Below are 56,177 nucleotides of genomic sequence, written 5' to 3'. Positions count from 1 at the left end.
AGCACCTCGACCTCGTCGCCCAGCCGCAGCGTGCCGAGCGCGTCGCCCTCGACCCCGGCCGGCCGCTCGGGGATCAGGTTCTGGCCGAACGCGGCCTTGTTCATCAGCCGGTGGTGCTTGGCCAGGGTGCGCAGCGGTTCCTTGCCGCGCCGCTCGCCGGTCTCCTGGTCGGTGGTGGTGACCACACAGCGGCCGCAGGGCTTGACCACCTTGAAGGTGACCGAGCCGATCCGGATCCGGCGCCAGGTGTCCTCGGCCCACGGCTCGGCGCCGCCGACCACCACGCTCGGGCGGAAGCGCTCCATCGGCAGGGTCTCGTGGCCGTCGGGGTGCTCGGCGGCGATCAGTTCGTTGAGCCGGTCCAGCGAGGCGGTGGTGGTGAGCAGCAGCGGGAAGCCGTCGGCCATCGAGACCCGGTCGCCGGCCGCGCCGTACTCGGGGTCGACCGGCCGGGCGCGCGGGTCGTCCAGGTACACCAGGCGGTAGTCGCCGAGGTGCTCGGCGATCCACCGGTGTGCTTCCTCGGCGGCCTGCGCGGCATGGAAGCGGGTGCCCCAGACCTCGACGTCGGCGAGCGCGTCGCCGGACGCGACGGCGGGGGCGGGGACCTCGATCCGGGAGCCGTCGGGGGCGGTCAGGGTGAGGACGCCGTCGGGCAGCAGTGCGGCCCGGATCTGTCCGAGGGTCGGGTGCTCGCGCTGGCTGACGAACCGTCCGGTCGCGTCGGCGAGCATCCAGCGGCGGTCTCCGGCCAGACCCCAGGGGTGGACCACGGCGCTTTCCGGGCTCAGGCGGTACATCGACTTGACGGGATAGACGTGGAGTCCGGTGAGGTGCATTCCTCCATCCTGCCAGCCGGCCGGCCCGGGCCCGCAGGTCAGGGGCCCCGTATGCGCACGGACCGCCCGGGACGCCGTGGGGGGCGTGCCGGGCGGTCCGTGGATGACCCGTTTCTCCGTTCGCCCGGCGTACGGGGGGCGCCGGGTGCTGCTCAGGTGGTGCGGGTGCGGGCCGCGTGGGGGACGGCCTCGGGGCGTCAGCCGCGGTTCAGTAGCCCTGGCCCTGCGGCTGGTAGCCACCCTGGAACTGGCCGGGCTCGTTGTACCCGCCCGGGCGCTGCGGCTGCATCGGGCGGACCGGCGCGACCGGCGCCATGGCCGGGCGCAGCTGGGCGCCGCCGAAGGACTGCTCGCCGCCCTGGCCCTGGAAGCCGGGGCCGCCGGCGGTCGGGCCGCCGAAGGACTGGTGGCCGCCGAAGCCCTGCTGAGCGGCGGGCTGGCCCTGGCCGAAACCGCCCGGGCCGCCGGCCGGCTGCGCGCCGAAGGACTGCTGGCCGCCCTGGGCGCCGATGAAGGTGTTCTGGCCTCCGAAGCTCTGGCCGCCGGTCGGCTGGTAGCCGCTGCCGGTGGACTGGGTGAAGGCCGGGGTGCCGGTCTGCGGTCGCTGGTACGGCTGGGGGGAGCCGTAGCCGGGGACCGGCGGCTGCGGGGCGGCGTACGCCGGCGCGGGCTGCGCGGGGATGTACGCCGTGGCGGGGCCGGCGGAGGGACCGCTGCTCGGGCCGGGGCCCAGGGCGAGGCGGGCGGGCGGCAGCGCGGGGAGGTTGCTGCCGGCACTTTCGTACCCGTTGCCGTACCGGTGCTCGGGGGACTGGCCGAGGCCGGATCCGTAACCGGAGGACAGTGCCGGCGGGAGGGCGGCCGGCACGTTGATGGGCGCGATCTGGGGGACGCCGCGCTCAGCCACGAGGCTGTCGTAGATCGGCGTTCCGGAGGAGAAGGACGGAGAGGGGTAGCCGACTCCGTCGTAGGAGCGGGGCGAGGTCATGGGGCATACGGTAAGCCCACAACGCGCCTGCTGAGGAGAGCGGGAGGGGGAGCAGTTCGAGTGTTTACACAGTCTTCGCTCGCACAAAGGTTTCGAAAGTAGGAAAGCCGGACATTCCGGCGTCCGGTTCCGGACAACCTTGGCGCCCCGTCAGTGATCGAACAGTGGCCGGACGGAGGCTGCGGAAGGCCTTGTGGTGACCGGCCGGTGGACGGTCGGGGGGCCTGCGGAGAAACTTTTCCGGACAGGCGTGCGCGGGCGCGTTAGAGCCCCCGCCGTGGGGGCGACGGGGGCTCGTGAATGTTTCGGGAATAAAGTCCCCGTCAGTTTCCCCGGGAGGTTCGATCAGGGCCCGCGGCCTGCGCAGTCGGCCCGGTGCGGGTCGGTGCCGACCGGGCGGCGGCCCGGCGTCCGTCCGGTTCCGTGGTCAGTGCGACTGCAGCGCCTGGGCCTGTGCGGGCAGACCCGGCTTGGCGACCTCGGAGGTGCAGAAGGAGCACCGGGACGCGGCGGCCGGGATGGAGCTCAGGCACTCCGGGCAGTCCACCTTCACGGCCGGGGCGGGCTTGGCCGATTCGAAGCGGGCCTGGAGCTTGCCGACCGGCAGCACCACGGCGAAGTAGATGACGGCGGCGGTCAGGACGAAGCCGATGACCGCGTTGACGAAGAGGCCGTACGGGAACCGGGTGCCGGCCACGTCGAAGGTCTTCTGGGTGAAGTCGCCGACGGCACCGGACGCGACGCCGACCAGCGGGGTGAGGAAGGCGCTGACGAACCCGGTGACGACGGCGGTGAAGGCCGCGCCGATCACGATGCCGACCGCGAGGTCCACCACGTTTCCGCGCAGCAGGAAGCTACGGAATCCCTTGAACACCGGGCGACTCCAAATCAGTACGGGGCAGGGGGAGATGGGGCGGCACGGCGGGTGCCGCCCCGGCCGGACATCCTGCCGACCGGCCCGGGCCGAGGTCCAACCGCGTTCACCCGAAACGGGTAACGGCCGCCGGGCCCCGCCGTCACGGGCCGGGCGGGGCGGGGGCGCTCCGCGTACCGGCCTTTCGCCCGTCGAACAGCCGACCCAAGTCGACGGAGCGACGCGGCATTTGACACCGGCACACGACGATCCCGGACGGCGCCGACCCGGCGCGACGGGGTGAAACGGAGCGCGGCAGGGGGTGAGACGGGGCGCGCGACGGTCGCGTCCGGCGCACGACGGCGGCCCTGTGGCGCACATCGGGTGTACAAGCGCGGGCGGATGGGCCACCATCAGGTTGCGCGAAGGGGATGTACCGGGCGGGGCACTGTGCCAAGGTCGGTCCATGCCCGACCACTCGTCGGCCGATCCGGCCGGAAACCGTCCGCGTGTCCTGCATCTGATCAGCGACTCACGCCGTGGCGGCGCACAGAACTTCGCCCGTGACCTCCACCGGGAACTGAGTCGTCGGGGGCAGTCCTCCGAACTGTGCGCCCTCGCCCCGCACCCGGCCAACCACGTCTGCCCCGCCGGGGCGGCCCGGGATTCCGGAGGTCGGGATTTCGGGCGCCGGGATTTCGGGCGCCGGGATCACGCGGGCCGGGGCTCCGGAGGCCACGACTCCGCAGACCAGGGCGCGGAGTCCGCCGATCGGGCCCCCGGGGCCGCGGACTTGGCCGCCGCCGACTGCTCCGCCGCCGCCGCGCTGCGCTCCGCCGCCGTACTGGGCCCCGGCCGGCTGCACCCGAGCACCCTGCGGGCGCTGCGCGCCGCCGCGCGCGCCGCCGACGTGGTGCTCGCCCACGGCTCGGACACCCTGGCCGCCTGCGCCCTCGCGCTGGCCGGAACCCGTACGCCCTTCGTCTACGTTTCGGTCGGCCACCCGCGCTACTGGACCGCCAACCGGCTGCGCCGGGTGCGCGGCGGCGCGCTGATGCACCGCGCGGCCGCCGTCACCACCCTGACCGACGAGGCGCGCGTCGTCCTGGAGGAGCAGTTCCGGCTGCCCGAGGGCAAAGTGCACGTGATCCCCAACTCCCGTGCCGCAGAGAGCTATCCGCCCGCCGACGGCCGGGACGACCGGCGGGCCGCGCGGCACGCGCTGGGCCTGCCGGCCGACGTGCTGCTGGTCGCCTGGATCGGGGCGATAGCTCCGGAGAAGCGACTCGACCTCGCCCTCGACGTGCTCGACCGGCTGCCCGACGTCCGCCTGGCCGTCGCCGGGGACGGACCGCTGCGCGAGACGCTGGCCCGCCACCCGGCCGCCGCGCGCGCCCACTTCCTCGGCCCGCTTCCCGACCCGGCCCCGCTCTACCGGGCCGCCGACGCGCTGCTGCTGACGAGCGACAGCGAGGGCGTACCCGGTGCCCTGATCGAGGCGGCGCTGGCCGGGGTACCCGCCGTGGCCACCGACGTCGGCTGGGTGCGCGAGGTGGTCCGGGACGGGGCGACCGGCGCGCTGGTCGCCCCCGGGGACCCGCTCGCCCTCGCCGAGGCACTGGGCAAGGTGCTGGCGGTCAACCGGGCGGGCCTCGGCGCGGCGGCCCGGGCGCACGCGCTGGAACACTTCGAGCTGGGCGCCGTCGTGGACGCCTGGCAGCAACTGGTCGCCGAGGTGTGGACGGCCGGACCGGAAGGCACCCGCTGACCAGTGCCGCCACCTTGCCCCGTCAGGTGGTCCGCCCCGCGTCAACAGGCTCGGCGCGGGTGCGCCGTTCGGGCGAATCCGGCGCGGCCCGTACCGCGGGAACCGGCCGGTAACGGACCGCCGCCAGCACACTGCCCGGTGTGATGAACTCGAAGTCGCTGCTGCGGTCCACCGTCCTGCTCGCCGTCGCCGTGGGGATCGCCGCGTCCCCCGTCCAGGCCGGCGCGATGACCCACCAATTCCCCCACAAGGGCGCCAAGTTCGTCAGGCTCGACCACCCGCAACCGGTCCGCGACAGCACCCGGATCGAGGCGGCCGAGTTCTTCTGGTACGACTGCGGCCACTCCCAGGCGCTCGAACAGCCCTTGCAGACCTGGGCGGAGAAGCACCGCGCCGATGTCGCGCTGCGCCGCATCCCGGCCATCTGGCCCGGCAGTCGGGACGAGGCCGTGCAACGCGGCCACGCCCGGCTGTACTTCACGCTGGAGCGCCTCGGCCTGGTCGACCGCCTGCAGGCCGGCGCCTTCCGCGCCGTGCACAACGAGGGGCGCGACGTCACCAGCGAGGCCACCGCCACCGACTGGGCCGTGACCCAGGGCGTCGATGCCGAGGCGTTCGGCCGGGCGTACCGCTCCGCCGAGGTGACGGGGTCGGTCGACGAGGCCGCCGCCGCCTTCACCCGTTACGGCGTCGCCGAGTTGCCGACGGTCGTCATCCAGGGCGAGTACCGCACCTCGCCGACCCAGGCCGGCGGCGTCGCGGCGATGCCCGAGGTGCTCGACCAGCTGGTGCAGAAGGAGCAGGCGAAGAACCACCACTGAGCTCTCGCGCCGACTCGCTCGCGTCGGCTTCCTCGCTCCGCTTCCTCGCGCCGAACGGGAAGTGGCCGGTCACCGCAGGGCGTTCACTCGCCTCGGTCGCGGCGCAGCAGATAGGTGACGAAGCCGAGCGTCCCCCGGTAGCCGTGGAGCCATCCGGTGCGGTGCCGGTCCGCGGCCTCGCGGGCGGCCGCCGCACCGGGGTGGTCCGGGTGGTCCAGGGCCCACTCGGCCAGCGAGCCCGTCCAGGAGAACTCGTAGTCGTCCCACTCCTGTTCGGTGCTGACGTGCCCGAACAGCGGCGTCCAGCCGTCGGCCAGCACCCGGTCGGTGGTCGTCGCCAGATCCGCGAAGTCCTCCCGTTCCGCGCCCAGCCCGTCCAGCGCCGCCCGCGACGGTTCGCGCTGCCAGAACCCCTCGCCGACCAGCAACCTCCCGCCTGGGCAAAGGAGTTCGCGGGCCGCGGCGAGCGTCGCCGGCAGACCGTCGAACGCGTGGGTGGCGCCGACGCACAGCACCAGGTCGAAGCGCTCCTTCGAGGAGAACTCCCGGGCGTCCAGGTGGTGCAGGCCGATCCGGCGGACCACGCCGAGCGCGGTGGCGACCTCCCGGGCCCGGGTCAGCGCCGCCGCGTCCAGGTCCACGCCCACCGCCCGCCAGCCCGGTCCGGCGGCCAGCGCCCGGAGCAGCCAGGCACCCTCGCCGCAGCCGAGGTCCAGCGCCAAGCCCTGCTCCGTCCCGGCCATGGCGCGGTCCAGCAGCCGGGCCACCGACTCGTCCGCCAGCGGAGCCGCGATCGGGTGACGGGCGTGGGCGAGGCGGGAGATCTGCTGACGGTCCATTCGAGCAGTATGGATCGGGGCGGCCCGCCCCGCAGCGGGTTCCGTAGGCGGGTTCTCGGGAGGATCCCCGGGGTTCCTCAGGCCCGGGAGTAGGTCCGGCCCTTCCACGCCGCGCCGCGGCCGCGCCAGTGCTGCACCGCCGAGTCCACCGTCATCAGCAGGTACAGCGCCGCGGTGAACGGCAGCAGCAGCACGGCCGCGGCCAGCTGCCCGTAGTACCGGACCATCGGCAGGTACGTGCCCGCCATCAGCGCCCACGCCGCCACGCCCGCCGCGGCCACCGCGGGTGCTCCCGCCACCAGCCCGGCCACCGTCGCCACCGGCGGCACCAGGTACACCAGGGCCAGCCCCGACACCGTCCCGAGCAGCAGCAGCGGCGAGTGCCTGAGCTGGGCGTACGCGCTGCGCGACACCATCCGCCACAGCTGCTCCAGCCGCGGGTACGGGCGCACGCTGTCCACCCCGTCGGCCAGGCCGAGCCAGGTCCGACCGCCGGTGGACTTCACCGCCCGGGCCAGCGACACGTCGTCGATCACCGCACCGCGGATCGCCGCCACCCCGCCCGCCCGCTCCAGCGCCTCGCGCCGCACCAGCGAGCAGCCACCGGCCGCGGCCGCCGTCCGGGTGCCCGGACGGTTGCTCCGGCGGAACGGGTACAGCTGGGCGAAGAAGTACACGAAGGCCGGCACGATCAGCCGCTCCCAGCCGGTCTCCACCCGCAGCCGGGCCATCTGGGACACCAGGTCCAGCCCGTTGCTCTCGGCGGCGGACACCAGCTCGGCCAGCGAATCCGGGCCGTGCGCGATGTCGGCGTCCGTCAGCAGCAGGTACTCGACGTCCGGACCGGCCAGGGCCACGCCGTGCCGCAGCGCCCACAGCTTGCCGGTCCAGCCCGGCGGCAGCGGGGGAGGGGAGGTGACGGTCAGCTCCAGGCCGTCGATCGTCCGCAGCTGCGCCGCGAGTGCGCCGGTGCCGTCCGAACTGTGGTCGTCGACCAGGATCACCCGGGCCCGCCCCGGGTACTTCTGCGCGAGCAGCGTCGGCAGGCTCACCGGGAGCACCGACGCCTCGTCCCGGGCCGGCACCACGATCGCCGCCTGCGGCCAGCGGACCGGCGGGCGGCGCGGCGGCAGCCGAACGTCCGTGCGCCAGAACGAGCCGTGGCAGCACGCCAGCCAGAGCCAGACCAGCAGGGAGAACGCGGCGATCCACAGCAGGACGGTCACCCCGGCAGTCTGCCGCAGAACGGGGCCCGGCGGGCGGATCGACTAAAGTCTTGACCCGTGAAGATCGCACTGATGGACTCCGGAATCGGCCTGCTGGCCGCCGCCGCCGCCCTTCGGAAGCTGCGCCCGGACGTGGATCTGGTGCTCTCTTCCAACCCGGCCTCGATGCCGTGGGGGCCTCGTACACCGGAAGAGGTCACCGAGCTGGCCCTCGGCTGCTGCCGGGCCGCTGCCGCCCTCGAGCCCGACGCGCTGGTGATCGCCTGCAACACCGCGTCCGTCCACGCGCTCGCCACCCTGCGGGACGAACTGGAGCCCGGGCTGCCGGTCATCGGCACCGTTCCGGCGATCAAGCCCGCCGCAGCGCGGGGTGGTCGGGTCGCGATCTGGGCCACCCCGGCCACCACCGGAAGCGCCTACCAGCGCGGGCTGATCCGTGACTTCGGCGGTTCGGCGGACATCACCGAGGTCGCCTGCCCGGGCCTCGCGGACGCTGTCGAGCACGGCGACGACGAGGCCGTCACGGCCGCCATCGCCGACGCCGCCTCCCGTACGCCGGCCGGTACCGACGTGATCGTGCTCGGCTGCACCCACTACGAGCTCGTCGACGACCGCATCCGCGCCGCCGTGGCCCCGACCGCCTCCCCGGCGCTCACCCTGTACGGGTCCGCCGACGCCGTCGCCGCCCAGGCCCTCCGCCGCGTCGCCGACCCCACCCGCACCGGCACCGGCACCCTCACCGTCCTCCACGCCGGCGCCCCCGCCACCCTCCCCCCGGCCGCCGCCCTCTACCCCCAGGGCAGCGCCCTCGCCACCCTCATCGGCTGACCCGCCACAGAGGCCGACCAGCACGGGCCCGGGTGTTGCACAGCAAGTCGACTTGGCCGACTTCCCGCGCAGCCGGCGATCCGGCCTCTCCGGCTGGGGTAACCGTGACGGACGGACTCTATGCGCGTAGATCAGCGCGCCTGTGGGGCGGTGGCGCCACCGCGTACAGGAAGTCGAACGGGTCGACTTCCTGTACGGCGGGGGGCGTCAGGCGACGGCTTGGCGGCGCCAGCGGCGGTAGGCGGGTTCCAGGCCGGAGAGGATCGTGTCGAAGCGGCGGGTGCTGGTGGTGGAGTCGACCTGGAGGCGGCTGATCTGGAGGGGGTGTGAGGGGAGGCGGGGGCCCAGGCGGTGGTCGGAGAGGAATCCGAGGCGGTAGCCGAGTTCCTGCAGGACGGTTTCAGCGCGGACGTCGTGGCCGCCGTCCGGGTAGGCGAAGGCGATCGGCGGTTCGCCCAGCCAGCGGGTGAGGGCCTCGTGGGCGCCGGTGATCTCGGTGCGCACGGTGTCGTCGTCGCAGCGCCCGAGGCAGGGGTGCCCCTGGGTGTGGTTGCCGATCGCGACGCCCCCGTCCCGTAGGGCGAGCAGGTCGGCCGGGGTCAGCTGTTCCTGTCGGGGCGGCCGGCGTTCGGCGCTGACCCGTAGCTCGTGCAGGCTGCGTCGGCGGTCCGGGTCCGGCATGGCCTTGAGTCGCGGGAGCAGCTGGGACGGGTGTCCGCAGTCGAGCGAGCGGGCCCGGCCCCCGTGCCGGGCGAGGAAGTCGGCCTCGTGCCACCAGAACGGCCGTTCGGTGCCGATGAGCTCCGAGATGACGAACGCGGTGGCCGGAATCCCCCGGGCGTCGAGGGCCGGCAGGGCGTGGGTGAGCACGCTCCGGTCGGCGTCGTCGAAGGTGACCAGGACGCTCCGGGGCGGCAGGGGCCGCCGCTCGGTCACGGCCTGGAGGACCGCGCCGAGCGAGACGGGTGTGGCGAGCCGCTGGAGGCGGTCGAGCTGGGCGCCGAAGGAGCGGTGGTCGGTCACCCCGTGGTACGCGAGTACGGCCAGCCGTTGGGCGGCCCGGGCCCGGAACAGCGGCTGGACGGGGGCGAACCGCAGCCATTCGCCCCGAGCGTCCTGCTGTTCCGTGTCGACGGCCGTCCGGGGGCGGCCCCCGCCGTCCCCGTGCGCGCCGTCCCGATGCGTGCCGTCCCCGTGTGCGCCGTCCCGGTGCGCGCCATGGCGATGCTCGCCGTGGAGAAGCTCGCTGCGTGGATGCCCTCCGCGCGGATGCCCGCCGTGCGGGCGGTCCGCCGTGCAGGCGACGGGTGGAGGCAGCGCGCGCACGCCGGGTGCCGGCCGGGCGCGGGCCATGGAGATCGATGTAGTGGACTGGGACTGCGGCACGGTTCCCCCTCGTTCGCCGAGCGGCGTGGCGGTACCGCCGGAGGACGGAGCCCGGCCTCCGACTCCAGGGGCGGCGGCTCCGCTCCTGGACTTTCCTGTTCTCGGTGGGGGGTTCACACCCGTCCCTCGAACGGCTCCTGGATCACTCGATGCCATTGAGACCGCTGCGCCGGACGGATGGTTGTGCCGGGGGGACGAGGATTTTTCGTGGACTGATTGTGGAGCTGGAATGCCCGTGCAGACGTCTCGGACACACTTCGCGGTGGCCTCGGCGAGCCCCTGACCTGCCCGGATCATCCGGTCGCACAGCGCGTTCGAATGACCACTCCCTGCGGGCTGCCGCCCGCGCCGCCCCGGGGTACCTTGGGCTCATGGCAGATGCGGACCGTGACCCCTTCCACCTTCACGGGGCCTCCCGGATGGCTCGCGTGTGCAGTGGCGGAGCCCTGGTCACCTACCAGCTCCCGTTGACCCTGGTGGGCCTGGCCTGCCTGGCGCTCGGTATCGTCGTGGCCGTGTTCGTGCCGGACAGTGACGGGCCGGCCTGGGCGATGGCGGTGGCCGGCTGTCTGGCCGCCGGAGTCCTGCTGCTCGGCCGGATCGCCTTCGGCGTGTTGCGTGGCCGGCGCCGCGCCGCGCTCTGAGAACGCCCCGGCCGGGTACCGGCCGTTCGTTGGGCTGGTTCCCGGCCGTCGCCCCACCCCGTAGCGTCGATCGCCCTCGGCATTCCGAAACGGCGAATCGAGCGAAATTGGTCAGACCGACTGAATATCGTCCAGTCGGACAATCATGACCCCTCTTCTTTCCCCGTTCCCGGAACGGCGGCCACGTCCCGCCTCTACTGTGAATGCGTTCTTCCGGCTCGAGGCGCCGCGGAGGGGGAGCGATGGGCGGTGGACCGGACCGTGCCGTGGCCACCTCATGAGACGCGTCGGCGACCTCGCCGTCATCGCCCTGACCGCGATCGTCGCGCTGCCACTGGCCCTGCTGATCGCCGTCCTGCTCCGCCGCACCACCGGCGGCCCGGTCCTCCAGCGCCAGACCAGGACCGGCCGGCACGGCCGCGAGTTCCAGATCCTGCGCTTCCGGACCGACGGGGACGACCGGCTCGCCGTCCTGCTGCGCCGCACCGGCCTGGACGAGCTGCCGCGGCTGTGGAACGTGGCGCGCGGCGAGATGGGGGTCATCGGGCCGTGGCCGGCCGGCCCCGAGCAGGTGGTGCGCTACTCCCGCCGCGAGCGCGGCCGACTCGCGGTCCGGCCCGGTCTCACCGGCTGGGCCCAGCTGCACGCGTTGAGTCGCAGCCGGACACCCCGCCCGCTCAGCCGCCCCGAGTGGGCCGAGCTCGACCTCTGGTACGTGGAGCACCGCTCGCTCGGGCTCGACCTCCACATCCTCGGGCTCACCGTGCTCGCCCTGCTGCGGCCCGATACCGGCCGGGCGCTCCGGGTCGGCCCTGAGCCGCCCCGCTAGGCTGCGGCCCATGGCCATTCCCCCCTTCCTCGCCGAACTCCGCGCCGTCGTGGGCACCCGTCCGCTCTGGCTGAGCGCCGTCGTCGCCGTCGTGCTGGACGACCGTGACCGGGTGCTGCTCGCCCGCCGAGCCGACGACGGCCGGTGGGCTCCGGTCGGCGGCATCCTCGACCCCGGCGAGCAGCCCGCCGACGGTGTGGTGCGCGAGTGCGAGGAGGAGACCGGGGTGGTGGTCGTGCCCGAGCTGCTCGCCTCCGTCACGGTCTCGCCGCAGGTCACGTACCCGAACGGCGATGTGACGCAGTACCTGGTGCTGACCTTCCGCTGCCGCGCGGTCGGCGGCGAGGCGCGGGTGAACGACGACGAGTCGCTGGAGGTCGGCTGGTTCGGGCTGGACGAGCTGCCGCCGATGATCGAGAGCGAGCACGAGCGGCTGCGCCACGCGCTGGAGTGCGAGGGCCCGGTGGTCTTCACCTGGGAGGGCAAGGAGCGCCCCTGAGCCCGCGCCCCGCGCCACACCTGCCCGCCCACGGCCCCGAGCCCGCCCACGGCCCTGAGCCTGCCCACACCCCCCCGAGCCCGCCTACGCCGTTCAGCCCTTGTACTGCCGGTAGGCCTCCTCCGCTGCGTCCAGCACCGCGGCCAGGTCCCCGCCCGCGGTGGCGGTCGCGGCGGCGGCCACCGCGCCCTCGACGAACGGCGCGTTGGCGAACCGGACCGGGAACGGCAGCCCGTGCTCGTCCGCCTCGGACAGCAGCGCGCGGACGGTGGTGACCGCCCGACCGAGGTCCGCGAGCACCACCACGCCGTGGCCCTGGTCCACCCGGCGGGTCGCGGCGGCGACCAGGACCGCGCTGATGCCCGGCCCGTCCGACGGGTCGCCGCCGGTCGCCGCGATCGGCGCGGGGGAGTCGGATCCGGTCAACACCAGCGCGAGGGAACGTACGGCGGTGGCCAGTTCCTGGCTGTGCGAGACCAGGACGATCCCGACCCGCCCGTGCGCGGCGGGCCGGGCGGGGGTCGGCCGGGGCAGCGGGGTGCGCGAGTGGGGCGTGCGGGGTGCCGGGGGATGGGCCGAGGGGGCGTCGGAGATGGGGATGACGTCGGCGCGGGTGCCGTCCCGGCGGCTCATCGGCTGCTCCCTTGAGCGGATCGGTGGGTGGAACGTTCGGACCGTCAGACAGTTCGGACCATCAGACAAAGCGTTCGAATCCAGTATTCGGGCCCGACGGCTCGGTGGGGCAGCACGGCGGCGGCCAGGCCTCCGCGGAACCGCCGACGGCCTCCGGGTTCCCCGGGGCCCCGGGTCGGGAAGGCCGTCGGGCGGCGCCCTGGCAGCACTCTGGCAGCTGCCCGCCGCCCCCGCCGGTCGGGACACGCCTCGACCCCTCCTCCGGCCGTGCCCGTCCCCGCTCGTGGGAGTCCTCGTCAACCCGCTGACCGGGGCCGGGCGGTGTGGCTAGGCTGGCCCCGGAATGCCGTCGGGAGGAGATCGGTCAAGTGGGATCCAACAGCGGGACGGACACGGAGGCCGGCGTGGCGCAGCCGGAGCTGGCGCGGAACGGGAAGCCCAAGGTGGACTTCACCGGCGCGGAGTGGCTGTGCAGCAGTCAGGGCGTCGGAGACGTGCAGATCGCCTTCGTGGACGGATACATCGGGATGCGGGACGGCCGCCAGGAGGACGGGCCGGTCCTGGTCTTCACGCCGGGCGAGTGGCGGGCCTTCGTGCTCGGCGCCCGGGACGGCGAGTTCGACCTCACCTGAGGCGGCGCGCCGGGCCGTTCACGGCGGGAGCGGACCCCCGACCGACGGGGGTCCGCTCCGCAGGCGATCTTTCGGGTCCGAACATCACAAGTGATGATCCATTGAGCGTGCCACGTCAGAATTTCTGTTGACTGTTAGACAAACGCAGCTCAGAGTAAGAGCACGGGCAGACGCCGTGCCCACCGCCCCCACGCGGCCAGACACGGCGCCTGCTGTGCGGCCCGGCAGTTGCCAGGCCATCCTCCCAGTCATCCCCTGCGCACCGGGGGTGCGTCGGCCGGTCCCGGCCCCACGAGGGGGCCGGCAGTCGCCGGGAGGTTTGGCGCCGAACCCGAGAGCGACTCGGATGACGGCACCGGTGCTCGGGACCCGCACGCCCCCACGCGGCGGCGTCCCGAGCAGATCCACGGAGCGACGGGCCGGGGCCCCGCGGATCTGGCTTGTGGTGCATGGAACTGTTGGCTTGTGTTTGTGCTGTGTGCGACGACGAAGCTGGGTGCTCGGCAGTTCGGCACGACAAGTGCACGGTGAGGGAAACGCGTGTAGGGCCGCGTTGCGACATGCCGTCCCCCCGGAGGGTGAAACCCAGAACGGCTGTCGTGCTGAACCGAACGTAGCCCGGACGGTTGCTCAGAGTCAACATTGGTCTCTGAGCGTCGATCTCCCGGCCGTCCCTCGGCGGTGCCCCACCCACCTCGCGAGCGTGGTGTGCCGGGCACGTACGATGTTCCCATGTCTTTTCTCCGCCGTCGCTCCGGACAGCCCGCCGGCCCGGACTTCGACGTGCTCGCGATGGACCCGGGCGACTGGCCCGGTGACTTCGGTGCGGCCATGATGACCGGCCCGGACGGCTCCTGCCAGGGGATCTTCCTGCGCTACGACCTGTTCGGCGGCAGAGGCCCGGCGATGTTCATCGGCAACCTCCCCGAGGGTTCGCCCGCCCGGGAGACCGGCGACGACGTGCCGTTCGAGGTGCGTCAGCTGCTCGCGGCGCTGGAGAACGACGAGCCGGTCGAGTTCGTCTCGGCCGAGGACTTCCCGGTCATGCTCGGGGACGACCTGCTGATCGTGAAGAAGGTCAAGGTCAGCGAGGAACGCGTGTTCTGCGCCCAGTTCGGCCGCAGCGACGGCGTCCTGGTCACCATCGCCTCCTGGGACCGACCGATTTCGGACGACCTGTATCAGCTGCTGAAGCCGCTCCCGGCGGACATGTTCCAGCAGGGCTGATCCCGGCGGAGCCGCCCGGCTCCAGCCGACTCCGGCCGGCTCCGTCCGGGGGTCGGGCGCCGCTTGACGGTATCGATCAACGGTTCGTACAGTCGCGAACATGCCGTGCCGTCTTCCGCTGCTGACCCGTCGCAGGCATCTGGACCTGCGGCGGACCGCCAGTGCGGCGTGTCCGGGCCGCTGAGGGGGATCCCTTCCCCGGCGGCGGGCGGTCGGCCGGGTTGTCCGGTCGGCGCCGAAACCAGGGGCGGCCGTGAGTCGGCCTCCGGGGCCGCCCACCGGTACCGCGCGCCCGTACGGCGTGCCGCCCGCATTCGCCGAGCCCACGCTGCCCGCCCGGAGGCACAGCACCATGACGACCCGCGCCGCCAACCGTTCGACCGTCGATCGTTCGTCCGAGGACCGCGTGTCCGCGGAGCGCTCCGCCGACGACCGCTCCGACCGCTCCGCCGCCGATCGTTCGCCCGGGAGCGCTCCGGCCACGACGGCCTCCGCCGGGCGCCGCTCCCGGACCGCCGCTCCGTCGGCGGATTCCGACGGGTCCGAATCCGGCCATCTCGAACCCACCGGTTCCACGCCCACCCGTTCCGCATCCGGCGGTTCCGCGTCCGCCGGCACCGCCGACCGCGTGCCCGACCGCACCGCGATCCGGGCCGCCCTCGCCGGGCTGCCCCGGGTGGTCGACCTGCTGGCGGCCCGCGCCGAGGAGCACGACCGCGACGCGACCTTCCCGTACCAGGGGATCGAGGCGGTCCACGAGGCCGGACTGCTCACCCTCACCGTCTCCGCGCGGTACGGCGGTCCGGGCGGAACGCTCGCCGACACCGTCCGGGTGCTTTCCCAACTCGGCCGCGGCGACGCCTCGGTGGCCGTGGTCACCGCCTTCACCCTGCTCCGGCACGCCGAGCAGGCCCGCCGCGCCGACTGGCCGGCGGCCGGCTACCGGCGGCTGCTCGCCGAGTCCCGGCGCGGCCCGGTCCTGGTCAACACGCTGCGGGCCGAGCCCGGCACCGGGGCGGGCGAACTGCCCGCGACGGTCGCCCGCCGGGACGGTGACGACTGGCTGCTGACGGGCCGTAAGACGTACTGCGCCGGCGCCGAGGCGCTCGCCTGGATGGCGGTCACCGCACGGACCGACGAGGAGGAGCCGAGGATCGGCACCTTCCTGGTCCGCGGCGAGAGCGAGGGCCTGGAGATCGACCCGACCTGGGACCAGCTCGGCCTGCGGGCCAGCGCCAGTCACGACGTCGTGCTGGACGAGGTCCGGGTGCCGGGCGACCTCGCGCTCGGCCTGACGGCCGGTCGTCGGACGGGCCGTCAGGGAGCCGACTCCGGGGCCGAATCGCCCCGGGCCTCCGAATCGTCCCGGGCCTCCGAGCCCTCCGAGGCCGAACTCTCCCGCGCCTGGCACGACCTGGCCCTCTCCGCGGTGGCGATCGGCGTCGCCCGGGCCGCCGAGGCCTGGCTCGTCCGCTTCCTCAGCCAGCGCACCCCGGCCAACCTGACCGAGCCGCTCGGCACCCTGCCCCGCTACCGGACCGCCCTCGGCGAGATCGAGGCCCAGCTGATCGGTGCCGAGGAACTGGTCGAGGGCCTGGCCCCCCGGGTGGACCTGGGTGAGCCGGAGGCCGTCGCCCGCACCGGACCGGCCCAGCTGCTGGCCACCCGGGCCGCGACGGCGGTGGTCCAGCAGGCCGTCGCCCTCACCGGCAGCCCCGGCCTGAGCCGGCGCCACCCGCTGGAGCGCTACCTGCGGGACGTGCTCAGCAGCCGGGTGCACCTGGCACCGGACGAGACCGTGCTGGAGGCCGCCGGCCGGGCCGCCCTGGAACGGGGCGCCCGGCCGTGAGGCCCTGAGCCGCGGGCCCGTCGTCGGACCCCCGCGGCTCAGCGGGTCCCGACCGCGGCGCGGACGGCGCGGCGGGCGAGCGCCGCGTCGTCGTAGAGCCGGCGGATCATGATCCGCTGCTCCTCGCCTGCGCCCGGCACGTCGTACAGCCGGATCTCCCGCATCAGCACCAGCACCAGGTTCACCAGGAAGGCGTCCCGGGCCATCGTGCCGCCGCTCTGGGCGAGTTGGCTGATCTGGCGCCGCGCCGCGGTGTCCCCGGACAGGACGCTCCAGAGCACCGCCAAGTCGTAGCCGGGCAGGTACCAGCCGGCCTGCTCCCAGTCGACCAGCACCGGTCCTGACGGCGCCAGCAGCATGTTGCTGAGCAGGGCGTCGCCGTGGCAGAGCTGGAGCGGGGTGTTGCCGAGGCCGTGCAGCAGGCCGCGCAGGTCGCCGGCGTCCCGGTCGGTGAGCTGGCCCACCGAGTGGTAGCGGGCGATCTCCAACTGGTAGTCCAGGCGCGGCTGGAAGACGTCGGTCGGCGGCCGCCACAGGTTGAGCGTGCGGACCGCGGTGAGCAGTGCCCGCACCTCGCCCGGGGTCGGCGCGTTGACCGGGTGGCGCTCGCGGGCCGCCGGGCGCCCCGGGACGCGCTCCATGACCAGCACGCACCGGTCGTGGTCGGCCGCCACCAGCCGGGGCAGCCGCACCGGCGGGCGGTGCCGGACGAACGCCCGGTAGACCGCCACCTCGTGGTGGAAGTCGGCCACCAGCTGCTCGAAGTACTCACTCCGCACCGCCTGCGGCGCCAGGCACTTGGCGACCACCGGGGCCCGCCCGATGGTGCCCGCCACCAGGATGTGGCGGCTGCCCTCGCGCAGGACCTGGCGCGGGGTGAACGCGGGACATATCCGCGCGACACTGGCGAGCGCCGCCCGGACGGCCGGGGTCTGGAGCGCCGAGGGGTCGATCCGCTCCGGGCCGCCGGGCTGGACGGGCCGCCGGGCCCGCAGCACCTGGCCGTCGGCCTGCCGGGCCAGCGGCATCCGGCCACCGGCCGGCATGCCCGTGTCGGGGCCGCGCAGGCCCAGCGCGGTGCGGCCGGCGGGGCCCAGCGCCGTACGGCCGGTCGGGACGACCCGGGTGTCCGTGGCCCGGCCCTCGGTGCCGCGCGGAGCCGAGGGGCGGCTCGCCGGGGGCACCGCCCTGGGGCCGGTGCGGCCGACGGCTGCGGCGGGGGGGCGCAGCGCGGGGCGGGCCGCGGCGGGCGTGGGGGTCGTCGCTGAGGAGTACATGGGGTGAGGGTGGTCCCTTCCGGTCCGTCGGCGGGTGCTGCCCCGCGGGGGCGGGGGAGGGCCGGTGCCGTGTGCTTCCTGGCGTGACGGCGGCCCTGCGGGTGGTGCGGTACGTCGTGGGGTGCGGTGCTTCACGCGTACGTCGTGCGGTGGGGTGGGTGGTGCGCGGGCGCCGGGCACGGACGCGGGGTGGGAACCCCTGTTCGGCGGTGTTGTTCCGGCCGTCCGCACCCTGGGGAATGCGGTCGGCCGGACTGCCGTGGCCGTGCCCGGCGCTCCCGCGCCACCCGGCCGCGCCACCCCCTCGGGTGAGGACCGGGAGCGCCCCGTACCACCGTCGGGGGACAGTCCCGACGCTGGTGGGACGCCGCCCGACCCGGGGGGCGAGGTGGCGCACCCCTACAACACACCCGTCGGGCACTGGCTTTGTAGTCTGGCGGGCCCTGGCGAACGGTGGCGAATGCTCGCCCGGTGCTCGCCGGAGCCTCTAGCCTCGGATCAGCCGAGGAACCTGGGGGCTTCGTTGAGTAGGGAACCCAACACCCGACTGGCCGATCTGTTCGTCCTGACCGGATGGTCGAAGGGCGAGCTGGCGCGGCTGGTCAACCGTCGGGGTGCCGCGATGGGGCAGCTGCAGCTGTCCACCGACACGTCGAGGGTACGGCGTTGGATCGAGCAGGGGGAGATCCCGCGCGATCCGGTGCCGAGGGTGCTGGCGGCCGTGTTCACGGAGCGGCTCGGCCGTGTCGTCACCACTGAGGACCTCGGTCTGGAACGACACCGGCCCACCAGGTCCGGGGCGGACGCGTCCGCAGCAGTGCCATGGTCGCCGGATCGAACAGCCGCGGTCCTCACCGAGTTCACGGGAATGGACCTCATGCTGAACCGACGTGGATTGGTGGGTGCCGGAGCGGCGCTCACGGCCGGGGCGGTCATCGCCGACTCGCTGAAGGGCTGGTTGTCCGGGGACGCGGTCGCGTACGCGGCCTCCGTCCCCGGGCCACGACAGGTGGTCACCGGGAGCGGAGCGCACCCGGCGGTGGACGTGTACGACGCGGGCCCGGTCGGGCTCGACGAGGTGGAGTCGCTGGAGCACTCGGTACAGGTGTTCCGGGCCTGGGACGCGGCCCGCGGCGGCGGCTTGCAGCGCAAGGCGGTGGTCGGTCAACTGAACGAGGTCGGCGGCCTGTTGACGCACCGGCACGAGCCCGCCGTGGAGCAGCGGTTGTGGCTGGTCGCGGCCAACCTGGCGGTGCTGGCGGGCTGGATGTCGCACGACGTGGGCCTGGAGCCCACCGCCCAGAAGTACTTCATGATCGCGGCCGACGCGGCCAAGGAAGCCGGCGACCGGCCGAGGGCCGGCGAGGCGATCTCCCGGGCCGCGCGGCAGATGGTGCACCTGGGCCGGGCCGACGACGCGCTCGAGCTGATGGCGGCGGCCAAGGCGACCGGTGGGCGGACGGCGCCCAGAACGCGCGCCATGCTCAACACCGTCGAGGCGTGGGCGCACGCCTCGATCGGGCACTCCCAGGACACCTACCGGCTGCTCGGGGAGGCCGAGGAGCTGTTCGGCGAGGAGGCGCCGGAGCCACCGCCCTCGTGGATGCAGGTGTTCGACGAGGCGGAACTGCGCGGCATGCAGGCCCTGGTGCTGCGCACGCTCTCCGAGCACGACCCGGGGGCGGCTCCCGAGGCCCGCCGGCACGCGGAGCGGGTGATCACCCTGCGGGAGGGCACCGGGCAGTTGCGGTCGGCGCTGTTCGACCGGATCACCCTGGCCTCGGTGCACCTGATCACCGGCGAGCCGGACGCGGCGCAGTTCCAGGCCAAGATGGTGATGAACCTGATCGGCCAGAACTCCTCGCACCGGACCTGGGACCGGCTGCGCGAGATGTACCGGCTGACCGCGCAGTACCGGGGGCTGCCGGTGGTGGACGAGCTGCGGGAGGAGCTGGGCCGTGCGCTGCGGACGGCGGACGCCAAGAACCGGCCGCGGTTGACCTGACGGGCCGCGGGGGAAGCCCCGGGCGTGCGGGCCCGGGAGCGAGTGGCTCCGGGGGCGCCTGCCTGGGGGTGCGTGCCCGGGGTGCTGCCCGGGACGGGGCGTCGGCTCAGGCCGGCGGGGCCGGGCGGAGCAGCATGTGCAGCGCGATGACGGTGCCGTCCGTGCCGAGGACGGGCTCGCCCGCGCACTCGACGCCGTCGTGCCGCCCGTCGGGGCGGCGGATCCGCAGGGTGCCGGCGGCGTGGCGGCCGTGCACCAGGGCGTCGGTCATCATCCGCCGCAGCAGCGGCCGGTCCGCCTCGGGGAGGCGGTCGGGCAGCCGGTCGAGGCTGAGCGGGCCGCGGGCCGGATCGCAGCCGAGGAGGAGGTACGTCTCCTGGCTCCAGCGGACCCCGTCGGTCAGCAGGTCCCATTCGGCGGAGCCGAGCAGGCCGTCGTCGATCCCGTGGTGGTCGCCGCCGTCGCCGAGGTACGGGCCGGACGGCTCCTGTGCCGTGCCGTCCACTCTGCCGTCCGTTCCGCTGTCGGTGTCATCCGTGCCGTCGCCGCCCCCCGTGTCGGCCGCGGTGCCGCGGCCGACGCCCGGCGCGCCGCTCCCGCCCGTCGGGGCGCCGTCCACCGTGGTGGCCCCCGGCGGGCGGGTGGCGCCTAAGGGGGGCATGGTCATGGCGGGCCCATCGCTCGGGTGCGGCCCGCGGCGGGCGGGTCGTTCGGACAGTGAGGAAACTGTCGCACAGCGTCGTCACCCGTGTGGGCGATTTGGACAGAACGCAGGCAAAGTTCCACTGGCATATGCCACTGTGGCCGGAGCCTCCGTCGCCCTGTGTGCGGAAGGGGTCCCGAGGCGGTAACCTTCGGTGATTCCGGCGCCCGGGCGCCCACCGCAGTACCGACCAGAGACCCCGGCGACGGAAATCCCGTTGCCACTACGACCGCCGCAACGGATGCTGACCTCATGTTCGAGCCAGTGATAGCACCCAGTGCCAGCCTCCTAGGCCTCCTTCAGAGAGGTCGCGGAGACGGGCAGCTCCACGCGCTGGCCGCCGATCGTGCCGAGGCCATCGCCGCGCTGGAGGAGTGCGTCACCAGGGACCCGCGAGCCGACTGGCAGGTCGAGAGCCGGTCCCTCTACTACGCGCGCCTCTACATGGAGCTGGAAGCCCCCCTCGAAGGCATCGAGGACCACCTCCACTCCGCCGAGGACCTGATCACCGACGACGAGAGCCGCACCGGCCTCGCCCTTTCCGTCCTGGGCCACCTCGCCGCGTACGGCCGGCGCGACGCGCTGCTGATGCTGCGCGAGTACGCCGCCACGGGCGCCAACTGGTCCTGGGCCCTCGACGAACTCGCCCTGCGCGACGACGACCGCGGCCTGCTGCTGCTCGGCACCGCCGTGCTCGACCGCTTCGCGCCGGGCCCCGAGGGCGACGCCGAGCTGCGCGAGTTCATCCGCAACGCCTACGAGCCCCGGCCCTGGCGGCTGTGGGCGGCCTACCACCCCAGAGTGGCGGCGGCCAGCGACCAGTCACCCTTCGACCTGTGGCAGCGCCAGGTCAACCGCAGCGGCGTCACCCCCGGGTGGTCCACCGCCGACGTGCTGGCCTGGGCCGACCAGGGCGAACTCGGCGGCCTCGGCGTGGGCGCCTTCCTGGGCCGGCCCGACGCCCGCCCGGAGCCCGCCCGCGGCACCGACGCGCAGTCCGGCCCCGACGCGGTGGACCGCCGCGCCGCCGCGGCCGCCCGCTGCCTGACCGCCGTGGTCCGGCCGGAGGACCGCCCGCTGCTGCTGGAAGCGGCCCGCGACGGCCTGCCGGGCGCCCGCCGGGCCGCCCTGCGCTACCTGGTCGACCAACGCGACCCGGCCGCCGTCGAGCTGATCGAGGCCGCCGCCGCGGACGTGGACGACCGGATCGTCCGGGCCGCCCTGGAACTGCTCGGCCGCATGCGCGGCCCGGAGGTGCTGGCACACGCCCGCCGCTGGGCCGACCCGGCCGGCGGCGGCGCCGACAGCGCGCTCGGTGAGGCCGCCGTCCAGCTGCTCGCCGACGTCGGCGAACCGGCCGACGCGCCGCTGGTGGTGGCCGGGCTGCGCCGCTGGATCTCCGTGCGCGGGGTCAGCGGCACCGGGCTCGGGTCGCTGGTGGACGGCGCGGGGCGGCTGGCCGCCGCCGACGCCGTACCGGTCCTGCGCCACATCTACGGGGAGGCCGCCTCCTCCGAACTGCGCCGACGCGCCGCCCAGGCGCTGGCCGCGACCGACGTGCACTTTCCCGAGGGGCCCGCCGTCGAGTGCCTCTGGGACTGCGAGGAGTCCACGCGTGAGCTCGCCGCGCGCCATGTCGCCACCACGGGCGACGCGCGTGTGCTGGAGCGGTTGCGCAGGCTCGCCGCCGACCCGGCCGAGGAGGCCGAGGTCCACGCCGCCGTACGCGGCCGACTGACCGCCGCCCGGGAGTTCGGGCGTTAGGGCCTGTCGTCGCGTCGACAGGCCGGGTCCTCAACGTTCGGTGGGCCGGGACACCGTGTCGGTGTCCCGGCCCACTCGCTTTCCGCGGGTCCGTGTTTCTGGAACCGGGTTCTCGTTCGGCCCGATCCTGGACCGAGCGGATTCCGGTTCGACCCGGTTTCTGCTTCGTCCTACTTCACCGCGCCCGCGTCCGGAGCCAGCACGCCGCCGAAGACCAGCCCGATGATCAGAATGCCGAGCAGCACCCGGTAGACCACGAACGGCATGAAGCTGTTGTTCGAGATGTACTTCAGGAACCAGGCGATCGCCGCGTAGCCGACCACGAAGGCGATCAGGGTGGCCAGGACGGTCGGTCCCCAGGCCGGGGCCGGGCCCTCGCCGATCTTGAACAGCTCCAGCGCGCCCGAGGCGAGCACCGCCGGGATGGCGAGCAGGAACGAGTAGCGGGCCGCGGCCTCCCGGCTGTAGCCGAGCAGCAGGCCCGCGCTGATCGTGCCGCCGGAGCGGGACACGCCCGGGATCAGCGCCAGCGCCTGGGCGAGGCCGTAGACGCCCGCGTGCGGCAGAGTCAGGTCGGTGATCGGACGGGCGTGGCGGACGGCCCGGGTGCGGTCGGCGAAGGCCAGGATCAGGCCGAAGACGATCAGTGTGGTGCCGATGATCCGCAGGTCGCGCAGGTGGGTCTCGATGGTGTCCTGGAACAGCTTGCCCAGGATGCCGATCGGCAGGGTGCCGATGATCACGAACCAGCCCATCCGCGCGTCCGGGTCCGAGCGCAGGGCCGGGCGGAACAGGGACAGCACCCAGGTCCTGATGATCGAGGCGATGTCCTTGCGGAAGTAGATCAGCACCGCCGTCTCGGTGCCGAGCTGGGTGACGGCCGTGAACGCCGCCCCCGGGTCGTCCCAGCCGAACAGGGCGGAGAAGACCCGCAGGTGGGCGCTGGAGGAGATCGGCAGGAACTCGGTGAGCCCCTGGATCAGGCCGAGGACGGCCCCGTGGAACCAGTCGATCACCGGGCACCCGCCGGGGATATCGGTCGGGCGTGGGGCAGGGGCGGCATGGGCGGGTCCTTGCGGGTCGGAAGGGCGTTCGGGACCGCCATGACCCGCCGGGCCCGCGGGCCGCGCGCGAGCCAGGCGCGCGGCTGATGGTACGGGGTGAAGGTAACGGTTCTTTGTTCACCCTTTGTTCCGGCTTTGCGCACAGGTGCACCGCCGGGCTCGGAGGGCGTCGGAGGGTGCCGGTCGCCGGAACGCCGGTCGCTAGAGCACCGGTCGTTAGAGCACCGGCCGCGCCCGGACCCAGGTGCGGTCCGCGGTCAGGTAGCGCTCGACCACCAGACCGGCCTCCGCGAGCGCCCCTTCGAAGGCCTCGGTGCTGAGCGGGCGGGACAGGAAGGTCTGCGACCAGGTTCCGTCCGGGAATTCGTACTCGAAGCGGACCGAGTTGACGCCGTCTCCGACCGGCGTGGCCGAGACCAGCCGGGCCCGGGCGTCCGGGCCGATCGAGTTCTCCCGCGGCACGTTCAGGTGCCAGTCCTCGCCCTCGCGCTGCACCAGCACGCAGCCGTCCTCGGTGACGTGCCGGCGGCAGGTCTCCAGCAGGCCCCGGCGGACCGTCACGTCACCGGCGTGCACCAGGAAGGAGGCGAGCATGACGACGTCGAAGTGCTCGCCGAGGTCCAGCCCCTCGATCGGGCTGCGCACCGTGCGGACGTCGGAGCGGACCCGGGCCAGCATGTCGGCGGACTCGTCCACGGCGGTCACGGTGAAGCCGCGGTCGACCAGCGGGTGCGTCATCCGGCCGACGCCGCAGCCGAGTTCGAGGATGCGCGCGCCGGGCGGTACGGCCGCCTCGATCACGTCCGGGGCGTCACCCACGGGCAGGCGGCTCCAGACCTCGACGGCGCAGCCGTCCGGGGTGATCGGGCCCGCGCCCGTTCCGTCGTAACCCTCACGTCGCTCAGATGCCATGCCGTTCATCGGAACACGGACCGGTGTGCGGGGGGAAGAGGGCGTCGAGAAGGGGGTCCTGTATACCCCGAGGGGGTATGTGTTCTGCGTTGACGGAGCGAGAGAAGCGGGCGCCCCTGCGGCCCGTGCCGACCGTTCGACGGTCGGTGCGGGCCGCGGCGCGTTGTGGGCGCGGCCCGTTCGGCCGGCGCGCCCGCCGCGTTCGGGTCGCGGTGTGTTCGGGTCGCGGTGTGTTCGGGGGTCCGGTCTACGGTGCGTCCGGCCGCCCGTCGCCCTCCAGCTCGGCCAGGGTCGTGTGCAGCCAGGCGAGTTCGGCCTCGGTGGTGGCGCGGGCGACCAGCAGCAGCCCGCGCCGGAACGGGTCGGTGAACTCCTCGGCGCCGACGGGGCGGTCGCCCTCGTAGAAGAAGCTGGCCGGTTCGGCGAGGAAGGCCAGCCGGCGCCGGAGCACGGCGGCCTGGGCGGCGGGGTCGGCGAGGTGCCGCAGGAAGGCGAGCAGGGTGAACCAGCGGTTCTCGTCGCTGACGTCGAGCGCCTCGGGTTCGCGGAGCCGGTCGAGCAGTGCGGCGCGGCCGGCCTCGGTGAGGTGCAGGGTGTGCCGGGGCGCGGCGGCGCTGCCCGGCTCGGTCTCGCGGACCAGCAGGCCGTCGGCCTCCAGGCGCTTGATCGCGGGGTAGAGCGTGCCGTCGCTGATCGGGCGGACGTGGCCGGTGAGCGCGGCGAGGTGGCGGCGCAGCTCGTAGCCGTGCAGGGGGCGGTCGTACAGGAACCCGAGGATCGCGAGCTTCAGCATGGGGCCACTTTCTCAGATCCCCTCCCTCGGGGCATGGGTATCTCGCTACCGCTATACCTCGACATCGATGTATCGTCCTGGTCGTCCGCCGGACTCCGCAGGGACCGGCACCCGCCTGGAACAGGCGGCACCCGTCTGGAACAGGAGCGAGCGAGCGTGCGCGAAACCCCCGTCACCCCGAACGGTGACCGGATCCGCTGGGTCGAGCTGCCCGGTGCCGAGCCGGCCCGGCTCTACCTGCACGGGCTCGGCGCCAGCTCGCCGGCCTACTTCGCGGCCGCGGCGACCCACCCGCTGCTCGCCGGTCGGCGCTCACTGCTGCTGGACCTGCTGGGCTTCGGCCTCAGCGACCGGCCGACGGACTTCGGCTACACGCTGGAGGAGCACGCGGACGCGGTCGCGGCGGCGGTGGCGGCCGCCGGGGCGGACCGGGTCGAGGTGGTCGGCCACAGCATGGGCGGGGCGGTGGCGATCGTCCTCGCCCAGCGGCACCCGCGGCTGGTCGAGCGGCTGCTGCTGGTGGACGCCAACCTGGACCGGATCGACCCCGACCGGAGCCACCCCGGCAGCAGCGGCATCGCGGCCTACACCGAGGAGGAGTTCCTGGCCGGAGGCCGGGACGAAGTCGCCGAGCGGGTCGGCCCGTTCTGGTGGTCCACCATGCGGCTGGCCGGGCCGGAGGCGCTCCACCGCAGCGCCCGCTACCTCGCGCGGGCGACCGTGCCGGCCATGCGCGAGCTGCTGCTCGGGCTCGACCTCCCGCGCACCTTCCTCCACCCGGCGGCGGACGGCGAGCCGGCGGGTGCCGACGCCCTGCGCGCGGCGGGCGTACGGGTGGTCGCGGTGCCGGACTGCGGACACAACATCATGCTCGACAACCCGGAAGGCTTCGCGTCCGCCGCGGCCGCCGCGCTCGGGCAGGGCTGAGCGCGGGGCGGGCGCGGGAGGGCCGAACGTGAGCGATGCGGGCGGCCCGCCGCCCGCCCGCCGTAGGCTGGGGTAACCCGTCCGAGAGGAGCCCGCCCCGATGCCCGTCGAGGTGCCGCCCGCGCTGGCCGCGTCCCTGGAGGAGTTCCTCGGCGTCGAGGGACGTGCCTGGGTGGCCCGACTGCCTGCTCTGGCCGAGGAGTTGCTCGACCGCTGGGAGCTGCGCCCGGACGGCCCGGTCGCGCACGGCGTGGTCGGGCTGGTGCTGCCGGTCCTTCGCGTCGACGGGTCGCCGGCCGTGCTCAAGCTCCAGCCCGTCGACGAGGAGACGGTGGGTGAACCGCTCGCGCTGCGGACCTGGGACGGCCGCGGCGCCGTCCGGCTGCTCGACCACGAACCGGCCACCGGCTCCCTGTTGTTGGAGCGGCTGGACCCGGCGCGCTCGCTGCTCGCTCTGCCCGACGATCTCGCGGCGCTGGCCGTGATCGCCGGACTGCTCAGGGAGTTGACGCAGCATCGGGCTCCGTCCGGGCTAAGGACCTTGGCGGGTACGGCGAGTGACCTGCTGGACCGCGCCCCGGCGGCCGTCGCCGCCCTCGCCGACCCGGCGGAGCGGCGCCTGCTCGCCGACTGCGCGGCCGCCCTGTGCGAGGTCTGCGCCGACCCCGGCGACCGGCTGCTGCACTGGGACCTGCACTACGGCAATGTGCTGGCCCCGCTCCCGGGCAGCGGCCGGGCGCCCTGGCTGGCCATCGACCCCAAGCCGCTGGCCGGCCACCCGGGCTTCGAGCTGCTCCCGGCGCTGCGCAACCGATGGGCGGACCTGGTGGCCACCGGGGACCCGGCCCGGGCGCTGCGGCGGCGCTTCGACCTGCTCACGGAGGTGCTGGAGCTGGACCGAGGGGTGGCGGCGGCCTGGACGCTCGCACGGGTGCTGCAGAACGCGGTCTGGGCGGTCGAGGAGGGCGCGGCGCGACTGGACCCGGGCCGACGGGTCGTCGCCGAGGTGTTGTCGGGGCGCTGAGCGCGGAGCCTTCGCGTCGTTCGGCGTTCCCGCTCAGCGCTCCCGCAGGGGCACGAAGCGCACCGGCGTCCCCGGCCGGGCCTGTGCGGCGGCCGCGAGGTCGCCGGTCGGCACGACGCCGACCACCGGGTAGCCGCCGGTGGTCGGGTGGTCGGCCAGGAACACCACCGGCTGCCCGTCCGGCGGGATCTGCACCGCGCCCAACACCATGCCCTCGCTGGGCAGTTCACCGTACCGGGCGCGGGCGACCGGCGGGCCCACGGTGCGCAGCCCGATCCGGTTGCCGGTCGGCGAGACCAGGTACCGGTCGCGGCCGAGGCGGGCCAGCGCCTCCGGGGTGAACCAGTCCGTGCGCGGTCCGAGTCGCAGCCGCAGCACCAGCTCGGCCGGGGGAGCGGGCAGCGGCACCAGCTCGGGCCGGGCCCGGTACGGCGGCGGGGTGCCGACCGGCAGCCGGTCCCCGGCGGCGAGCGGGGCCGGCCCGAGCCCGGAGAGCAGGTCCGCCGAGCGGCTGCCGAGCACCGGCGGCACGGCGATCCCGCCCGCCACCGCCAGGTAGCCGCGCACCCCGGCCGTCGCCGCCCCCACCTCCAGCACGGACCCGGCCGGCACCACGACCGGCGCGCCCCAGGCGGCCGGCCGCCCGTCCACCCGTACGGGCGAGGGCGCGCCGGTGACGGCGACCAGCACCGTCCCGACGGCCCGCAGCGCGACCCCGCCGAGCGTGCTCTCCAGCCCGGCCGCCCCGGCGTCGTTGCCCACCAGTCGGTTGGCCGCCCGCAGCGCCGGTTCGTCCAGCGCCCCGGCCCTCGGCACCCCGAGGTGGGCGACCCCGCGCCGCCCGAGGTCCTGGACCGTGGTCAGCGGCCCGGGCCGTTCCACCACCAGCTCGTTCAACTCCGGCTCCCCTCAGGGCCTCTCCGACCAGTGGCGTCGCACGCCCGGCGGGAACGGTCGGACACGCCCTACGCCCGTTCCACCGTGAAGCGGACCCTGGTGCCCGGGGCCAGCGGGGCCGGCGGATCCCGGTCGGCGTCCCAGAGGGTGAGCGCCGTGCGGCCGATCAGCTGCCAGCCGCCGGGGGAGGGATGCGGGTAGACGCCGGTGTACGGGCCGGCCAGGGCGACGGAGCCGGCCGGGACGGAGCTGCGCGGGGTGGCCCGGCGCGGCACCTCGTACCGCGCGGGGAGACCGGTGAGGTACCCGAAACCCGGGGCGAAGCCGCAGAAAGCGACGACGTACTCGGGTCCGGTGTGGATCCGGACGGCGGCCTCCTCGGACACCCCCCACAGCGCGGCGACCTCGGCCAGGTCGGCGCCGTCGTACACGGTCGGGACCTCCACCAGCGGCCCGGGCACCGCCCCGGCCGCCGTCGGACGGGCGCTGCGCAGCAGCGCCGCCACCGCGTCGACGTCCGCGACGCCGTCCAGCAGCAGGGTGCGCGCGGCCGGCACCAGCTCCTCGACCGTGCCGAGCGCCCCCGCCTCCCGGCGCTCGCTCAGCCAGCCGTACAGCGCCGCCACCTCGGCGGCCCCGGGCAGTTCGACCAGCAGGGCCCGCTCGCCGACCCGGTGCACCGCCCGGACCGTCACGTGAAGGCCTCCACCCGGACCCCGGCGGAGGCCAGGGCGCCGCGGATCCGCCAGGCGAGCTGGGCGGCCCCGGGGGTGTCGCCGTGGACGCAGAGCGAGCGGGCCTCGACGGGGATCCGCTCGCCGCCGGAGGCCTCCACCATGCCGTCCCGGGCGATGCCGACGGCGCGGGTGATGACCGACTCGGGGTCGTGCACCACCGCGTCCGGCTCACGGCGCGGTACGAGGGCGCCGGTGCGGGTGTACGCGCGGTCGGCGAAGGCCTCGGCGACCACCGGTAGGCCGACGCCCTCGGCCACCTCCAGCAGCAGCGAGTCCGGCAGGCCCAGTACGGGCAGCGGTCCGTCGCAGACCGCGCCCGCCCGCAGCACGCCGGCTACCACGGCCTCGGCCTGCTCGGAGTCGCCGACCACCCGGTTGTAGAGGGCGCCGTGCGGTTTGACGTAGGAGACCTTGGAGCCGGCCGCGCGGGCGAACACCTGGAGGGCGCCGATCTGGTACGCGATCTCGTCGGCGAGCTCCTCCGGGGGCACGTCCATGGCGCGGCGGCCGAAGCCGGCCAGGTCGCGGTAGGAGACCTGGGCTCCGATCCGGACGCCGCGCTCGGCCGCGAGCGCGCAGACCCGCCGCATCGTCGACGGGTCCCCGGCGTGGAACCCGCAGGCGACGTTGGCGCTGGTCACCACGGACAGCAGGGCCTCGTCGTCGGTCAGGGTCCAGCGTCCGAACCCCTCGCCGAGGTCCGCATTGAGATCGATCACCGCATCGGCCACGCCCGTCCGCCTCCCAGCAGCTGTTGAGCCAGATGGTAGGGCCTGCGGATGAAGGCCGTTGCCGGTGACCCGGAGCCCCGCGGGCGCCGCGGCGCGTGCCCGGGAGTGCACGCCCCCGGGCGGCGCCGCGGGGGGTGGTGCGCGGCCGGGGCCCGGCTCGCGTCAGCGCGCGGGCGCCGGTTCCCGGGACGCGCGCTCCAGCGGACGCAGCGCCCGCAGCACGATCAGCAGCGGTATGACGCCGAAGACTCCGAACGACATGTCGATGAATCGCCATGCCACCGGAATCCCGCGCAGCGGACCGCAGACCAGCGCCAGCGGGATGACGGCTCCGCAGGCGAGCACGGCCCAGCGGATCACCCAGATGTTGCGGACCGGGTCCCTGAGCGGGCCCCAGAAGGCGGCGGCGATCACCAGGTGGGCGAAGGCCAGCCAGTCGGTGCCGTAGGCGAGGAAGGGGTAGTGCTCGTTGGTCTCGGCGAGGCCGGTGTGGACCCGCTCCAGCCAGGCCGTGGCGGCGGGGACGCGGTCGCCCAGCGGGGCGGCCGGGCCGGAGGCGAAGTCGACCAGCCAGCGGGTCTCGGTCTCCAGGGGGAACGCGGTGAGACCGCTGAGCACCAGGCAGACCAGGAAGGACCAGAGCCACCGCCGGACCTTGCGAAGGATGACCGCCGGGTCGTCGTCCATCTCGCACACCTCCATGCCGAGCATGCCGAAGTGCAGACGGAGCCTTGTGCCGCCTGCGCGGAACCGACTCTAGACCCATCTTTTGAACGTGTTCAACTTGCCTTTTGAAGGGGCCGGCGGTCCGGAACGCACCGCTCGGGTGCCCGGGTTCTGGGAACCCGGGCACCGGTGGGGGTGGCACGCAGCGCGCGGCGTGCGGACGGCCGCTACGCCGTGTAGGTGTACGCCGCCGGCGCGCTGGTCCCGCCGGCCGTGGTGACGGTGATGCCCACCGGCCCTGGCTGGGCGCCCGCCGGAGCCGTGGCCGTGCAGGCGGACGCGCCGCAGGAGACGTGGGTGGCGGGAACCCCGCCGAAGGCCACCGTCCCGTACGCCAGGTCGCTGCCGGACACGACCACCCGGGTGCCCCCGGCGGCCGGGCCGGAGGCGGGGGACAGGCTGCTGATCACCGGCGCGGCCGGGGTCGGCGGGGTGCCGGTGTAGTCGAAGGCGGTGGGCGCCGCGGCCGTGCCGCCGGGCGTGACCACGCTGACCGGGGCGCTGCCCGAGCCCGCGGGCGTGGTCACCGTGCAGGCGGTGTCGGTGCAGCGGCCGGGCGCCGGGAGGCCGCCGACCAGCACCATGCCGTTGGCCAGGTTGCTGCCGCTGACGGTCACCGCGGTGCCGCCCGCGGCCGGGCCGGTGGCGGTGTCGAGGCCGGTGACGGCCGGAGCGGCCTGGACGGTCGCCGGCAGGTAGCTCTTGCTGACGAGGTCGTAGCCGGAGATGTGTCCGGTCGGGTCGGTGTCGTTCGGGTTGGCGACCGTCGCGGTGATCGCGCCGGCGATCGGCACGCCGGGCGTGGTGGCCAGGTTGAGCTTCATGAAGTTGTAGCTGCCGGGCGCCCGGGTGGCGGTGAACACGGCCTCCAGGTGGCGGTGGTCGGGGGAGAGGGCCGTGGTGAAGGTGTAGTCCGGCGGCGTGGGGAAGAACATCGCTCCGTCGGTGGTGACACCCGGCGGCAGGTCGAGGGTGATGTGCGTCGGCCCGGTCAGGTCCGCGGTGCCGGACGTGGTCCAGCTCACCGACATGTTGCCGGTGGTGAAGAAGCCGCCGGGGTAGTTCCCGCCCTGTGACACGGTCACGTGCTGGGCGGAGGCCGACGGGGCGTCGGCCGGGGCGGCGGTTGCGGTCGCGCCGGTGGCGAGGACGGCGCCGGTGGCGAGGGTGGTCACGGACAGCGCGGCGGCGAGGCTCGCTTTGGCCAGTCGGGTGATCATAGGTCGATCATCACCGAACCAACGCGCCGCCCTCACGGTTTTCTCGAATACGAGTTCGGGAATGGCGGAATTCCGTCGGAACGACGTTCCGAATCGGTCACCCGCACCGCCGCCCACCTGCTGCTCCGCCCGCCCGCAAGGTCCGTTTCGGTCGATGTCGGTGCGAACCTCTAATCTTGTCCCCCGTGACCGCCATCGCAGACCCGCCCATCGAGCCCGGCCTCCGCCCGCCCGCCGGCCCGGCCGCCGCCGCGCGCCCCGCGCCGGGCCCCGCCGCCGACGAGGGCCTGGCCCGCCGGCTCAAGGCGCTGGCCTGCACCGCCCCGCTGCACGACCTGGACAACCGCAAGGTCAACCTGGCCGGCGAGTACGGCGGCTACGCGATGGCCGAGGTCGGCCTCGCCGCGATCGACCTGGTCACCCTGAACATGGACTTCGACACCGGGGCCGACCGCGAGATAGTGCTCGCCCGGCTGCTGCCCAGGGTCGCCGCCCAGGCCGTGGACCGCCCCGCCACCGAGCACGAGCGGGTCGCCCGCTGGGTGCTGGAGTCGATGATCAACGTCGGCAGCGTGGACCGCGGCTTCCGCGCCGTCTACGGCACCTTCGGCGCGGACGGCGAGTACATCCGCCGCGACTACGACTTCAAGCTGATCGAGGAGGTCCCCGGTCCCGACGGCGGCGTCTACCTGCGCACCACCGACGAGGCGGTCAACGTCCTGGTCGGCGCGCTCGACACCGACGTCACCTCGGCCCAGATCGCCGCGGAGGTCAAGCTGGAGGTGCTGATCCGCCGCGGCCGCCTGGCCGACGCCCAGCTCGCCGCCGAGCAGGCCCGCTACCGCACCGTCCAGTACGCCGAGACGCTGCGCCGGGCCCTGGACGCCACCCGCCGCAACGTCCGCGCGGTCGACTGGATGCGCGCCATCCCCGACCTCATCGAGGAGGCGCTGGACCACATCGCGGACCGCTACCGGCACGAGAACGCGATTCTCACCAACATCCGCAAGGCCCGCGACGAGGCCGAGGACCCGGAGCACAAGCGCCGCGCCGCCGAGCTGGTCGACATCGTCAAGGACTGCATCCGCCGCCACACCCAGCTCCAGACCCGCCTGCTGGAGGCCGGCCCGCTGTTCCGCGCCGAGCAGGACCGGCAGGCCTTCGCCACCCCCGGCGCCCGCAGCGGCATCGACCTCTACGGGCAGCTGCTCGCCCCCGTGCTGCGGCTGCCGATAGAGCAGGCCGTCCGCCCCACCGGCGCCTTCTTCGCCCGCGGCGCCGGCCTGCGCACCCCGGTCTCGGTCCGGGTCGCCGACCTGGTCGACCTGCTGCTCACCCCGCCGGTCGAGCGCGAGCACCTCGGCGCCGAGCTGCCCGACCCCGACCTGGTCGCCACCCCGGACGACAGCCGGTTCTCCGAGGCCCAGCTGGAGTCCGCGATGGTCCTGCTCGACCTGCCCCCGGACGCCCCCCGCCGGCTCTCCGGCCTGCTCGCCGACGCCCGCAAGCAGGACCCGGACCTGCCCTACCTGGTCGCCCTGCTCGCCGTGCACGCGGCCAGCCCGCCGGTCGGCACCGCCTACCGCCAGGGCGAGGAGCGGCTGCTGTTCGCCGTGGACGACGGCACCCCGCTGCGCGACCCGGAGTTCGGCGGCGCCGACCTGATCGTCGGCAGCGCCCTGCTCGACGCGGCCGGCATGGCCGCCGACCGCAAGGACGCCGGCTGACCGGCCGGGCCGCACCCCGCCGGAACCGGCCCCGCCGGAAGCGATCCCGCCGCGACGACCCCGCCGCAACCGACCCTCGCCGGAACCGACCTTGACGAACCGTAACCACCGCGCCACCCCCGAGGAGCACCGCCCGTGACGACCCACCACGACACGTCCTGGGCGGCCGAGAGCGAACCCGCGGCCCCCGCGCCGATCACCCCGGCCGACGTCGCGGACGCCGCCCGGCTGGTCTCCTTCGGCCTCCAGGCCAAGCTGCTGCCCGCCCGGGACGCCGAGTACGCCGAACTGGTCCGCCGCCACCGCGAGGACCCGCCGTTCGCCCGGCTCGCCGACGCCATCGCCACCGGCATGGGCCTGGTCGTCCTGGAGGTCTCCCCGCGGGCCGGCATGGCCGTGGCCGCCGCCGAGGACTCGCTGTTCGCCGTCCGGCTGGGCGACTACTCGCGCCGCGCCGCCTCCGAGTCCACCGACCGCTTCCTGCACGGCCTCGCCCACCTGGCCGTCGCCGCGATGGCCTTCCCCCGCCCCGAGGACCTCGCCGACGACGGCTACCTCGGCCGGATCACCGTCAACGGCGTCGACTCCTTCGTCCGCCAGGCCTGCCGCCGCCTCGAGGAACAGGCCGACGCCGAGGGCGCCAACACCGACCCGGCCTCCGACGCCCCCGGCCTGGAGGCCGCCTGGCGGGTGTGGGCCCGGCGCACCGCCACCGGCGCCACCAAGGACGCCCGCCGGCTCTCCGGCTCCACCATCGGGATCGTCGCCAAGGCCGTGCTGTTCCTGGTCGACTCCGGCTTCCTCCAGAAGGTGTCCGACGACTCCGGCGGCACCTACCGCACCACCGCCCGCTACCAGCTCCAGGTGCGCGACCTGGCGGGCAGCGCGGCCATGGCCGAACTGCTCGACCTCGGCATCGTCCCGGTCTCCGACGGCACCGCCAGCCTGCTGCCGCCGGACACCGGCGACGAACTGGTCGCCGACGCGGGGCTGCCGTTCCACTCGCTCTGAGCCCCGGCGCTCCGAGTCCACCCGCTCCGAGCCCACCGCGCCGGCCGCGGCCCACCCGCCCCGATCCGGCCCGCCGCCCATCCCTCACGCCACGCAAGCCACGGAGAACCGCCGCCCATGTACGAGCTCAACCGGGTCCGCCTCTACTCGATCGGACCGGCCGGCGCCCGCTACGCCGACACGGTGCTCGACCTGCGCGGCGTCGGAGAGCCGGTCGCCGACCCCGCCCCGCAGCAGATCGGCCTGTTCGGCGAGGACACCGACGGCCCGGTCCGCCGCCCCGCCCCGGCCGGCGTGCTCTTCCTGGAGAACGGCGGCGGCAAGTCCGTCCTGCTCAAGCTGATCTTCTCGGTCATGCTCCCCGGCCACCGCAACACCCTCGGCGGCGCCAGCTCCGGAGTGCTGCGCAAGTTCCTGCTCGCCGACGACTGCGGCCACGTCGCCCTGGAGTGGCAGCACACCGTCACCGGCGAGCTGATCGTGGTCGGCAAGGTCAGCGAGTGGCGCGGCCGCCAGGTCTCCTCCGACCCGCGCAAGTTCGCCGAGACCTGGTACTCCTTCCGCCCCGGCCCCGGCCTCACCCTCGACTCGCTGCCGGTCGCCGAACGGGTCAGCCTGGCCGGCGACCAGAAGGCCCGCGGCCGCCGCCGCACCATGAAGGGCTTCCGCGACGCCCTCACCGAGGCCGGCAAGGCCCACCCCCACCTCGACCTGGTCTTCGAGGACGGCCACGACCGCTGGACCGAACACCTCGGCGAACTCGGCCTCGACCCCGAACTCTTCCGCTACCAGCGCGAGATGAACGCCGACGAGGGCGAGGCGGCCGGCCTCTTCGCGGTCAAGCACGACAGCGACTTCACCGACCTCCTGCTGCGCGCCGTCACCGACACCCGGGACACCGACGGCCTCGCCGACCTCGTGCACGGCTTCGCCGCCAAGCTCGGCCGCCGCGCCGAACTCACCGCCGAACGCGACTTCACCGCAGGGTCGTTGGACCTGCTGGAGCGCATCGTCGAGGCCACCACCGCCCGCGAGACCGTCCGCGAGGCCCACCGCACCGCCGAGCGCCGCACCCGCCGCCTCGCCCACGCCCTCGCCTCCCGCGCCACCGCCGAACGCGACCGCGCCCAGGACCTCGCCATCGAGGTCGCCGCCGCCGCGAGCGCCGTCACCGCGGCCGAGGCCGACCGCACCCGGCACAGCCTGATCACCGACGAACTCACCCACCGGCACGCCACGTTGAGCCTCACCGCGGCCACCGCCGAGGCCGCCGCGCTGCGCCGCGAACTCATCGACGCCCGCACCCTGCACTCCGCCTGGCAGGCGGCCGAGGCGGTGCTGCGCCAGCGCGCCGCCGCCGACCGGGTCGCCCGGGTCGCCGCCGCCATCCGCGAGGCCGAGCTGGACGCCGCCCCCGCGCTCGCCGCCCGGGCCCGCGCCGCCACCGCCCTGGCCCGCGCCCTGGAGGCCGCCGCCGCGGCCGCCGAGTCCCGCGCCGACACCGAGGAGGAACGCGCCGGCGAACTCCAGGAGGAGGGCGGCAAGGCGCAGTCCGACGCCACCGAGGCCGCCACCGCGGCCCAGAAGGCCCGCAGCGAGGCCGAGCACCTGCGCCAGCGCCTCGCCGAGGTCGAGCAGGAGACCGAGGCCGCCGTCTCGGCCGGCTTCATCGACGCCGACGGCGACGTGGACCCGGCCCGCGCCGCACTGCACGCCGCCGACGTCGAGAAGGCCGCCGCCGCCGGACTCGCCCAGGCCCGCGCCGCCGCCGAGGCCGCCGCCGCCCGGCTGCGCGAGGCCGCGGCCGCCACCTCGCGCGCCGAACTCGCCGCCGAGCGGGCGGGCGACGCCCGCAAGGACGCCGCCCGCGCCCTCGCCGCCGAGCAGCGCACCGCCGCCCTGCTCGCCACCGAGCAGCGCCTCGCCGACCTGCTCTCCCTCACCCCCTACCAGGAGGGCGCCGAGGAGGACGCCGGCTTCCTCACCCCCGCCCTGCTCGACCGCAACGCCGAGTACCTGCGCGAACTGCTCGACGAGTCCATCGCCACCGCCGAACGCACCCTGTTCGACCTCCGTACGGCCGCCGCCGACGACTCCCGCATCCTCGCCGCCCTCGGCGACGGCGGCCTGCTGCCGCCCGGCCCGGACGTGCTCGCCACCGTCGAGTACCTCGCCGAGCACGGCATCCCGGCCCTACCCGGCTGGCGCTACCTCGCCCAGTCCGTCGACCCGGCCGACCACGAGGCGATCCTCGCCGCCCGCCCGGAACTGGTCGACGGCGTCGTCGTCACCGACCCGTCCTCGCTGGAGCGCGCCCGCGAGGCCCTGCAGGCCGCCGCCCTGCTGCCGCGCTCCACCGTGGCCGTCGGCGCAGCCGCCTCGCTGATCGCCCCGATCACCGACCAGCCCGCGTTCTTCCTGGTGCCGCCGAACCCGGCCATGCACGACGAGTCCGCCGCCGACGGCGAGCGCCGCGAACTGCGCGCCCGGGCGAGCGCCCGCGAGGAGCACATCCGCGAACTGGCCGGCCGCCTCGGCGCCGACCGAGCCCTCGCCGCCCGCCTCGCCTCCTGGCACGCCAGCTGCCCGCCCGGCACCCTCGCCGAACTCGCCGCCGCCGCCGAGGCCGCCCGCGAGCACGCCGAGCAGGCCGCCGCCGCCCTGGCCACCCTGCGCGCCGACCACGACGAGGCCGAGACCGACCACGCCGCGGCCGCCTCCGCCCACGAGGAGCACCGCGAGGCCGCCCAGCGCGCCCGCCGCCGCGCCGACGCCCTCTCCGGCCTCGCGTTCCGGCTGCGCGAGCGCGGCAACTGGGCCCGCCGCCAGCGCGAACTCACCGAGGACGCCACCGAGTGCGACCGCCGCCAGGCGCTGTGCGCCGAACGCGCCCGCACCTGCGACGAGGACCGCCGCGCCGCCCAGCGCGCCGCCGACGACGCCCGCCGCACGGCCCGCGCGCTGCGCGCCGAACGCGCCGAGATCCCCGCCGCCGAGCAGGCCGACGAGCCCGCCGAGACCACCCCCGTCGCGCTTCCCGCCCTGCGCGAGGCCTACCGCGCCGCCTCCCAGCTGTACGAGAAGGTCGGCGTCGGCGCCGACCTGCGCGCCGAACAGGCCCGCGCCGAGGGCGACGAGGCCGCCGCCGCGGCCGAACTCGACCGCCTCACCAACAAGGTGCGCACCCGCGCCGAGGAACTCCTCGGCAGCCCCGACGGCGCCGACGGCCCGGCCCGCCAGGCCGCCGCCGCCCGCGCCGAGGAACTGGTCGCCACCATCGAGGCCCGCTCCGCCACCGCCAGCGAGCAGCTCGGCCGCCTGCGCGGCGAGGCCGAGCGCTCCGCCCCCGCCGACGGCGAGGCGCACACCGAGCTGCCCGAGGACCTCGTCCCCACCGACCCGGAGCACGCCCAGGCCCTGCTGCGCACCGCCACCAGCCGCCTCGCCGAGCGCCGCGAGGCCCTGGAGGCCGCCCGCACCGCCCACGCCGACCTCCAGCGCACCTTCGACACCGCCCAGTCCGCCGCCGCCGACTTCGACGAGCTGGCCGGCCAGCTGCGCGACGGCCTGCGCGACCACCAGGAGGACCCGGACGACCCGGTCGAGCCGTACCTGGGCTCGCTGGCCGAGGCCCGCAACGGCGCCACCGAGGCCCGCCGCTCCCTGCGCACCGCCGCCGGCGAGCTGTCCTCCTCCGAACTCGCCGTCCGCGACGCCTCCGACGCCCTGGTCCGGCACGCCAACGCGGCCCGCTACGAGGCCGTCCGCACCCCCGCCCGCCAACAGATCCGCGAACTGCCCGCCTCCGCGCTGCCCGAGCACGCCGCCGCCTGGGCCGCCGCCTTCGCGCCCCGGCTGCGGGTGCTCACCGACGAGCTCGCCCAGCTGGAGAAGAACCGCGGCTCGATCGTGGACCGGCTGCGCGGCCTGGTCGAGTCCTCGCTCACCACCCTGCGCGCCGCCCAGCGGCTGTCCCGGCTGCCCGAGGGCCTGGGGGAGTGGTCCGGCCAGGAGTTCCTCCGGATCCGCTTCGAGGACCCGGACCACGCCACCCTGGTCGAGCGCCTGGGCGAGGTCATCGACGAGGCCACCCGGGCCGCCGTCAAGAAGAACAGCGACCTGCGCCGCGACGGCATGTCCCTGCTGCTGCGCGGGGTCGCCGCGGCGATCGGGCCCAAGGGTGTCAGCGTCGAGATCCTCAAGCCCGACGCGGTGCTGCGCGCCGAGCGGGTCGGCGTCGGCCAGATGTCCGACGTCTTCTCCGGCGGCCAGCTGCTCACCGCGGCCATCGCGCTCTACTGCACCATGGCCGCGCTGCGCGCCAACGACCGCGGCCAGTCCCAGCTGCGGCACGCCGGCACGCTGTTCCTGGACAACCCGATCGGCCGCGCCAACGCCACCTACCTGCTGGAGCTCCAGCGGGCCGTGGCGGACGCGCTCGGCGTCCAGCTCATCTACACCACCGGCCTGTTCGACACCACCGCGCTCGCCGAGTTCCCGCTGGTGATCCGCCTGCGCAACGACGCCGACCTGCGCGCCGGCCTCAAGTACATCTCGGTGGAGGAGCACCTGCGCCCGGGCCTGCCGGCCGCACCGGACCCGGACGGCCCGGCCATCCACGGCGAGATCACCGCCACCCGGATGTTCAAGCGCCCCGCGGAGGTTCCCGCCCAGCCGTGACGGATCCCCTACGGGCGGGCGGTTGCCGTGCGGGGGCCGGAGGCTCCCGGGCAGGGGCGAGCGGTTCCCGTACGGCGGTGAACTGACTAGCGTGACGGGCATGCTGACGATCGCGCACCTCAGTGACATCCACCTCGGCCAGGTCCACGGCCGGGACGGCGGCAAGCGCGCCAGGCGGCGGGCCGAGCAGGTGATGGCGTACCTCGACGCCCTGCCCGGTCCGCTGGACGCGGTGCTGGTCACCGGCGACCTCGCCGACCACGGCCTCCCGGAGGAGTACCGGGAGGTCGTCGAGGTGCTCGCCTCCCGGCACCCGGTGCTCACCTGCCCCGGCAACCACGACCGCCGCTCGCCGTACCGGGAGGTGCTGCTGGGCGAGGCGCCGGGGGAGGAGCCGGTCAACCGGCTGCACCGGCTGCCGGGCGCCGACGTGCTGATGCTCGACTCCTCCGTGCCCGGTCGGGACGACGGCCTGCTGGACGAGCGCACACTGGACTGGCTGGACGCCGAACTCGGTGCCGGCCGCAGTGAGTTGCCCGCCCTGGTGGCCTTCCATCACCCGCCGGTGGAGCTGCACCTGCCGAACGTCGACCCGATCCGCCAGTTCGGCGAGGTGCGGCTGGCGCGGGTGCTGCGCCGACACCCCCGGGTGGCCGCCCTGGTCTGCGGCCACTCGCACACCCCCGCGGCGACCACCTTCGCCGGCCTGCCGCTTCTGATCGCGCCCGGCGTGGTCTCCACCGTCACGCTGCCCTGCGAGGGCGGTCGCGGCATCTCCTTCGACCACCCGCCGATGCTGGCCTTCCACGTCCTGGACGGGGACCGCCGGCTCACCACCCATTACCGGGCGCTGCCGGTCCGGCGCTGACCGGTTCGCCCGGCGCTACGGGTGGTTGGTCCGCACCCTGGCCTGGCGCGGCGGCTGTTGCGGTGACTGGCGCGGCGGTTGGTACGGCTGCTGTTGGTGCGGCTGTTGGTGCGGCTGTTGGTACGGCGCCTGCTGCGGTCGCTGCTGCCCGGGCCCGTACGGCTGCGGCGACTCGTACGGCTGCCGGTAGACCGAGGAGGAGTCGCCCCGGGGGACCGGCCGCGGGGCCGGCAGTCCGGACGGCGGCCGGCTGCCCGCCATCGGGTACGCGGAGCCCGGTGCCCGCATCCGCTGGGCCGCGATCTGGCGGGAGATCAGGATCTCCAGCAGGCACCACATGGTGCCGAACACCCCGAGCCCCATCGCCAGCAGCGCCGGCGTCAGCAGCCAACTGCCCGCGTACGAGGCCAGCGTGGCCACCACGACGCCCACCAGGGTGAAGGAGAGGCAGAGCACCGCCCGGACTGCGGCGGCGCGCACCTCGTCGGGCAGGCGACGGCGGCGGCGTGGCACGGACATCGAGCGACCCCCAGGCGCGTGGCGCGCGTTCGGTGTTCGGTGACGGGTACGGATGCGGAACGGGCGCACACGAAACGCGCCCCCTCGGCACACTCTGCCCCGCCGAACCAGGACTATGCGTCCGAAACCGCCGAACTGCCGCCAAATCGTGTCATCCCGGCGGCCCCGCCGCCCCGCGGCCCCGGCTCAGTCCAGCTGGAGGTTGAGCTCCTCCAGCGCGCCGGTGACGATCGTCCGCATCGCCCGCTCGGCGTGGGCGGCGTCCTGGGCGCAGATCGCCTCCGCGACCTCGCGGTGCAGCCGGATCGCGTACGGCTCCGGCTGATGGGGCATCAGATGGTACTCGGTCCGGCCGGTGAGCACAGCCGCGACGGTGTCCCCGAGGTGGGCGAACATCTCGTTGCCGGAGGCGCGCAGCACCAGGGAGTGGAAGGCGATGTCGTGCCCGAGGAAGGCGGTCAGGTCGGCGGCCCGTGCGGTGACCGTCAGATCCACGGCCAGTGCACTGAGTTCGCGCCGGTCGTCGTCGCTCGCGTGGGTGGCGGCGAGCGCGGCCGCGGCCGGTTCGACGGCCATCCGCAGCGAGCCGAGCGAGCGCAGCTGGGCGGAGCGGTCGGAGCCGGCCAGGCGCCAGCGGATCACCATCGGGTCGAAGACGTCCCAGAGCGACTTCGGCTGCACGGTGATCCCGACCCGGCGCCGGGAGGCGACCATCCGCATCCCCTCCAGGACCCGCACGGCCTCGCGGACCACCGTCCGGGACACCCCGAACCGGCCCTCCAGCTCCTCGCCGCGCAGCACCGCTCCCTCGGGGATCTCCCCCGACGCGATCGCCGGCCCGAGCTCGTCAAGCAGCCGCCCGGGCAGCCCCTGGATCTCCATCCGCCCAGCGTAGACGCCCGCCCCGGGCGCTTTCACGCCGCCCTACGCGCGCTCACCTCGCCCTCTGCGCGCCCAAGGCGCCCTGCGATCCAGACCACACCGCAAAAGTATGACGATTTGGTTTCTGTCACTTGAATACGTCATATCTTTGAGGCGATAGTGGCGGCCAGGCAACGAAGGAGCACCACCCCATGGGTCTCAGCGTCGAGAACCACGACCTTCCGAAGACCCCTCTCACCGTGGTGGTGATGGGCGTCTCGGGCGTCGGCAAGACCACCCTGGCCCGCCTGCTGGCGGACCGCCTCGCCCTCCCCTTCGCCGAGGCGGACGACTTCCACCCCGCGGCCAACATCGCCAAGATGTCGGCCGGCATCCCGCTGGACGACCAGGACCGCGCCCCCTGGCTGCGCGCCATCGGCGCCTGGCTCAAGGAGCGGACCGAGGCCGGCACCGGCGGCGTGGTGACCTGCTCGGCGCTGAAGCACCGCTATCGCGACACCCTGCGCGCGGCCTGCCCGGGCGCCTTCTTCCTGCACCTCAGCGGTGGTCACGAGCTGGTCGAGGACCGGCTCAGCCACCGCGCCGGCCACTTCATGCCGTCCTCGCTGCTCGACTCGCAGTACGCCGCCCTGGAACCCCTGGCGGCGGACGAGCGCGGCGGCGTCCTGGACGTCGGCCCGTCCCCCGAAGAACTCGTCGAGATGGCCGTGGCACTGCTGCGGCCCGTCAATGGAGACCTCGCGTGAGTATTGCCCCCACCCTGCTGGCGGCCGCCCCACCGGCCCTGCCGCACACCAGCAGCGACTCCCAGCTGCTGATCGCGGTGCTGCTCAGCATCGGTGCGATCGTCGTACTGATCACCAAGCTGAAGCTGCACCCGTTCCTCGCCCTCACGCTCGGCTCCGGTCTGCTGGCCGCCGTCGCGGGTGCCCCCTTCGACAAGCTGCTCAGCAGCTTCTCGACGGGCTTCGGCTCCACCGTCGCCAGTGTCGGCCTGCTGATCGGCCTCGGCGCGATGCTCGGCAAGCTGCTCGCCGACTCCGGTGGCGCCAACATCATCGCGGACACCGTGCTCTCCCGCACCGGCAACAAGGCGCTGCCCTGGGCGATGGCGCTGATCGCGGCCGTGCTCGGCCTGCCGCTGTTCTTCGAGGTCGGCGTCGTCCTGCTGATCCCGATCGTGCTGCTGGTCGCGCGCCGCGGCAACGTGCCGCTGATGCGGATCGGCATCCCCGCCCTGGCCGGCCTGTCGGTGCTGCACGGCCTGGTGCCCCCGCACCCGGGCCCGCTGGTCGCCGTCGACGCGCTGAAGGCCGACCTCGGCATCACCCTGGCGCTCGGCCTGCTGATCGCCGTACCGACCCTGATCATCGCCGGTCCGCTGTTCGCACGCCTGGCCGAGCGCTGGGTCGGTCCGCTGGAGCTCCCGGCCGCCACCGCCCCCGAGGAGACGGCCAAGCGCGACCGCACCCCGTCGTTCGCCGCGGTGCTGGCCACCATCCTGCTGCCCGTCGTGCTGATGCTCGGCAAGGCGCTCGCCGACGTGGTGATCGATGACCCGAAGGCGCTGGGCCAGCGGGTGTTCGACTTCATAGGCTCCCCGCTGATCGCGCTGCTCGCCGCGACCCTGCTCGGCATGGTGACCCTCGGCAAGGCGGCCGGCTTCGACAAGGCCCGGATCTCCGACACCGTCGGCAAGTCGCTCGGCCCGATCGCCGGCATCGTGTTCATCGTCGGCGCGGGCGGCGGCTTCAAGCAGACCCTGATCGACGTCGGCGTCGGCAACGCGGTGAGCGAGTGGTCCGGCAAGTGGCACATCTCGGCGCTGCTGCTGGGCTGGCTGATCGCCGTACTGATCCGCCTGGCCACCGGCTCGGCGACGGTCGCCACCATCACCGCGGCCGGGATCGTCTCCCCGCTCGCCGCGAACATGTCCTCGACCCACGCGGCCCTGCTGGTGCTCGCGATCGGTGCCGGCTCGCTGTTCTTCTCGCACGTCAACGACGCCGGCTTCTGGCTGGTGAAGGAGTACTTCGGGATGAGCGTCGGGCAGACGCTGAAGTCCTGGTCGATGATGGAGACGGTGATCTCGGTGGTCGCCATCGCCCTGATCATGCCGCTCAGCCTGATCATCTAGCGGCCTCGACCGCAGTGCGCCGAGGGGCGGCACCCGTGACGTACGGGTGCCGCCCCTCGGCGTTTCCAGCAGGCCGCGACGCCGTAAAGCCGCGACGCCGAAAAGCCCGATGCACCCGGCCCAGCTGGAGGAGTTCACCCTGCGCACCCGGGTCCAGCCGGTCGTGGACGTGCTGCGCTCGGCGACCGCCGCGGCGGCCCGGCTGCTCGGCATGGCGGGGGAGATCGGCACCCCCGCCTCGGGCGCCCAGCCGACCTGCTCGTGCTCGACGGCGACCCGATCGCCGACGTCACCGTGCTCACCCGCCCCGCACCCGAAGCGGGTGGTCAAGGCCGGCGTCCCGGTCTGACGGCCGGAGGGTACGGCGAAACGGCGGGCGGGCGCCCGGGGAAACCCCGAACGCCCGCCCGTCGAAAGCGATGTGGCTACTCGTTCCCACGCTTCGCGAGGCTGTGCTTACTTGTTCCCGCGCTTCGCGAGGAAGGCCTCGACCTCGGCCTTGATCTCCGGCGTGTCCAGCCCGCGCACCGTCATCGTGGTGCGGCGGCGCAGCACGTCGTCCGCGGTGTACGCCCACTCGTTGTCCGCCGCGTACGCGACCTGCGCCCAGACGTCCGGGCCGTCCTCGTGGATCGGGCGGCCGAGCTCCGGGTTCTCGTCGATCATGCGGGCGATGTCGAAGGACAGGGTGCCGTAGTGGCTGGCCAGGTGCTTGGCCACCAGCGGCTCCATCCGCGAGCCCGGCTCGCGGTCGATCAGCAGGCGGTGCGCCACCGCGTTCGGCGCGCCGACGCCCGGCAGCGGGACGGTAGGGGCGATCGGGGACATGTCCTCGCCGAGGCTGGTGCCGGGCACGTGGGCCAGCTTCTCCAGCACCGTGCGGCCGATGTGCCGGTAGGTGGTCCACTTGCCGCCGGAGACCGACAGCATGCCGCCGCGGCCCTCGGTGACGACCGTCTCGCGCTTGGCGGCGGCGGTGTCGCCCGGGCCGCCCGGCAGCACGCGCAGGCCGGCGAAGGAGTAGGTGATCAGGTCGCGGTCGAGGTGCTCGTCGCGGATGGCGTGCGCGGCCTCGCCCATGATCTGGTCGATGTCCGCGTCGGTGGCCCGGACGTCCTTCGGGTCGCCGGTGTACTCCTCGTCGGTGGTGCCGAGCAGGACGTGGTCCTCCCACGGGATGGCGAAGGAGACGCGGTACTTGTCGATCGGGATGGTCAGCGCGGCGCGCCACGGCGAGCGGCGCTTGACGACCACGTGGGCGCCCTTGGAGAGGCGGATCGACGGCGCGGCGCCGGCGTCCTCCATCTTGCGCAGGTGGTCGACCCACGGGCCGGTGGCGTTCAGCACCAGGCGGGCGTCGATGCCGAACTCGCTGCCGTCCAGGCGGTCGCGCAGCTCGGCGCCGGTGACCCGGCCGCCGGTGAAGCGCAGGCCGGTGACCTCGGCGTGGTTGAGCACCACGGCGCCGGCGTCGACCGCGGCGCGTACGGTCATCACGGCGACGCGCGAGTCGTTCATCTGGTGGTCGCCGTAGACGGCCACCGAGCGCAGGCCCTCGGTGCGCAGCGCGGGCACCTGCTGGGCGGCGTGCGCGGCGGTGGAGACCCGGCCCATGCCGTCGCGGAAGGCGGACAGCGCCGAGTAGAGGAAGACGCCGGCGCCGAGCTTGGCGGCGCCGTGCGGGCCGCCCTTGTAGACCGGCACGAAGAAGGTCAGCGGGTTGACCAGGTGCGGGGCCACGTCGGTGGAGAGCGCGCGGCGCTCCTTGTGGTTCTCCGCGACCAGCTTGACCGCGCCGGTCTGCAGGTAGCGCAGGCCGCCGTGGACGAGCTTGGAGGAGGCGCTGGAGGTGGCGCCGGCGAAGTCGCCGGCGTCGACCATGGCGACCTTCAGGCCGGCCTGGGACGCGGTCCAGGCGACGGCCGTGCCGAGGATGCCGCCCCCGATCACCAGCAGGTCGTAGGTGGCCTTGCCGAGCAGCTCGCGGGTCTCGGCGCGGGAAGCGGTGCGGCCGGCGGTGCGCTCGGCGCCCAGGGTCGGGATGGTTGCCATGGTGGTTGTGTACGGCGCGCGGGTCGGGCGGCGCCGTTACTCCTCTCGTGTGCGGTGCGGCCCCTGCGGGAGAGGCCGGTCGGCCCGGTGCGGCGGGCCGTGAAACCAGTGACGCCCGTTGCCGGAACAGCGGGCGGCCGGCCGGGGCACGGGGCCCCGACCGGCTCGTCGGTCAGTTGTTCTCTTCTTCCTCCACCCAGCCCATGGTGCGCTCCACGGCCTTGAGCCACTTCTTGTACTCGCGCTCCCGGGTGGCCTCGTCCATGCGCGGGGTCCACTCGGCGGCGCGGTGCCAGTTGGCCCGCAGGGTGTCGAGGTCGTTCCAGAAGCCGACGGCGAGACCGGCCGCGTAGGCGGCGCCGAGGGCGGTGGTCTCGGCCACGTACGGGCGCTCGACCGGGGCGTCCAGGACGTCGGCGATGTTCTGCATGAGCAGGTTGTTGCTGGTCATGCCGCCGTCGACCTTGAGGGCGGTGAGCTCGACCCCGGAGTCCTTCTGCATGGCGTCGACGACCTCGCGGGTCTGCCAGGCGGTGGCCTCCAGGACGGCCCGGGCCAGGTGGCCCTTGGTGACGTACCGGGTCAGACCGGCGATCACACCGCGGGCGTCGGAGCGCCAGTACGGGGCGAACAGGCCGGAGAAGGCCGGGACGAAGTAGGCGCCGCCGTTGTCCTCGACGGTGTTGGCGAGGGTCTCGATCTCGGCGGCGGTGGAGATGATGCCGAGCTGGTCGCGCAGCCACTGGACGAGCGAGCCGGTGACGGCGATCGAGCCTTCCAAGGCGTACACCGGGGCCTGGTCGCCGATCCGGTAGCCGACGGTGGTCAGCAGGCCGTGGTACGAGTTGACGATCTTCTCGCCGGTGTTCAGCAGCAGGAAGGTGCCGGTGCCGTAGGTGGACTTGGCCTCGCCCTCGTCGAAGCAGGTCTGGCCGAACAGCGCGGCCTGCTGGTCGCCGAGCGCGGAGGCGACGGGGACGCCGGCCAGGTCGCCGACGGCCTCGCCGTACACCTCGGCGGAGGAGCGGATCTCCGGCAGGACGGACATCGGGACGTCCATCGACTCGGCGATCTTGTCGTCCCACTGCAGGGTGTGCAGGTTCATCAGCATGGTGCGGCTGGCGTTGGTGACGTCCGTGACGTGCTTGCCGCCGTTGACACCGCCGGTGAGGTTCCAGATCACCCAGGTGTCCATGGTGCCGAAGAGGATGTCGCCGGCCTCGGCGCGCTCGCGCAGGCCCTCGACGTTGTCCAGCAGCCAGCGGATCTTCGGGCCGGCGAAGTAGCTGGCCAGGGGGAGGCCGGTCTCGCGGCGGAAGCGGTCCTGGCCGACGTTGCGGCCCAGCTCGCGGCAGAGCGCCTCGGTGCGGGTGTCCTGCCACACCAGCGCGTTGTGCACCGGCTCGCCGGTGTTCTTGTCCCACAGGACGGTGGTCTCGCGCTGGTTGGTGATGCCGATCGCGCGGATGTCGTCCTTGGTCAGGCCGGCCTTCTCCAGCGCGCCGCGGACGACCGACTGCACCCGGGTCCAGATCTCGGCGGCGTCGTGCTCGACGTAGCCGGGCTGCGGGAAGATCTGCCGGTGCTCCTGCTGGTCGACGGCGACGATCCGGCCGTCGGCGCCGAAGATGATGCAGCGGCTGGAGGTGGTGCCCTGGTCGATCGCGGCGATGTAGTTACCGGTGGAGGTCATGGGGAGGGTCCTCGGCTCTGGTTCGGGGGGTACGGGGTGGGTGGGCCTGACGAGCCTGCTCGGTCAGTCCCCGTGTGCGGCGGGGTCGACACCGCTCATTTCGAGAGGGGTCTCTAGAAGATGGCGTTGTAGACGCCGCCGGCCGCCAGGCCGCCCAGGATCGGGCCGACGACCGGGATCCAGGCGTACGACCAGTCGGAGCCGCCCTTGTTCGGGATCGGCAGCAGGGCGTGGGCGATGCGCGGGCCGAGGTCACGGGCCGGGTTGATCGCGTAGCCGGTCGGGCCGCCCAGCGAGAGGCCGATGCCGACGACGGTGAAGGCGACCATCAGGGTGCCGGTGCCGGACTGGGAGAGCCCGGAGTTGGTGCCGATGGTGAGGATCGCGAAGCAGAGCACGAAGGTGCCGATGACCTCGGTGATCACGTTCTGGATCGGGTTCCGGATCTCGGGGCCGGTCGAGAAGATGCCGAGGGTGGGCTCCTCGTTCGCGTTGAACTGGCCCAGGTAGGTGGCCCAGACCAGCACGGCGCCGATGATCGCGCCGAGCAGCTGGGAGCCGAGGTAGAGCGGCACCTGGCTCCACTCGCCGCTCTTGACCGCGAGGGCGACGGTGACGGCCGGGTTGAGGTGGGCACCGGACTTCGGAGCCGACATGTAGGCGGCGATGAGGACCGCGAATCCCCAGCCGAAGGTGATCGCCAGCCAACCGGCGTTGACGGCCTTCGACTTCTTGAGGGTCACGGCGGCGCAGACGCCACCGCCGAGAAGTATCAGGGCGGCGGTGCCGAGGGTTTCGCCGACGAAGACGTCGCCGTTGGAGAACGCGGACACAAAGACTCCCTTGTCCATATGGCCCGGAGGGTGGTGGGGGCAGGCGGTCGGTCGATCGTTGTGCGGGTGAGCTCACTGTGGGAGTGATCTCTCCGGCCATCGTTCGACAATGTCGACCGTCATGCGGAAGCTTCCTCCCCAGGTCGCCCCCACGTCAAGGCGGGGTTATGCAGCTGTGACCCTCGCCTCGACGGGTCCGTCGAGGCTACCGAGGGGAGTGTCCCGAAACCGGACAAAACGCCAGAGGCGCGGACAGGCCTCCCGGCCGTCCGCGCCTCTGGCGTGACGAATCGGCGGCTCTGGGCGAGCCGCCCGTGGATGTGTTCGGAGACCTGCTCCGAGGTGTGCTCCGAGACGTACTCGGGAGTGCGCTCGGAGGGGGTCCGTGGGGGGTGGGTTCGTGGGGGTGGGGCCGTGGGGGTGGGTCCGCGGGGTGCGCTCAGAACCTGCCGGCGCCCAGGTCGCGGGAGATCGCCCGCGCCGCACTGCGCACTGAGGCCACCAGCGAGGGCTTCACGAAGCCGTCCTCGCAGACCCGCTCGACCGCCCCGCTGATGCACACCGCGCCCACCGGGTTGCGCCGCCGGTCCTGGATCAGCGCGCCGATCGAGGCCACGCCCTCCCAGGTCTCCTCGATCGAGTCCGCCCAGCCGCGCTCCCGGATCAGCGCGCACTCGGCGTCCACGTCGGCCGCCTCGGTCAGTGTCCGCACGGTGTACGACTCGTACGGTCCGTCGCCCAACTCCCCGCGCGCGACCGGGTCGTAGGCCACCAGCACCTTGCCCAGCGCGGTGCTGTGCAGCGGCTGCATCGAGCCCACCTCCAGCACCTGCCGGGTGTCGTCCGGCCGGAACACGTGGTGCACGATCAGCACGCCCTGCTGGTGCAGCACCCCCAGGTAGACCGTCTCCCCGGCCGCCCGGGCCAGGTCGTCCGCCCACACCAGCGCCCGCGCCCGCAGCTCGTGCACGTCCAGGTAGCTCTGCCCCAGTCGCAGCAGCTCGGCGCCCAGCTGGTACTTGCCGCTCTCCGGGTCCTGCTCGACGAACCCCTCCTGCTGCATCGTGCGCAGGATGCCGTGGGCCGTCCCCTTGGCCAGGCCCAGCGCCGTCGCGACCTCGGACAGGCCCAGGCGGCGCTCACCGCCAGCCAGCAGCCGCAGGATCGCGGCGGCCCGGGAGAGCGACTGGATCGGGCCGGGCATGGGAACCTCCGCGCTGACAGGCGGTCGACATTGTCGACCGCAGTGGTGACGGGACGAGTCTGCCAGGCCGCCGCCGTTCCGTGCACCTTCCCCCCGGGTAACCCGCCCGCGACCCCTGTCGACCCGCTGCATCGGCCCGCTGCGTCGAGCCGCGGTCCGGGCCGTCGCGTGCGCTCCCGCCCGCTGGGCCGGCACCCCGCCCGAGCCGTCAGCCCGACGCCCCCGCCCGTTGCGTCCGCTGCACCGTCACCTCTGCCGCCAGCGCGGCGATCCCGTCCGTCCCGACCCGGCAGCAGCCGCCCACCAGCCGCGCGCCGTCCGCGAGCCAGCCGTCCACCCGGGCCGAGCGGAAGGTCGGCTCGCCGCGCCAGCCCCGGCGGGCGGCGTCCCAGCGCTCCCCGCTGTTCGGGTAGACCACCACCGGCTTCCCGGTCACCTCGGCGGCCACCGCCACCGCCCGGTCCGCGTCCCGCGGCGTGCAGCAGTTGACGCCCACCGCGACCACCTCGTCCACCCCGGCGGCCACCGCGAAGGCCTCCGCCAGCGGCTGCCCGGCCCTGGTCCGGTCACCCTCGATGCTGTACGACAGCCAGGCCGGCACCCCCAGCCCGCGCACCAGCCCCAGCAGCGCCCGCGCCTCGTCCACGTCCGGCACCGTCTCCAGCGCCAGCACGTCCGGCCGGGCCGCCGCCAGCACCTCCAGCCGCGGCCGGTGGAAGTCCGCCAGCTCCGCGACGCTCAGCCCGTACCGGCCCCGGTACTCCGAGCCGTCCGCCAGCACCGCCCCGTACGGGCCCACCGAGGCCGCCACCCAGCGCCGCCGCCCGCCCGGCTCCGGGCGCGCCGCCTCCCGGGCCAGCTCCACACTGCTCGCCAGCAGCCGCGCGGCCTGCGCCCGGCCGACCCCGCGGCGCGCGAAGCCCTCGAAACTCGCCTGGTAGCTCGCGGTTATCGCGACGTCCGCGCCCGCCGCGAAGTACGCCCGGTGCACCGCCAGCACCGCCTGCGGGTCGTCCGCCAGCAGCCGCGCCGACCACAGCTCGTCCGAGAGGTCGTGCCCGTCCGCCGCCAACTGGTTCGACATCCCTCCGTCGAGCACCAGCGGACCGGCGGCCAGCGCGGCGACGAAGTCGGGCGGGGGGAGAATGGGCATGTCGGTCTCCTCTGGCAGAGTTCCTGGTCACAGCCTAGGACGGGGCGCTCCGGCCGAGTGCCCCGGCCGGGGAGGAAAACCGTTTGCCACCGGGGAAAGCGCTCGTTACGTTGTGCTCAGCCCGAGAAGAACAGCACCGGCGGCCAGGCCGGCGGCACCGGAACGCACGGAAAGGAGCCCGGCGTGGCAGTGGACGACCAACCGCCCTCCACCGGGCCCCGAGCCGAACAGGAGTGGCTCGCCGCGTACGATCCGCGCGCCTACGCCCCGGTCGCCGTCACCGTGGACGTGGTCGCCCTGACGTTGCGCCACGGCAGCCTGCACGTGCTGCTCGTCGAGCGCGGCGCCCCGCCCCACCAGGGCTGCTGGGCGCTGCCCGGCGGCTTCCTGCGGGCCGGCGAGGAGAGCCTGGACGAGGCCGCGGCCCGCGAGCTCGCGGAGGAGACGGGCCTGCGGAGCGCCTCCGGGACCGAGACGCTCTGCCGCCTCCACCTCGAACAGCTCGGCAGCTACGGCGCCCCCGAGCGGGACCCTCGGATGCACGTCGTCTCCGTCGCGTACCTCGCCTTCGCCCCCGACCTGCCCGACCCCCAGGCCGGGACGGACGCCGCGGCCGCCGCCTGGCACCCCGTCTCCGACCTGGACCTCCGGCCCCGTGGCCGGTCCCGAGCCGCCGGTGCGCCCGCCGACACCCACGGGGGTGGCGTCGACGGGCGCACCGGCCCCGGCCCGCTCACGCTGGCCTTCGACCACGCCCGCATCCTCGCCGACGGCCTCGACCGGGTGCGCGCCAAACTCGAGTACAGCCCGCTGGCCACCGCCTTCCTGCCGTACGACTTCACCATCCCCGACCTCCGCGCCGTCTACGAGGCGGTCTGGGACGAGAAGCTCCACCCCGGCAACTTCCACCGCAAGGTGCTGTCGGTGCCCGGCTTCGTCGAGAGCACCGGCACCACCACCGAGCGCGGCGGCGCCCGCGGCGGCCCCCGCGCCCGCACCTACCACGCCGGCGACGCCCGGCTGCTGCACCCCGCGCTGCTCCGCCCCGGCCGGGAGGAGAGCACCGAGGACACCGGGGCGCCCTGAGCCTCCCCGGCCCGGGGCACCACCGCCGACGGCCGGGCTACCATCCGGCCATGACGACTGACGAAGCGATCCAGAGCGCCCACCGGCCGTTCTCGCACTGCCACTTCTGCGGCACGCCCTACCCGCCCGGCACCCTCGCCTGGCCACGCACCTGCCCCGGCTGCGCCGAGATCAGCTACCGCAACCCGCTGCCCGTCGCGGTCACCGTCCTCCCCGTCACCCGCCCCGACGCCGACCCCGCCCTGGTCGTCATCCGCCGCACCATCGAGCCCGGCTACGGCGAACTCGCCTTCCCCGGCGGCTACATGGACTACGGCGAGAGCTGGCAGCAGGCCTGCGTCCGCGAACTGCACGAGGAGACCGGCATCACCGCCGACGCGGCCGAGGTCACCCTGATCCACACCGCCTCCGACCCCAACGGCCGCTTCGTGATGCTCTGCGGACTGCTCCCGGCCCGACCGCTCGCCGACCTCCCGCCCTCGCGCCCCACCGACGAGACCGACGGCTGGCTGCTCGCCACCGCCGAGACCCCACTCGTCTGGGACTTCCACAACGGCGTCCTGCGCCGCTGGTTCGGCGGCGAGTTCACCCGGCGCTGACCTCCCGTCCACCCATCGGCCGACCCTGGCGCGGCGGGCGATCACGTGGCATGGTCTGCACCGACAGCCCAACCGGACGGGTCTGCCACGAGCCCTCCCGTCCCCACCACCGGCCGGGAGACCACCACCGTGAGCACCCCACCGCAGGACCAGCCGCTCTGGCGCCCCACCCCCGCTCGCGCCGCCGACACCACCCTGGTGGCCTTCCAGGCCTGGGCCGCCGAACAGCACGGCGCCCCGGCCGCCCCCCTCGCCCCGGCCACCGACGACCAGCAGGCCGCCGAGCGCTACGCCGCCCTGCACGCCTGGTCCACCGAGGACCTCGACCGGTTCTGGACCGCGATCACCCAGTGGTTCGACGTCCGCTTCCGGCAGGCTCCCGAAGCCGTCCTCGCCGACGCCACCATGCCCGGCGCCCGCTGGTTCCCCGGCGCCCGCCTCAACTACGCCGAGCACGCCCTGCGCGCAGCGGAGAACCCCGCCAACGCCGACCACCCCGCGATCCTCCACCTCGACGAGACCGGCGAGCAGCCGGCCGTCCTCACCTGGTCCGAACTCCGCCGCCAGGTCGGCTCGCTGGCCGCGGCCCTGCGCGCCCGCGGCATCGGCCCCGGCGACCGGGTCAGCGCCTACCTGCCCAACGTCCCGCAGGCCGCCGTCGCCCTCCTCGCCACCGCGGCCGTCGGCGCCATCTGGACCAGCTGCGCCCCCGACTTCGGCGCCCGCAGCGTCCTCGACCGCCTCCAGCAGATCGAGCCCGCCGTCCTGTTCGCCATCGACGGCTACCACTACGGCGGCAAGGACCACGACCGCACCGAGGTCGTCGCCGAGCTGCGCCGCGAGCTGCCCAGCCTGCACACCGTCGTCCACGTCCCGCTGCTCGGCGCCCCCGCCCCCGAGGGCGCCCTGAACTGGGACGACCTGGTCGCCGACGACGTGGAGCCGGTCTTCGAGGCCGTCCCCTTCGACCACCCGCTCTGGGTGCTCTACTCCTCCGGCACCACCGGCCTGCCCAAGGCCATCGTCCAGAGCCAGGGCGGCATCCTGCTCGAACACCTCAAGCAGGCCGGCCTCCACCTCGACCTCGGCCCGCGGGACCGCTTCCTCTGGTACACCTCCACCGGCTGGATGATGTGGAACTTCCTGCTGGCCGGCCTCCTCGTCGGGTCCACGATCGTCACCTACGACGGCAGCCCCGGGCACCCCGACACCGGCGCCCTCTGGTCGGTCGCCGCCCGCACCGGCGCCACCGTCCTCGGCACCTCCGCCGCCTACGTGATCGCGAGCCGCAAGGCCGGACTCCACCCCGGCCGCGACCTCGACCTCTCCGCCGTCCGCTGCATCGGCACCACCGGCTCCCCGCTCCCGCCCGACGGCTTCCGCTGGATCTACGACGAGGTCAAGCAGGACGTCTGGCTCGCCTCCGTCAGCGGCGGCACCGACGTCTGCTCCTGCTTCGTCGGCGGCGTCCCGACCCTCCCCGTGCACCTCGGCGAGATCCAGGCCCCCTGCCTCGGCGCGGCCGTCGAGTCCTGGGACGCCCAGGGCCACCCCCACACCGACGCCGTCGGCGAACTCGTCGTCACCAAGCCCATCCCGTCGATGCCCACCGGCTTCTGGAACGACCCGGAGGGCACCCGCTACCACGACAGCTACTTCGACACCTACCCCGGCATCTGGCGCCACGGCGACTGGATCACCGTCACCTCCCGCGGCACCGTCGTCATCCACGGCCGCTCCGACTCCACCCTCAACCGCCAGGGCGTCCGGATGGGCTCCTCGGACATCTACGAGGTCGTCGAGCGCCTCCCCGAGATCGCCGAGTCCCTGGTCATCGGCCTGGAGGAGCCCGACGGCGGCTACTGGATGCCGCTGTTCGTCGTCCTCACCCCCGGCGCGGAGCTGACCGACGACGTGATCGGGCGCATCCGCACCTCGCTGCGCACCGAGCTCTCCCCGCGCCACGTGCCCGACGAGGTCATCGCCGTCCGCGGCCTCCCGCACACCCTCACCGGCAAGCGGATCGAGGTCCCGGTCAAGCGCATCCTCTCCGGCACCCCGCTGGAGCAGGCCGTCAACCCCGGCTCCGTCGACCGCATCGAGCACCTGCGCTTCTTCGAGCGGCTCCGCCTCGACCGCCGGGCCTGACCGGCCCGGCGCGAACGAAAGGGGCGCCCCCACCGCGATGGTGGGAGCGCCCCTTCTCGTCTCTTGTGCCGTCACTCCCCGGAGAGCACCTGCTGCGCCGCGGCCCGCGCCTCCTCGGCACTGTCCGCGGCCCGCGCCGCCTCGGCTGCCCGGCGGCACTGCGCCAGCGTGTACTTGGCGAGCGTGGTCCGCACGTAGGGGATCGAGGCCGCGCCCATCGACAGGCTGGTGACGCCCAGACCGGTCAGCACCACGGCCAGCAGCGGGTCGGAGGCCGCCTCGCCGCAGACACCGCAGCTCTTGCCGCTCACCCGGGCCGCGTCGGCCGCCGCGGCGACCAGGTCCAGCAGGGCCGGCTGCCACGGGTCCTGGAGCCGGGCCAGCGCACCGACCTGACGGTCGGCCGCGAAGGTGTACTGGGCGAGGTCGTTGGTCCCCAGCGACAGGAACTCGACCTCCCGGAGGATCGCCCTGGCGCGCAGCGCGGCCGACGGGATCTCCACCATCGCACCGAACTTGGCGTCCAGCCCGGCCTCCCGGCACGCGGCCGCGAAGTCCTTGGCGTCCTTGCGGTCGGCCACCATCGGGGCCATCACCTCAAGGTGCACCGGCAGCCCATCGGCCGCCTTGGCCAGCGCCTCGAGCTGGGTGCGCAGCACGTCGGGGTGTTCGAGCAGGGTGCGCAGCCCGCGCACGCCCAGCGCCGGGTTCGGCTCGTCGGCGGGGGTCAGGAAGTCCAGCGGCTTGTCGGCGCCGGCGTCCAGCACCCGGACCACGACCCGGCCCTCGGGGAAGGCCTCCAGCACCTTGCGGTACGCCTCGACCTGCTTCTCGGCACTGGGCGCCTTCGCCGAGTCGTCCAGGAAGAGGAACTCGGTGCGGAACAGGCCGACGCCCTCGGCGCCGTTCTCCAGCGCGGCCGGCACGTCGGCCGGACCGCCCACGTTCGCCAGCAGCGGCACCCGGTGACCGTCCGAGGTCTGCCCCGGGCCGGAGGAAGCGGCCAGCGCGGCCTTGCGCTCGGCGGCGACCGCCCGCAGCTCGTCCTGCTTCTCCTGGGACGGCTCCACCAGCACGTCGCCGGAGCTGCCGTCCACCGCGACGACGGTGCCCTCGGCGACCTCGATCGCACCCGGCAGTGCCACGACGGCCGGCACGCCCATCGCCCGGGCCAGGATGGCGCTGTGGCTGGTCGGCCCGCCCTCCTCGGTCACGAAGCCGAGCACCAGCGTCGGGTCGAGCAGCGCGGTGTCGGCCGGCGCCAGGTCCCGCGCGAACAGCACGTACGGCTCGTCGCTGTCCGGCACACCCGGCATCGGCACACCGAGCAGCCGGGCCACGATCCGGTTGCGCACGTCGTCCAGGTCGGCGACCCGCCCGGCCAGGTACTCCCCGGCGGAGGCGAGCAGCGCCCGGTAGGCCGCGAACGCGTCGTAGACGCCACGCTCGGCACTGCTGCCGACGGCGATCCGGCGGGACACGTCGGCCATCAGCTCAGGGTCCTGCGCCATCAGCGCCTGGGCCTCCAGTACGGCCTGCGCCTCGCCCCCCGCGAGGTTGCCGCGCGCGATGAGGTCGGCGGCGACCGCCTCGACGGCGGCCTGGGCCCGGGCCTGCTCCCGCGGGGCGTCCTCGGTCGGGATCTGGGTGGCCGGGGGCTCCAGTACCGCCGTCCCCATGTGCCGCACCTGGCCGATCGCGACCCCGTGGCTCACGCCCACGCCGCGCAGCGTCTTCTCCATGTCACCTGTCTCCGCTGAGATGAGCGGCCCCGCCGGGAACCGCTGTGTGGGGGCCGCCCCGTCATCTCGCTCGGGGCGGGTGTCGGAAGGAAGAGATCAGCTCCAGCTGAACAGCTGGTCGCCCGCCTTGGCTTCGCCGTCCTCCCGCAGGTCGCCGAGCGAGTCGTCGGTGGCCTCCAGGGCCACGATCGGCGAGATCGGCGACTTGCCGGCGGCCTCGACGGCGGCCGGGTCCCACTTGATGACGGCCTGACCGCGGGTCACCGTGTCGCCCTTGGCGACGAGCAGCTCGAAGCCCTCGCCGTTCAGCTGGACGGTGTCGATCCCGAGGTGGGTCAGCACACCGTGGCCCTCGGCGTCCACCACGACGAACGCGTGCGGGTGCATGGAGACGACGACACCATCCACCGGGGCGAGCGCCGTGGTCTGCTCACGCACCGGGTCGATCGCGGTGCCCGGGCCGACCATCGCACCCGAGAACACCGGGTCGGGCACGCCCGCGAGCCCCACGATCTTGCCGGTCAGCGGCGACGTCACAGTGGTCATGGTTGTGCCTCCCAAGTACGCAGTACAGCGAGCGGCCGCGAGGAGCGGCACGACGATCAACTGAAGCCTAAGTGATGTCAACTAGGGACATCTGCTGACATTCCCGGGCGAAGAACCGCCCGCGCCTGCCCAGTCGGCCGGCGGCTCACCGGCCCGCGAGTGGTCTAGTCCTCTGGCCGATGCGCCGCACTCTACAGGCATCTTGGCGAATCGGGACCATTGCTGTATATGCTCGCGAGAGCAACAAATCATGCGCCGTCCGGGGGACTCCCGGCGCGCCCCGATTCGCGCTCCGGCCGCCCACCCGCTATGGTTGGTCGAGTCGCCGCGACTCCGCGGTTAACGCCAGATTTCAGAAGCGAAAAGCTCCGGTAAATGGAGCGGAAAGCGTCTGATAAGCTGGAAACACGAAAGAACGAAGCCCGGAGGGTCCGCTGGAAGGCGGTCCGAAGGAAGCGTCCGTTCCTTGAGAACTCAACAGCGTGCCAAAAGTCAACGCCAGATATGTTGACATCCCCGGCCTTGATCGTTTGATCGGGGTTGGAGATTCCTTTTGAAATAAACACTAGCGAGGACGCAGTGCGCGGGGCCGCCCTATTCCGGTGGTTGCCGTGCCGCTCAACGCGGGTGTCGACCCGATCACGGGTAAACATTCA

General features: G+C 74.2%; 50 protein-coding genes (1 of these 50 running past the window's edge). 24 read left to right on the top strand and 26 right to left on the bottom strand.

The window, feature by feature from the left end; all coding sequences use genetic code 11:
* The 3 genes from ACWDBB_RS27140 to mscL all read right to left on the bottom strand — a co-directional run.
* Positions 1-839 carry the 5' portion of an MOSC domain-containing protein gene (locus ACWDBB_RS27140; protein WP_449792089.1) on the bottom strand. 37 nt of this gene lie to the left of the window's left edge, so the window shows 839 of its 876 coding nt (coding positions 1-839); it begins with the start codon at positions 837-839; the stop codon falls past the left edge of the window.
* Between the two features lie 208 nt (positions 840-1,047).
* On the bottom strand, positions 1,048-1,827 hold the full coding sequence (locus tag ACWDBB_RS27135; protein ID WP_449792088.1) for a DUF6643 family protein: 780 nt from the start codon (positions 1,825-1,827) through the stop codon (positions 1,048-1,050).
* A 427-nt stretch (positions 1,828-2,254) separates the two neighbouring features.
* On the bottom strand, positions 2,255-2,701 hold the full coding sequence (mscL, locus tag ACWDBB_RS27130) for a large conductance mechanosensitive channel protein MscL (protein ID WP_449792087.1): 447 nt from the start codon (positions 2,699-2,701) through the stop codon (positions 2,255-2,257).
* A gap of 445 nt (positions 2,702-3,146) precedes the next feature.
* On the opposite strand from mscL, the gene ACWDBB_RS27125 reads away from it, so the two are divergent.
* Both ACWDBB_RS27125 and ACWDBB_RS27120 read left to right on the top strand, forming a co-directional pair.
* A complete protein-coding gene (locus ACWDBB_RS27125; protein WP_449792086.1) occupies positions 3,147-4,448 on the top strand; it encodes a glycosyltransferase in 1,302 nt (433 codons plus the stop codon).
* Between the two features lie 143 nt (positions 4,449-4,591).
* A complete protein-coding gene (locus ACWDBB_RS27120) occupies positions 4,592-5,269 on the top strand; it encodes a thiol:disulfide interchange protein DsbA/DsbL (protein ID WP_449792085.1) in 678 nt (225 codons plus the stop codon).
* An 83-nt stretch (positions 5,270-5,352) separates the two neighbouring features.
* Here ACWDBB_RS27120 and ACWDBB_RS27115 read toward each other — a convergent pair whose 3' ends face one another.
* Complete coding sequence (locus tag ACWDBB_RS27115) at positions 5,353-6,108, bottom strand: SAM-dependent methyltransferase (RefSeq protein WP_449792084.1); 756 nt, start codon at positions 6,106-6,108, stop codon at positions 5,353-5,355.
* A 77-nt stretch (positions 6,109-6,185) separates the two neighbouring features.
* Complete coding sequence (locus tag ACWDBB_RS27110) at positions 6,186-7,334, bottom strand: glycosyltransferase (RefSeq protein WP_449792083.1); 1,149 nt, start codon at positions 7,332-7,334, stop codon at positions 6,186-6,188.
* A 57-nt stretch (positions 7,335-7,391) separates the two neighbouring features.
* Between ACWDBB_RS27110 and ACWDBB_RS27105 the strand changes: the two genes are divergently transcribed.
* Positions 7,392-8,162: a glutamate racemase gene (locus ACWDBB_RS27105; RefSeq protein WP_449792082.1), complete on the top strand. Its 771-nt coding sequence runs from the start codon at positions 7,392-7,394 to the stop codon at positions 8,160-8,162.
* A 207-nt stretch (positions 8,163-8,369) separates the two neighbouring features.
* On the opposite strand, the gene ACWDBB_RS27100 is transcribed toward ACWDBB_RS27105, so the two are convergent.
* On the bottom strand, positions 8,370-9,548 hold the full coding sequence (locus ACWDBB_RS27100; protein WP_449792081.1) for a polysaccharide deacetylase family protein: 1,179 nt from the start codon (positions 9,546-9,548) through the stop codon (positions 8,370-8,372).
* A 428-nt stretch (positions 9,549-9,976) separates the two neighbouring features.
* On the opposite strand from ACWDBB_RS27100, the gene ACWDBB_RS27095 reads away from it, so the two are divergent.
* The 3 genes from ACWDBB_RS27095 (at position 9,977) to ACWDBB_RS27085 (ending at position 11,520) form a co-directional block, all read left to right on the top strand.
* Entirely contained in the window at positions 9,977-10,192 is a 216-nt protein-coding gene (locus ACWDBB_RS27095) for a hypothetical protein (RefSeq protein WP_449792080.1), read from the top strand.
* Positions 10,193-10,469: 277 nt separating this feature from the next.
* Positions 10,470-11,021, top strand: coding sequence for a sugar transferase (locus ACWDBB_RS27090; protein ID WP_449792079.1), 552 nt, complete (start codon positions 10,470-10,472; stop codon positions 11,019-11,021).
* Between the two features lie 10 nt (positions 11,022-11,031).
* Positions 11,032-11,520: an NUDIX hydrolase gene (locus ACWDBB_RS27085; RefSeq protein ID WP_449792078.1), complete on the top strand. Its 489-nt coding sequence runs from the start codon at positions 11,032-11,034 to the stop codon at positions 11,518-11,520.
* Between the two features lie 93 nt (positions 11,521-11,613).
* Here ACWDBB_RS27085 and ACWDBB_RS27080 read toward each other — a convergent pair whose 3' ends face one another.
* A complete protein-coding gene (locus ACWDBB_RS27080; RefSeq protein WP_449792077.1) occupies positions 11,614-12,153 on the bottom strand; it encodes a PTS-dependent dihydroxyacetone kinase phosphotransferase subunit DhaM in 540 nt (179 codons plus the stop codon).
* A gap of 404 nt (positions 12,154-12,557) precedes the next feature.
* Between ACWDBB_RS27080 and ACWDBB_RS27075 the strand changes: the two genes are divergently transcribed.
* From ACWDBB_RS27075 to ACWDBB_RS27060, 4 genes are all read left to right on the top strand, one after another.
* On the top strand, positions 12,558-12,785 hold the full coding sequence (locus ACWDBB_RS27075) for a DUF397 domain-containing protein (RefSeq protein WP_449792105.1): 228 nt from the start codon (positions 12,558-12,560) through the stop codon (positions 12,783-12,785).
* Between the two features lie 732 nt (positions 12,786-13,517).
* Positions 13,518-14,012 carry a hypothetical protein gene (locus ACWDBB_RS27070; RefSeq protein WP_030058989.1) on the top strand — a complete coding sequence of 165 codons (495 nt, stop codon included), beginning with the start codon at positions 13,518-13,520 and terminating at the stop codon, positions 14,010-14,012.
* Between the two features lie 100 nt (positions 14,013-14,112).
* The gene (locus ACWDBB_RS27065; protein ID WP_350526312.1) at positions 14,113-14,196 is read left to right on the top strand and encodes a putative leader peptide; all 84 of its coding nucleotides are present in this window, start codon (positions 14,113-14,115) and stop codon (positions 14,194-14,196) included.
* A 444-nt stretch (positions 14,197-14,640) separates the two neighbouring features.
* Complete coding sequence (locus ACWDBB_RS27060; RefSeq protein WP_449792076.1) at positions 14,641-15,861, top strand: acyl-CoA dehydrogenase family protein; 1,221 nt, start codon at positions 14,641-14,643, stop codon at positions 15,859-15,861.
* A gap of 38 nt (positions 15,862-15,899) precedes the next feature.
* Here ACWDBB_RS27060 and ACWDBB_RS27055 read toward each other — a convergent pair whose 3' ends face one another.
* On the bottom strand, positions 15,900-16,907 hold the full coding sequence (locus ACWDBB_RS27055) for an aminoglycoside phosphotransferase family protein (RefSeq protein ID WP_392921060.1): 1,008 nt from the start codon (positions 16,905-16,907) through the stop codon (positions 15,900-15,902).
* A gap of 754 nt (positions 16,908-17,661) precedes the next feature.
* Here ACWDBB_RS27055 and ACWDBB_RS27050 point away from each other — a divergent pair.
* A complete protein-coding gene (locus tag ACWDBB_RS27050; RefSeq protein ID WP_449792075.1) occupies positions 17,662-19,143 on the top strand; it encodes a DNA-binding protein NsdB in 1,482 nt (493 codons plus the stop codon).
* A 106-nt stretch (positions 19,144-19,249) separates the two neighbouring features.
* Here the strand turns inward: ACWDBB_RS27050 and ACWDBB_RS27045 are convergent, their stop codons facing one another.
* Positions 19,250-19,810 carry a PAS domain-containing protein gene (locus ACWDBB_RS27045; protein ID WP_449792074.1) on the bottom strand — a complete coding sequence of 187 codons (561 nt, stop codon included), beginning with the start codon at positions 19,808-19,810 and terminating at the stop codon, positions 19,250-19,252.
* 288 nt (positions 19,811-20,098) lie between these two features.
* Here ACWDBB_RS27045 and ACWDBB_RS27040 point away from each other — a divergent pair, with 288 nt between their 5' ends.
* Entirely contained in the window at positions 20,099-21,610 is a 1,512-nt protein-coding gene (locus ACWDBB_RS27040; RefSeq protein WP_449792073.1) for a HEAT repeat domain-containing protein, read from the top strand.
* Between the two features lie 170 nt (positions 21,611-21,780).
* On the opposite strand, the gene ACWDBB_RS27035 is transcribed toward ACWDBB_RS27040, so the two are convergent.
* The 3 genes from ACWDBB_RS27035 to ACWDBB_RS27025 all read right to left on the bottom strand — a co-directional run bounded on the left by ACWDBB_RS27035 (position 21,781) and on the right by ACWDBB_RS27025 (position 24,379).
* Positions 21,781-22,623: an undecaprenyl-diphosphate phosphatase gene (locus ACWDBB_RS27035; protein ID WP_449792104.1), complete on the bottom strand. Its 843-nt coding sequence runs from the start codon at positions 22,621-22,623 to the stop codon at positions 21,781-21,783.
* A gap of 267 nt (positions 22,624-22,890) precedes the next feature.
* On the bottom strand, positions 22,891-23,586 hold the full coding sequence (locus tag ACWDBB_RS27030) for a class I SAM-dependent methyltransferase (RefSeq protein ID WP_449792072.1): 696 nt from the start codon (positions 23,584-23,586) through the stop codon (positions 22,891-22,893).
* A 247-nt stretch (positions 23,587-23,833) separates the two neighbouring features.
* On the bottom strand, positions 23,834-24,379 hold the full coding sequence (locus tag ACWDBB_RS27025) for a PadR family transcriptional regulator (protein ID WP_449792071.1): 546 nt from the start codon (positions 24,377-24,379) through the stop codon (positions 23,834-23,836).
* A gap of 156 nt (positions 24,380-24,535) precedes the next feature.
* Between ACWDBB_RS27025 and ACWDBB_RS27020 the strand changes: the two genes are divergently transcribed.
* Positions 24,536-25,306 (top strand): alpha/beta fold hydrolase, encoded by a 771-nt coding sequence (locus ACWDBB_RS27020; protein WP_449792070.1) that lies wholly within the window; start codon positions 24,536-24,538, stop codon positions 25,304-25,306.
* Positions 25,307-25,406: 100 nt separating this feature from the next.
* Positions 25,407-26,330 carry an aminoglycoside phosphotransferase family protein gene (locus ACWDBB_RS27015; RefSeq protein WP_449792069.1) on the top strand — a complete coding sequence of 308 codons (924 nt, stop codon included), beginning with the start codon at positions 25,407-25,409 and terminating at the stop codon, positions 26,328-26,330.
* A 33-nt stretch (positions 26,331-26,363) separates the two neighbouring features.
* Here the strand turns inward: ACWDBB_RS27015 and ACWDBB_RS27010 are convergent, their stop codons facing one another.
* The 5 genes from ACWDBB_RS27010 to ACWDBB_RS26990 all read right to left on the bottom strand — a co-directional run bounded on the left by ACWDBB_RS27010 (position 26,364) and on the right by ACWDBB_RS26990 (position 30,641).
* Complete coding sequence (locus ACWDBB_RS27010; protein WP_449792068.1) at positions 26,364-27,227, bottom strand: 5-oxoprolinase subunit C family protein; 864 nt, start codon at positions 27,225-27,227, stop codon at positions 26,364-26,366.
* 68 nt (positions 27,228-27,295) lie between these two features.
* A complete protein-coding gene (pxpB, locus tag ACWDBB_RS27005; protein ID WP_449792067.1) occupies positions 27,296-27,922 on the bottom strand; it encodes a 5-oxoprolinase subunit PxpB in 627 nt (208 codons plus the stop codon).
* Positions 27,919-28,683 (bottom strand): LamB/YcsF family protein, encoded by a 765-nt coding sequence (locus tag ACWDBB_RS27000; RefSeq protein ID WP_392883963.1) that lies wholly within the window; start codon positions 28,681-28,683, stop codon positions 27,919-27,921. The genes pxpB and ACWDBB_RS27000 overlap by 4 nt, the downstream gene beginning before the upstream one ends.
* 174 nt (positions 28,684-28,857) lie before the next feature.
* Positions 28,858-29,382 carry a hypothetical protein gene (locus ACWDBB_RS26995; RefSeq protein ID WP_449792066.1) on the bottom strand — a complete coding sequence of 175 codons (525 nt, stop codon included), beginning with the start codon at positions 29,380-29,382 and terminating at the stop codon, positions 28,858-28,860.
* A gap of 206 nt (positions 29,383-29,588) precedes the next feature.
* Positions 29,589-30,641 carry an IPT/TIG domain-containing protein gene (locus tag ACWDBB_RS26990; RefSeq protein ID WP_449792065.1) on the bottom strand — a complete coding sequence of 351 codons (1,053 nt, stop codon included), beginning with the start codon at positions 30,639-30,641 and terminating at the stop codon, positions 29,589-29,591.
* A 194-nt stretch (positions 30,642-30,835) separates the two neighbouring features.
* On the opposite strand from ACWDBB_RS26990, the gene ACWDBB_RS26985 reads away from it, so the two are divergent.
* The 4 genes from ACWDBB_RS26985 to ACWDBB_RS26970 all read left to right on the top strand — a co-directional run bounded on the left by ACWDBB_RS26985 (position 30,836) and on the right by ACWDBB_RS26970 (position 38,927).
* On the top strand, positions 30,836-32,368 hold the full coding sequence (locus ACWDBB_RS26985; RefSeq protein ID WP_449792103.1) for a hypothetical protein: 1,533 nt from the start codon (positions 30,836-30,838) through the stop codon (positions 32,366-32,368).
* 135 nt (positions 32,369-32,503) lie between these two features.
* Positions 32,504-33,379 (top strand): hypothetical protein, encoded by an 876-nt coding sequence (locus tag ACWDBB_RS26980; RefSeq protein ID WP_402415911.1) that lies wholly within the window; start codon positions 32,504-32,506, stop codon positions 33,377-33,379.
* Between the two features lie 117 nt (positions 33,380-33,496).
* Positions 33,497-38,059, top strand: a complete 4,563-nt coding sequence (locus ACWDBB_RS26975) for a hypothetical protein (protein WP_449792064.1) — start codon at positions 33,497-33,499, stop codon at positions 38,057-38,059.
* Positions 38,060-38,159: 100 nt separating this feature from the next.
* Entirely contained in the window at positions 38,160-38,927 is a 768-nt protein-coding gene (locus ACWDBB_RS26970) for a metallophosphoesterase (protein ID WP_449792063.1), read from the top strand.
* A 15-nt stretch (positions 38,928-38,942) separates the two neighbouring features.
* On the opposite strand, the gene ACWDBB_RS26965 is transcribed toward ACWDBB_RS26970, so the two are convergent.
* Both ACWDBB_RS26965 and ACWDBB_RS26960 read right to left on the bottom strand, forming a co-directional pair.
* Positions 38,943-39,446 (bottom strand): hypothetical protein, encoded by a 504-nt coding sequence (locus ACWDBB_RS26965; RefSeq protein WP_449792062.1) that lies wholly within the window; start codon positions 39,444-39,446, stop codon positions 38,943-38,945.
* Positions 39,447-39,632: 186 nt separating this feature from the next.
* Positions 39,633-40,328, bottom strand: a complete 696-nt coding sequence (locus ACWDBB_RS26960; protein ID WP_449792061.1) for a FadR/GntR family transcriptional regulator — start codon at positions 40,326-40,328, stop codon at positions 39,633-39,635.
* 191 nt (positions 40,329-40,519) lie between these two features.
* On the opposite strand from ACWDBB_RS26960, the gene ACWDBB_RS26955 reads away from it, so the two are divergent.
* The 3 genes from ACWDBB_RS26955 (at position 40,520) to ACWDBB_RS26945 (ending at position 42,814) form a co-directional block, all read left to right on the top strand.
* Positions 40,520-41,074 carry a gluconokinase gene (locus ACWDBB_RS26955; protein ID WP_449792060.1) on the top strand — a complete coding sequence of 185 codons (555 nt, stop codon included), beginning with the start codon at positions 40,520-40,522 and terminating at the stop codon, positions 41,072-41,074.
* Positions 41,075-41,076: 2 nt separating this feature from the next.
* Positions 41,077-42,465, top strand: a complete 1,389-nt coding sequence (locus ACWDBB_RS26950) for a GntT/GntP/DsdX family permease (RefSeq protein WP_449792102.1) — start codon at positions 41,077-41,079, stop codon at positions 42,463-42,465.
* Positions 42,466-42,574: 109 nt separating this feature from the next.
* On the top strand, positions 42,575-42,814 hold the full coding sequence (locus tag ACWDBB_RS26945; protein ID WP_449792059.1) for a hypothetical protein: 240 nt from the start codon (positions 42,575-42,577) through the stop codon (positions 42,812-42,814).
* A 107-nt stretch (positions 42,815-42,921) separates the two neighbouring features.
* On the opposite strand, the gene ACWDBB_RS26940 is transcribed toward ACWDBB_RS26945, so the two are convergent.
* The 5 genes from ACWDBB_RS26940 to mmuM all read right to left on the bottom strand — a co-directional run bounded on the left by ACWDBB_RS26940 (position 42,922) and on the right by mmuM (position 49,400).
* The gene (locus ACWDBB_RS26940; RefSeq protein ID WP_449792058.1) at positions 42,922-44,517 is read right to left on the bottom strand and encodes an FAD-dependent oxidoreductase; all 1,596 of its coding nucleotides are present in this window, start codon (positions 44,515-44,517) and stop codon (positions 42,922-42,924) included.
* A 172-nt stretch (positions 44,518-44,689) separates the two neighbouring features.
* Entirely contained in the window at positions 44,690-46,210 is a 1,521-nt protein-coding gene (glpK, locus tag ACWDBB_RS26935) for a glycerol kinase GlpK (RefSeq protein WP_449792057.1), read from the bottom strand.
* Between the two features lie 113 nt (positions 46,211-46,323).
* Positions 46,324-47,043: an MIP/aquaporin family protein gene (locus ACWDBB_RS26930; protein WP_449792056.1), complete on the bottom strand. Its 720-nt coding sequence runs from the start codon at positions 47,041-47,043 to the stop codon at positions 46,324-46,326.
* Positions 47,044-47,482: 439 nt separating this feature from the next.
* Complete coding sequence (locus ACWDBB_RS26925) at positions 47,483-48,247, bottom strand: IclR family transcriptional regulator (protein WP_449792055.1); 765 nt, start codon at positions 48,245-48,247, stop codon at positions 47,483-47,485.
* 208 nt (positions 48,248-48,455) lie between these two features.
* Positions 48,456-49,400, bottom strand: coding sequence for a homocysteine S-methyltransferase (gene mmuM, locus ACWDBB_RS26920; protein WP_449792054.1), 945 nt, complete (start codon positions 49,398-49,400; stop codon positions 48,456-48,458).
* A 189-nt stretch (positions 49,401-49,589) separates the two neighbouring features.
* On the opposite strand from mmuM, the gene ACWDBB_RS26915 reads away from it, so the two are divergent.
* The 3 genes from ACWDBB_RS26915 (at position 49,590) to ACWDBB_RS26905 (ending at position 53,233) form a co-directional block, all read left to right on the top strand.
* Positions 49,590-50,486 carry an NUDIX hydrolase gene (locus tag ACWDBB_RS26915; RefSeq protein ID WP_449792101.1) on the top strand — a complete coding sequence of 299 codons (897 nt, stop codon included), beginning with the start codon at positions 49,590-49,592 and terminating at the stop codon, positions 50,484-50,486.
* Between the two features lie 50 nt (positions 50,487-50,536).
* Entirely contained in the window at positions 50,537-51,085 is a 549-nt protein-coding gene (locus tag ACWDBB_RS26910; protein ID WP_449792053.1) for an NUDIX domain-containing protein, read from the top strand.
* A gap of 129 nt (positions 51,086-51,214) precedes the next feature.
* Positions 51,215-53,233 carry an acetoacetate--CoA ligase gene (locus tag ACWDBB_RS26905; RefSeq protein WP_449792052.1) on the top strand — a complete coding sequence of 673 codons (2,019 nt, stop codon included), beginning with the start codon at positions 51,215-51,217 and terminating at the stop codon, positions 53,231-53,233.
* Positions 53,234-53,304: 71 nt separating this feature from the next.
* On the opposite strand, the gene ptsP is transcribed toward ACWDBB_RS26905, so the two are convergent.
* Positions 53,305-54,975, bottom strand: a complete 1,671-nt coding sequence (ptsP, locus tag ACWDBB_RS26900) for a phosphoenolpyruvate--protein phosphotransferase (RefSeq protein ID WP_449792051.1) — start codon at positions 54,973-54,975, stop codon at positions 53,305-53,307.
* A 96-nt stretch (positions 54,976-55,071) separates the two neighbouring features.
* Complete coding sequence (locus ACWDBB_RS26895) at positions 55,072-55,521, bottom strand: PTS sugar transporter subunit IIA (protein ID WP_449792050.1); 450 nt, start codon at positions 55,519-55,521, stop codon at positions 55,072-55,074.
* Between the last annotated feature and the right edge of the window lie 656 nt (positions 55,522-56,177).

Source organism: Kitasatospora sp. NPDC001095 (assembly GCF_053598615.1).
This window is presented reverse-complemented; position numbering and strand designations above follow the sequence as displayed.

Bases quoted from the DNA above. Each gene is read 5' to 3' on its own strand.
- ACWDBB_RS27135 (WP_449792088.1), bottom strand. From the start codon at position 1,827: ATGACCTCGCCCCGCTCCTACGACGGAGTCGGCTACCCCTCTCCGTCC.
- ACWDBB_RS27125 (WP_449792086.1), top strand. From the start codon at position 3,147: ATGCCCGACCACTCGTCGGCCGATCCGGCCGGAAACCGTCCGCGTGTC.
- ACWDBB_RS27120 (WP_449792085.1), top strand. From the start codon at position 4,592: ATGAACTCGAAGTCGCTGCTGCGGTCCACCGTCCTGCTCGCCGTCGCC.
- ACWDBB_RS27115 (WP_449792084.1), bottom strand. From the start codon at position 6,108: ATGGACCGTCAGCAGATCTCCCGCCTCGCCCACGCCCGTCACCCGATC.
- ACWDBB_RS27090 (WP_449792079.1), top strand. From the start codon at position 10,470: ATGAGACGCGTCGGCGACCTCGCCGTCATCGCCCTGACCGCGATCGTC.
- ACWDBB_RS27085 (WP_449792078.1), top strand. From the start codon at position 11,032: ATGGCCATTCCCCCCTTCCTCGCCGAACTCCGCGCCGTCGTGGGCACC.
- ACWDBB_RS27080 (WP_449792077.1), bottom strand. From the start codon at position 12,153: ATGAGCCGCCGGGACGGCACCCGCGCCGACGTCATCCCCATCTCCGAC.
- ACWDBB_RS27070 (WP_030058989.1), top strand. From the start codon at position 13,518: ATGTCTTTTCTCCGCCGTCGCTCCGGACAGCCCGCCGGCCCGGACTTC.
- ACWDBB_RS27065 (WP_350526312.1), top strand. From the start codon at position 14,113: ATGCCGTGCCGTCTTCCGCTGCTGACCCGTCGCAGGCATCTGGACCTG.
- ACWDBB_RS27055 (WP_392921060.1), bottom strand. From the start codon at position 16,907: ATGCCGGCCGGTGGCCGGATGCCGCTGGCCCGGCAGGCCGACGGCCAG.
- ACWDBB_RS27045 (WP_449792074.1), bottom strand. From the start codon at position 19,810: ATGACCATGCCCCCCTTAGGCGCCACCCGCCCGCCGGGGGCCACCACG.
- ACWDBB_RS27040 (WP_449792073.1), top strand. From the start codon at position 20,099: ATGTTCGAGCCAGTGATAGCACCCAGTGCCAGCCTCCTAGGCCTCCTT.
- ACWDBB_RS27030 (WP_449792072.1), bottom strand. From the start codon at position 23,586: ATGGCATCTGAGCGACGTGAGGGTTACGACGGAACGGGCGCGGGCCCG.
- ACWDBB_RS27025 (WP_449792071.1), bottom strand. From the start codon at position 24,379: ATGCTGAAGCTCGCGATCCTCGGGTTCCTGTACGACCGCCCCCTGCAC.
- ACWDBB_RS27015 (WP_449792069.1), top strand. From the start codon at position 25,407: ATGCCCGTCGAGGTGCCGCCCGCGCTGGCCGCGTCCCTGGAGGAGTTC.
- ACWDBB_RS26995 (WP_449792066.1), bottom strand. From the start codon at position 29,382: ATGGACGACGACCCGGCGGTCATCCTTCGCAAGGTCCGGCGGTGGCTC.
- ACWDBB_RS26990 (WP_449792065.1), bottom strand. From the start codon at position 30,641: ATGATCACCCGACTGGCCAAAGCGAGCCTCGCCGCCGCGCTGTCCGTG.
- ACWDBB_RS26975 (WP_449792064.1), top strand. From the start codon at position 33,497: ATGTACGAGCTCAACCGGGTCCGCCTCTACTCGATCGGACCGGCCGGC.
- ACWDBB_RS26970 (WP_449792063.1), top strand. From the start codon at position 38,160: ATGCTGACGATCGCGCACCTCAGTGACATCCACCTCGGCCAGGTCCAC.
- ACWDBB_RS26965 (WP_449792062.1), bottom strand. From the start codon at position 39,446: ATGTCCGTGCCACGCCGCCGCCGTCGCCTGCCCGACGAGGTGCGCGCC.
- ACWDBB_RS26960 (WP_449792061.1), bottom strand. From the start codon at position 40,328: ATGGAGATCCAGGGGCTGCCCGGGCGGCTGCTTGACGAGCTCGGGCCG.
- ACWDBB_RS26955 (WP_449792060.1), top strand. From the start codon at position 40,520: ATGGGTCTCAGCGTCGAGAACCACGACCTTCCGAAGACCCCTCTCACC.
- ACWDBB_RS26945 (WP_449792059.1), top strand. From the start codon at position 42,575: ATGCACCCGGCCCAGCTGGAGGAGTTCACCCTGCGCACCCGGGTCCAG.
- ACWDBB_RS26940 (WP_449792058.1), bottom strand. From the start codon at position 44,517: ATGGCAACCATCCCGACCCTGGGCGCCGAGCGCACCGCCGGCCGCACC.
- glpK (WP_449792057.1), bottom strand. From the start codon at position 46,210: ATGACCTCCACCGGTAACTACATCGCCGCGATCGACCAGGGCACCACC.
- ACWDBB_RS26925 (WP_449792055.1), bottom strand. From the start codon at position 48,247: ATGCCCGGCCCGATCCAGTCGCTCTCCCGGGCCGCCGCGATCCTGCGG.
- mmuM (WP_449792054.1), bottom strand. From the start codon at position 49,400: ATGCCCATTCTCCCCCCGCCCGACTTCGTCGCCGCGCTGGCCGCCGGT.
- ACWDBB_RS26910 (WP_449792053.1), top strand. From the start codon at position 50,537: ATGACGACTGACGAAGCGATCCAGAGCGCCCACCGGCCGTTCTCGCAC.
- ptsP (WP_449792051.1), bottom strand. From the start codon at position 54,975: ATGGAGAAGACGCTGCGCGGCGTGGGCGTGAGCCACGGGGTCGCGATC.
- ACWDBB_RS26895 (WP_449792050.1), bottom strand. From the start codon at position 55,521: ATGACCACTGTGACGTCGCCGCTGACCGGCAAGATCGTGGGGCTCGCG.